The sequence below is a fragment of the Nocardioides sp. LHD-245 genome, from assembly GCF_030929495.1.
In the GTDB taxonomy this organism is placed as follows: Bacteria; Actinomycetota; Actinomycetes; order Propionibacteriales; family Nocardioidaceae; genus Nocardioides.
In genome coordinates, this window is the sequence record NZ_JAVFWN010000009.1 from 1 (window position 1) to 56,689 (window position 56,689).

At 72.0% G+C, this 56,689-nt stretch carries 53 protein-coding genes and 1 pseudogene (1 of these 54 cut by a window edge); 9 read left to right on the forward strand and 45 right to left on the reverse strand.

Annotation, left to right across the window (positions count from 1 at the left end; all coding sequences use genetic code 11):
* Positions 1-534 (forward strand): annotated as a pseudogene (locus RB608_RS13605) (2-oxoacid:ferredoxin oxidoreductase subunit beta); the annotation flags it as partial.
* Positions 535-642: 108 nt separating this feature from the next.
* Here the strand turns inward: RB608_RS13605 and RB608_RS13610 are convergent.
* Positions 643-1,080, reverse strand: a complete 438-nt coding sequence (locus RB608_RS13610; protein ID WP_308088503.1) for a hypothetical protein — start codon at positions 1,078-1,080, stop codon at positions 643-645.
* Between the two features lie 114 nt (positions 1,081-1,194).
* On the opposite strand from RB608_RS13610, the gene rarD reads away from it, so the two are divergent.
* A complete protein-coding gene (gene rarD / locus RB608_RS13615) occupies positions 1,195-2,103 on the forward strand; it encodes an EamA family transporter RarD (protein WP_308088504.1) in 909 nt (302 codons plus the stop codon).
* A gap of 21 nt (positions 2,104-2,124) precedes the next feature.
* Here the strand turns inward: rarD and RB608_RS13620 are convergent, their stop codons facing one another.
* From RB608_RS13620 to RB608_RS13735, 24 genes are all read right to left on the reverse strand, one after another.
* Entirely contained in the window at positions 2,125-3,207 is a 1,083-nt protein-coding gene (locus RB608_RS13620; RefSeq protein WP_308088505.1) for a Fic/DOC family N-terminal domain-containing protein, read from the reverse strand.
* A 149-nt stretch (positions 3,208-3,356) separates the two neighbouring features.
* On the reverse strand, positions 3,357-4,379 hold the full coding sequence (locus tag RB608_RS13625) for a polyprenyl synthetase family protein (protein ID WP_308088507.1): 1,023 nt from the start codon (positions 4,377-4,379) through the stop codon (positions 3,357-3,359).
* Positions 4,376-5,977, reverse strand: coding sequence for an NADH-quinone oxidoreductase subunit NuoN (gene nuoN / locus RB608_RS13630; protein WP_308088508.1), 1,602 nt, complete (start codon positions 5,975-5,977; stop codon positions 4,376-4,378). The genes RB608_RS13625 and nuoN overlap by 4 nt, the downstream gene beginning before the upstream one ends.
* Entirely contained in the window at positions 5,977-7,482 is a 1,506-nt protein-coding gene (locus RB608_RS13635) for an NADH-quinone oxidoreductase subunit M (RefSeq protein WP_308088509.1), read from the reverse strand. Before RB608_RS13635 ends, nuoN begins: the two co-directional genes overlap by 1 nt.
* On the reverse strand, positions 7,482-9,425 hold the full coding sequence (gene nuoL / locus RB608_RS13640) for an NADH-quinone oxidoreductase subunit L (protein ID WP_308088510.1): 1,944 nt from the start codon (positions 9,423-9,425) through the stop codon (positions 7,482-7,484). Before nuoL ends, RB608_RS13635 begins: the two co-directional genes overlap by 1 nt.
* A 10-nt stretch (positions 9,426-9,435) precedes the next feature.
* Positions 9,436-9,729, reverse strand: coding sequence for an NADH-quinone oxidoreductase subunit NuoK (gene nuoK, locus RB608_RS13645; protein ID WP_257426342.1), 294 nt, complete (start codon positions 9,727-9,729; stop codon positions 9,436-9,438).
* Positions 9,726-10,538, reverse strand: a complete 813-nt coding sequence (locus RB608_RS13650; RefSeq protein WP_308088511.1) for an NADH-quinone oxidoreductase subunit J — start codon at positions 10,536-10,538, stop codon at positions 9,726-9,728. The genes nuoK and RB608_RS13650 overlap by 4 nt, the downstream gene beginning before the upstream one ends.
* Positions 10,535-11,155: an NADH-quinone oxidoreductase subunit NuoI gene (nuoI, locus tag RB608_RS13655; RefSeq protein ID WP_308088512.1), complete on the reverse strand. Its 621-nt coding sequence runs from the start codon at positions 11,153-11,155 to the stop codon at positions 10,535-10,537. Before nuoI ends, RB608_RS13650 begins: the two co-directional genes overlap by 4 nt.
* Complete coding sequence (gene nuoH / locus RB608_RS13660; protein WP_308088513.1) at positions 11,148-12,470, reverse strand: NADH-quinone oxidoreductase subunit NuoH; 1,323 nt, start codon at positions 12,468-12,470, stop codon at positions 11,148-11,150. Before nuoH ends, nuoI begins: the two co-directional genes overlap by 8 nt.
* The gene (locus RB608_RS13665; RefSeq protein ID WP_308088514.1) at positions 12,467-14,920 is read right to left on the reverse strand and encodes an NADH-quinone oxidoreductase subunit G; all 2,454 of its coding nucleotides are present in this window, start codon (positions 14,918-14,920) and stop codon (positions 12,467-12,469) included. The genes nuoH and RB608_RS13665 overlap by 4 nt, the downstream gene beginning before the upstream one ends.
* Positions 14,917-16,227 carry an NADH-quinone oxidoreductase subunit NuoF gene (gene nuoF / locus RB608_RS13670; RefSeq protein ID WP_308088515.1) on the reverse strand — a complete coding sequence of 437 codons (1,311 nt, stop codon included), beginning with the start codon at positions 16,225-16,227 and terminating at the stop codon, positions 14,917-14,919. The genes RB608_RS13665 and nuoF overlap by 4 nt, the downstream gene beginning before the upstream one ends.
* The gene (gene nuoE, locus RB608_RS13675; protein ID WP_308088516.1) at positions 16,224-16,940 is read right to left on the reverse strand and encodes an NADH-quinone oxidoreductase subunit NuoE; all 717 of its coding nucleotides are present in this window, start codon (positions 16,938-16,940) and stop codon (positions 16,224-16,226) included. The genes nuoF and nuoE overlap by 4 nt, the downstream gene beginning before the upstream one ends.
* A complete protein-coding gene (locus tag RB608_RS13680) occupies positions 16,937-18,310 on the reverse strand; it encodes an NADH-quinone oxidoreductase subunit D (protein WP_308088517.1) in 1,374 nt (457 codons plus the stop codon). Before RB608_RS13680 ends, nuoE begins: the two co-directional genes overlap by 4 nt.
* Positions 18,310-19,041 carry an NADH-quinone oxidoreductase subunit C gene (locus RB608_RS13685; RefSeq protein ID WP_308088518.1) on the reverse strand — a complete coding sequence of 244 codons (732 nt, stop codon included), beginning with the start codon at positions 19,039-19,041 and terminating at the stop codon, positions 18,310-18,312. Before RB608_RS13685 ends, RB608_RS13680 begins: the two co-directional genes overlap by 1 nt.
* Positions 19,038-19,592 (reverse strand): NADH-quinone oxidoreductase subunit B family protein, encoded by a 555-nt coding sequence (locus RB608_RS13690; protein WP_282401400.1) that lies wholly within the window; start codon positions 19,590-19,592, stop codon positions 19,038-19,040. Before RB608_RS13690 ends, RB608_RS13685 begins: the two co-directional genes overlap by 4 nt.
* 52 nt (positions 19,593-19,644) lie before the next feature.
* On the reverse strand, positions 19,645-20,001 hold the full coding sequence (locus tag RB608_RS13695) for an NADH-quinone oxidoreductase subunit A (RefSeq protein WP_308088519.1): 357 nt from the start codon (positions 19,999-20,001) through the stop codon (positions 19,645-19,647).
* 387 nt (positions 20,002-20,388) lie between these two features.
* On the reverse strand, positions 20,389-21,078 hold the full coding sequence (locus RB608_RS13700) for a demethylmenaquinone methyltransferase (RefSeq protein WP_308088520.1): 690 nt from the start codon (positions 21,076-21,078) through the stop codon (positions 20,389-20,391).
* An 8-nt stretch (positions 21,079-21,086) separates the two neighbouring features.
* A complete protein-coding gene (locus RB608_RS13705; RefSeq protein ID WP_308088521.1) occupies positions 21,087-21,767 on the reverse strand; it encodes a hypothetical protein in 681 nt (226 codons plus the stop codon).
* 92 nt (positions 21,768-21,859) lie between these two features.
* Positions 21,860-22,498 (reverse strand): MBL fold metallo-hydrolase, encoded by a 639-nt coding sequence (locus RB608_RS13710; RefSeq protein ID WP_308088522.1) that lies wholly within the window; start codon positions 22,496-22,498, stop codon positions 21,860-21,862.
* Between the two features lie 25 nt (positions 22,499-22,523).
* On the reverse strand, positions 22,524-24,389 hold the full coding sequence (locus RB608_RS13715; RefSeq protein WP_308088523.1) for a cation:proton antiporter: 1,866 nt from the start codon (positions 24,387-24,389) through the stop codon (positions 22,524-22,526).
* Positions 24,389-26,278: a Na+/H+ antiporter NhaA gene (gene nhaA / locus RB608_RS13720; RefSeq protein ID WP_308088524.1), complete on the reverse strand. Its 1,890-nt coding sequence runs from the start codon at positions 26,276-26,278 to the stop codon at positions 24,389-24,391. Before nhaA ends, RB608_RS13715 begins: the two co-directional genes overlap by 1 nt.
* 9 nt (positions 26,279-26,287) lie before the next feature.
* Complete coding sequence (menD, locus tag RB608_RS13725) at positions 26,288-27,886, reverse strand: 2-succinyl-5-enolpyruvyl-6-hydroxy-3-cyclohexene-1-carboxylic-acid synthase (RefSeq protein ID WP_308088525.1); 1,599 nt, start codon at positions 27,884-27,886, stop codon at positions 26,288-26,290.
* Positions 27,883-28,842 carry an o-succinylbenzoate synthase gene (locus RB608_RS13730; RefSeq protein ID WP_308088794.1) on the reverse strand — a complete coding sequence of 320 codons (960 nt, stop codon included), beginning with the start codon at positions 28,840-28,842 and terminating at the stop codon, positions 27,883-27,885. Before RB608_RS13730 ends, menD begins: the two co-directional genes overlap by 4 nt.
* 5 nt (positions 28,843-28,847) lie before the next feature.
* A complete protein-coding gene (locus RB608_RS13735) occupies positions 28,848-29,864 on the reverse strand; it encodes an AMP-binding protein (protein ID WP_308088526.1) in 1,017 nt (338 codons plus the stop codon).
* Between the two features lie 120 nt (positions 29,865-29,984).
* On the opposite strand from RB608_RS13735, the gene RB608_RS13740 reads away from it, so the two are divergent.
* Positions 29,985-30,866 (forward strand): 1,4-dihydroxy-2-naphthoate polyprenyltransferase, encoded by an 882-nt coding sequence (locus RB608_RS13740; RefSeq protein ID WP_308088527.1) that lies wholly within the window; start codon positions 29,985-29,987, stop codon positions 30,864-30,866.
* A 38-nt stretch (positions 30,867-30,904) separates the two neighbouring features.
* Here the strand turns inward: RB608_RS13740 and RB608_RS13745 are convergent, their stop codons facing one another.
* Positions 30,905-31,168 (reverse strand): DUF4229 domain-containing protein, encoded by a 264-nt coding sequence (locus RB608_RS13745; protein WP_308088528.1) that lies wholly within the window; start codon positions 31,166-31,168, stop codon positions 30,905-30,907.
* A gap of 82 nt (positions 31,169-31,250) precedes the next feature.
* Between RB608_RS13745 and RB608_RS13750 the strand changes: the two genes are divergently transcribed.
* On the forward strand, positions 31,251-31,490 hold the full coding sequence (locus tag RB608_RS13750; protein WP_308088529.1) for a hypothetical protein: 240 nt from the start codon (positions 31,251-31,253) through the stop codon (positions 31,488-31,490).
* Between the two features lie 37 nt (positions 31,491-31,527).
* Here the strand turns inward: RB608_RS13750 and ccsB are convergent, their stop codons facing one another.
* The 6 genes from ccsB to hemL are packed head-to-tail and all read right to left on the reverse strand — an operon-like array spanning position 31,528 to position 37,539.
* Positions 31,528-32,580 carry a c-type cytochrome biogenesis protein CcsB gene (ccsB, locus tag RB608_RS13755; protein WP_308088530.1) on the reverse strand — a complete coding sequence of 351 codons (1,053 nt, stop codon included), beginning with the start codon at positions 32,578-32,580 and terminating at the stop codon, positions 31,528-31,530.
* Positions 32,577-34,196 carry a cytochrome c biogenesis protein ResB gene (locus RB608_RS13760; RefSeq protein ID WP_308088531.1) on the reverse strand — a complete coding sequence of 540 codons (1,620 nt, stop codon included), beginning with the start codon at positions 34,194-34,196 and terminating at the stop codon, positions 32,577-32,579. Before RB608_RS13760 ends, ccsB begins: the two co-directional genes overlap by 4 nt.
* On the reverse strand, positions 34,193-34,954 hold the full coding sequence (locus tag RB608_RS13765; RefSeq protein ID WP_308088532.1) for a cytochrome c biogenesis protein CcdA: 762 nt from the start codon (positions 34,952-34,954) through the stop codon (positions 34,193-34,195). The genes RB608_RS13760 and RB608_RS13765 overlap by 4 nt, the downstream gene beginning before the upstream one ends.
* Entirely contained in the window at positions 34,947-35,528 is a 582-nt protein-coding gene (locus tag RB608_RS13770) for a TlpA disulfide reductase family protein (RefSeq protein ID WP_308088533.1), read from the reverse strand. The genes RB608_RS13765 and RB608_RS13770 overlap by 8 nt, the downstream gene beginning before the upstream one ends.
* Complete coding sequence (locus tag RB608_RS13775) at positions 35,525-36,220, reverse strand: histidine phosphatase family protein (protein ID WP_308088534.1); 696 nt, start codon at positions 36,218-36,220, stop codon at positions 35,525-35,527. Before RB608_RS13775 ends, RB608_RS13770 begins: the two co-directional genes overlap by 4 nt.
* A complete protein-coding gene (gene hemL / locus RB608_RS13780) occupies positions 36,217-37,539 on the reverse strand; it encodes a glutamate-1-semialdehyde 2,1-aminomutase (RefSeq protein WP_308088535.1) in 1,323 nt (440 codons plus the stop codon). Before hemL ends, RB608_RS13775 begins: the two co-directional genes overlap by 4 nt.
* A gap of 209 nt (positions 37,540-37,748) precedes the next feature.
* On the opposite strand from hemL, the gene RB608_RS13785 reads away from it, so the two are divergent.
* Positions 37,749-38,972, forward strand: coding sequence for a lytic murein transglycosylase (locus RB608_RS13785; RefSeq protein WP_308088536.1), 1,224 nt, complete (start codon positions 37,749-37,751; stop codon positions 38,970-38,972).
* Between the two features lie 276 nt (positions 38,973-39,248).
* Here RB608_RS13785 and hemB read toward each other — a convergent pair whose 3' ends face one another.
* From hemB to RB608_RS13830, 9 genes are all read right to left on the reverse strand, one after another.
* Positions 39,249-40,244 (reverse strand): porphobilinogen synthase, encoded by a 996-nt coding sequence (gene hemB, locus RB608_RS13790; RefSeq protein WP_392390998.1) that lies wholly within the window; start codon positions 40,242-40,244, stop codon positions 39,249-39,251.
* Between the two features lie 23 nt (positions 40,245-40,267).
* The gene (locus RB608_RS13795) at positions 40,268-41,617 is read right to left on the reverse strand and encodes a hypothetical protein (RefSeq protein ID WP_308088537.1); all 1,350 of its coding nucleotides are present in this window, start codon (positions 41,615-41,617) and stop codon (positions 40,268-40,270) included.
* Between the two features lie 28 nt (positions 41,618-41,645).
* Positions 41,646-42,167, reverse strand: a complete 522-nt coding sequence (locus tag RB608_RS13800) for a SigE family RNA polymerase sigma factor (protein WP_308088538.1) — start codon at positions 42,165-42,167, stop codon at positions 41,646-41,648.
* 181 nt (positions 42,168-42,348) lie between these two features.
* Entirely contained in the window at positions 42,349-44,022 is a 1,674-nt protein-coding gene (locus RB608_RS13805; RefSeq protein WP_308088539.1) for a uroporphyrinogen-III synthase, read from the reverse strand.
* Positions 44,019-45,044 (reverse strand): hydroxymethylbilane synthase, encoded by a 1,026-nt coding sequence (hemC, locus tag RB608_RS13810; RefSeq protein WP_308088540.1) that lies wholly within the window; start codon positions 45,042-45,044, stop codon positions 44,019-44,021. Before hemC ends, RB608_RS13805 begins: the two co-directional genes overlap by 4 nt.
* Positions 45,041-46,348 (reverse strand): glutamyl-tRNA reductase, encoded by a 1,308-nt coding sequence (locus tag RB608_RS13815; RefSeq protein ID WP_308088541.1) that lies wholly within the window; start codon positions 46,346-46,348, stop codon positions 45,041-45,043. The genes hemC and RB608_RS13815 overlap by 4 nt, the downstream gene beginning before the upstream one ends.
* Before the next feature lie 76 nt (positions 46,349-46,424).
* Positions 46,425-47,114 carry a redox-sensing transcriptional repressor Rex gene (locus RB608_RS13820; protein WP_308088542.1) on the reverse strand — a complete coding sequence of 230 codons (690 nt, stop codon included), beginning with the start codon at positions 47,112-47,114 and terminating at the stop codon, positions 46,425-46,427.
* 144 nt (positions 47,115-47,258) lie between these two features.
* A complete protein-coding gene (locus tag RB608_RS13825) occupies positions 47,259-47,510 on the reverse strand; it encodes a glutaredoxin family protein (protein WP_308088543.1) in 252 nt (83 codons plus the stop codon).
* Positions 47,507-49,126 carry an AMP-binding protein gene (locus tag RB608_RS13830; protein WP_308088544.1) on the reverse strand — a complete coding sequence of 540 codons (1,620 nt, stop codon included), beginning with the start codon at positions 49,124-49,126 and terminating at the stop codon, positions 47,507-47,509. Before RB608_RS13830 ends, RB608_RS13825 begins: the two co-directional genes overlap by 4 nt.
* 41 nt (positions 49,127-49,167) lie before the next feature.
* Between RB608_RS13830 and RB608_RS13835 the strand changes: the two genes are divergently transcribed.
* The 3 genes from RB608_RS13835 (at position 49,168) to RB608_RS13845 (ending at position 52,309) form a co-directional block, all read left to right on the forward strand.
* Positions 49,168-50,049, forward strand: a complete 882-nt coding sequence (locus tag RB608_RS13835; protein WP_308088545.1) for an HAD-IB family hydrolase — start codon at positions 49,168-49,170, stop codon at positions 50,047-50,049.
* Between the two features lie 153 nt (positions 50,050-50,202).
* Positions 50,203-51,021 (forward strand): sigma-70 family RNA polymerase sigma factor, encoded by an 819-nt coding sequence (locus RB608_RS13840; protein ID WP_308088546.1) that lies wholly within the window; start codon positions 50,203-50,205, stop codon positions 51,019-51,021.
* A gap of 127 nt (positions 51,022-51,148) precedes the next feature.
* Positions 51,149-52,309 carry a DUF5667 domain-containing protein gene (locus RB608_RS13845; RefSeq protein WP_308088547.1) on the forward strand — a complete coding sequence of 387 codons (1,161 nt, stop codon included), beginning with the start codon at positions 51,149-51,151 and terminating at the stop codon, positions 52,307-52,309.
* Positions 52,310-52,489: 180 nt separating this feature from the next.
* Here the strand turns inward: RB608_RS13845 and RB608_RS13850 are convergent, their stop codons facing one another.
* From RB608_RS13850 to RB608_RS13865, 4 genes are all read right to left on the reverse strand, one after another.
* Complete coding sequence (locus RB608_RS13850) at positions 52,490-53,695, reverse strand: 1-acyl-sn-glycerol-3-phosphate acyltransferase (RefSeq protein ID WP_308088548.1); 1,206 nt, start codon at positions 53,693-53,695, stop codon at positions 52,490-52,492.
* Positions 53,688-54,749 carry an NAD-dependent epimerase/dehydratase family protein gene (locus RB608_RS13855; RefSeq protein WP_308088550.1) on the reverse strand — a complete coding sequence of 354 codons (1,062 nt, stop codon included), beginning with the start codon at positions 54,747-54,749 and terminating at the stop codon, positions 53,688-53,690. The genes RB608_RS13850 and RB608_RS13855 overlap by 8 nt, the downstream gene beginning before the upstream one ends.
* Before the next feature lie 79 nt (positions 54,750-54,828).
* The gene (locus RB608_RS13860) at positions 54,829-54,930 is read right to left on the reverse strand and encodes a 30S ribosomal protein bS22 (protein WP_008356322.1); all 102 of its coding nucleotides are present in this window, start codon (positions 54,928-54,930) and stop codon (positions 54,829-54,831) included.
* A gap of 318 nt (positions 54,931-55,248) precedes the next feature.
* On the reverse strand, positions 55,249-55,464 hold the full coding sequence (locus RB608_RS13865) for a helix-turn-helix domain-containing protein (protein ID WP_141005928.1): 216 nt from the start codon (positions 55,462-55,464) through the stop codon (positions 55,249-55,251).
* Between the two features lie 389 nt (positions 55,465-55,853).
* Here RB608_RS13865 and RB608_RS13870 point away from each other — a divergent pair, with 389 nt between their 5' ends.
* Positions 55,854-56,689: the 5' portion of an MFS transporter gene (locus RB608_RS13870; protein ID WP_308088552.1), read on the forward strand. 598 nt of this gene lie beyond the right edge of the window; the window shows 836 of its 1,434 coding nt (coding positions 1-836); it begins with the start codon at positions 55,854-55,856; the stop codon falls past the right edge of the window.

Genomic DNA, 56,689 nt, shown 5'->3' on the forward strand with positions numbered 1-56,689 from the left:
GACCGCAAACACCTCACCGCCGTCCTCGCCGCCGCAGCCGCCCACCGCGGCACGTCCCTGGTCGAGATCTACCAGAACTGCCCCATCTTCAACGACGGCGCCTTCGACGCCATCAAGGGCATGGGCGAGCACAAGGGCGAGAAGGAACACGCGGTCATCCCGCTCACCCACGGCCAGCCGATCACCTTCGGCGCGCTCGACGAGGCGACCGGGCTGGGCGACAAGGCCCTGGTCCGCGCCGCGTCCGGCGGCGTCGACGTCGCCGACACCGCGACCGTGCCCGCCGACGCGATCCTCGTCCACGACGCCCACAACGCCGACCCGTCCACAGCGTTCGCGATCTCCCGACTCACCGACGCCGGCTACCTCAACCGCAGCCCGATCGGCATCTTCCGCCAGATCGACCGCCCGACGTACGACGACCAGGCCCGCGCCCAGGTCGCCACCGCCACGGAGGCGGTCGCCGGCCGGGGGACGCCCGAGGAGCGCCTCGCCGCGCTCATCAACGCCGGCGACACCTGGACCGTCGACTGACCGTCGACTGACCGACGGGCAGGCCGGGGGCGTCCCGGCCGCCACGGACAAAAAGCGAAGCGCCGCCGAGCAGATGCTCGGCGGCGCTTCGCTTGGTGATCACCGCATTCAGCGGCGGGTGACCGTGAACTTGAAGCTGGCCTTGGCGTAGACCGCGTCGCCCTTGGCGACGACCTTGTACTTGGTCTTCTTGCCCTTCTCGGCGCGGACGAAGACCTTCTTGGTGAGACCGTCGCCCTTGGTCTTGACCTTGGCGATGCGGGCCCAGCGGCCGTTGCGCTTGACGTAGACCTTCATCTTGACGCCCGCGGCGAGCGGGTCGGTCGCGAACTTGGCCCAGAGGCGCTTGCCGTAGCAGCCGGCCTCGGGGTGCGGGCCGCAGTCGCCGATGAGGACCGTACGCGGCGTGACGCCCTTGGCCGCGACGACCTGGCCCGGCTGGACCTGGATGGAATCGGCCTGAGCAGCCGTCGGTGCGAGCGTCAGTCCCAGCAGGGCAGCCGTGAAGGCGGCCACCAGGACGGACATGGTGCGAACGAATCGCATAGGGACTCCCCCTCGTGATCAGGATCGTTGGTGGACACGGCCTTCGTGCCCGCCCGGGCGCGGCCTGAAACCACCTCGCTCCCGCGAGCCGGAACACGCCGCTAGGGTCCCAGTGTGTCGGACCAGCGTCGCGGGCTCGTTCTCGGGTTCCTCGCGTACCTGCTCTGGGGTGCCTTTCCCCTCTACTGGCCCCTGCTCAAACCCAGCGGCCCGATCGAGATCCTGGCCCACCGCATCGTCTGGTCGCTGCTCGTCATCGGCCTGCTCATCCTGATCCTGCGGCGGACGGCGGCCCTGCGCGCGGTCCTGCGCTCCCGACGGACCACACTCCTGCTCCTGGTCGCCGCCGCGGTCATCACGGCCAACTGGGGCACCTACATCTACGCCGTCAACAGCGACCGCGTGGTGGAGGGCTCGCTGGGCTACTTCATCAATCCCCTCGTCACCGTGCTCCTGGGCGTGCTGGTCCTCGGGGAGCGGCTCCGACCGGTGCAGTGGGCGGCACTCGGCGTCGGCTTCCTCGCCGTGGCCGTGCTGACCGTCGACTACGGGCGGCCCCCGGTGATCGCGCTGGTGCTGGCGGTCTCCTTCGGCACCTACGGGCTCGCGAAGAAGTCCGCCGGCGTGGGTGCGATCGAGAGCCTGGCCTTGGAGACCGCCGTGATCGCACCCGTCGCCCTGAGCTACCTGGTGTGGCTGGGGAGCACCGGCCGCGCCCACTTCGCCGGCGAGGGCCTCGGCCACGTCGCGCTCCTCGTCACCAGCGGCGTCGTCACCGCCGTGCCCCTGCTGTGCTTCAGCGCGGCCGCGACCCGGGTGCCGATGACCAGCCTCGGCCTCCTGCAGTACCTCACCCCCGTCCTGCAGTTCGCGCTCGGGATCACGGTGCTGGGCGAGCACATGCCGGCCGGTCGCTGGATCGGGTTCGGGCTGGTGTGGCTGGCGCTGGTGGCGTTCACCGTCGACGCCCTGCGGCACCGGCACCGTCAGCTCGCCCTCGCCGCGGAGTCCTGCGCCCTCTGAGCGGACAGCGGGGCGCCGGCCTCACTCCGGCCGCGTGAGCACGTCGAGGAACTCGTGGTTGACGAACAGCAGCTCCCGTCCCACCTTCGCCTCGTGGAGAAGGCCCGCGCTGACGAGGGCGTGCAGCCACGTCGAAGCGGTCTGCCTCGACACATCGCACCGCTCCACGACGGAGCCGATGCGGCCGTAGGGCTGCTCGAAGAGGACCGACAGGAACTGGGCATCACGACCACCGGGCGTGGCGGCACGCGCCCGCTCGGCGATCTCGTCCTGGCAGGCACGGATGGAGCCGATCTTCCGCGTGGTCGAGGTCGCCGACTCCCGCACGACCTCCAGCATGTAGCAGACCCATTCGATCCAGGCACCCTCAGCGCTGACCGCGCGCAGGAGACGGTAGTAGTCGTTCTTCCGCGCGATGATCGACCGTGAGAGGTAGAGGATCGGCTCGTCCAACAGACCCGACTGGATGAGCATGAGGATGTTGATGACGCGCCCGGTGCGCCCGTTGCCGTCGTGGAACGGGTGGATCGCCTCGAACTGATAGTGCGCGACCGCCATGCGCACCAACGGATCGAGGTCCTCCTCGCCATGGACGAAGCGTTCCCAGGCAGCCAGCTTCTCGCGGATGACGTCCGCTCCCTCAGGAGGCGCGTAGACCACCTCGCGAGTGCTGGGGTTGACGATCCGCGTGCCAGGAACCGCCCGAATGTCCATGTCCCGCCCTTGGAGGCGAGAACAGATGGTCGCTGCCGTCGTGGCGGAGAGAGGTCGGCTCCGGATGGCATCGACCCCGGCGAAGAGAGCGGTGCGGTAGCGCAGCGCCTCCTTGGTGGCATGGTCACCACCACCGGAGTCGACGTGCTTGAACAGCTCGTCCGCCGTCGTCACGATGTTCTCGATCTCCGAGCTCGCTTGAGCCTCGAGCAGCGGCACGGCGTGGATCAGCACGTTCGGGTTCGGCAGCAGTCGTCCCGCCTGAGCCAGCGTCGCCAAGGCGGCGCGCGCTTCAATAGCGGCCTTGAGCACCGCTTTCGGCTCGAGGTCGAGCCCGACCGGAGGCAGTTCCGGAAGGTCGTTGAAGGGGATCTCGGGATTCCAGACCATACGTCAACTCTTTCGACAGATCCGACCTACCTGTTAAATGAACGCCGAAAACTTAACACGTTCCGCGAACGTGTCGGGTTCCTTGACATGTCGTACGGCGGGCTGGTTCCGGTGTGCTCAGCCTGGCAGCCAGTGTGCTGGAGCCTGGCTCAGGCGGAGCGGACCGCGACGACGTCGGCGAACGCCTCCAGCGCGGAGCGCACCGAGCCCTCGGGCAGCGCCGTGAGCAGCCGCTTGGCCTCCTGGGCGCGGGCGATGACGTAGGCCCGGGCCTGCTCCATGGCAGAGTGCTTGCGGAGCAGGTCGAGCGCCTCGGCGTGGAGGCCGGCGTCGGCGGCGAGGTCGGTGCGGGCGGGGTCGAGCAGCTCGAGCAGCCGGGCGTCGGCCGGGTCGGTGGAGGCGCGGGCCATCAGCACCGGGAGGGTCGGCACGCCCTCCTTGAGGTCGGTGCCGGGCGTCTTGCCGGACTCCTCGCTCTCGGACGCGATGTCGAGGATGTCGTCGGAGAGCTGGAACGCCGTGCCGACCAGCTCGCCGTACTCGGTCAGCGCGGCGACGACCTCCGGCGCGGCGCCTGAGAAGAGCGCGCCGTAGCGCGCCGAGGTGGCGATCAGCGAGCCGGTCTTGCCGGCGACCACCTCGAGATGGTGGGCGAGCGCGTCCTCGCCGGGACCGGGCTCGACCGTCTCGAGGATCTGGCCCTCGACCAGCCGGGTGAAGGTCTCCGCCTGGATCCGCACGGCCTCCGGACCCAGCCGGGCGGTCAGCTCCGACGACTTGGCGAACAGCCAGTCGCCGGTCAGGATCGCGACCAGGTTGTCGTAGCGCGCGTTGGCCGAGTCCTCTCCGCGGCGCAGCGCGGCCTCGTCCATGACGTCGTCGTGGTAGAGCGAGCCGACATGGGTGATCTCCACGACGCAGGCCGCCGTGAGCACCTCCTCGGCGTCGGGCCGCGGTCCGGCCTCGGCCGCGAGGAGCACGAGCAGGGGCCGGAAGCGCTTGCCGCCGGCGGCCAGCAGGTGGCGCGCCGCATCGGTGACGTAGAGCGCCCGGCTGGATGCGTGCCCGTAGAGCGCCTCCTCGACCGTGGCCATCCGGGCCCGCAGCCGATCGGCGAGGGCGGTGTCGTCGATCGGCAGGGCCAGGTCGGCGGGACGCGCAGCGGAGGTCACCTGATGAAGTCTCCCGCACCGGTGACGAGATCGAGAACCGGGCCCGGCACGACGCCCAGCACCAGGGTCGCCGCCAGACACACCACGATGGTGCCGGAGGTGAGCAACGAGGACCGGGTGACGACGCCGGCACCGTCCTGGCTGGGCTCGGTGAAGAACATCAGCCGGATGTGCCGGACGTAGAACGTGATCGCCAGGATGCTGCACGCGATCGCCACCAGGACCACCGGCCACGCACCCGCCGAGAGCGCCGAGGTGAAGACCGCCCACTTGCCGATGAAGCCCGCGGTGAGCGGGATCCCGGCCATCGACAGCAGGAAGAACGCGAACGCGCCCGCGACCAGCGGCGAGGTCCGCCCCAGACCGGCCCAGCGGTCGTACGCCGTCGCCTCGCCCCCGGCGTCACGGACCAGGGTGACGATGGCGAAGGCGCCGATCATCGCGAAGCCGTAGGTGGTGAGGTAGAACAGCACGCCCTCGAGCGAGGTGTACTGGCCGTCGGCGAGCTCTCCGGCGCTCTGGACGCCGAGCACGCCCACCAGGATGAACCCGGTGTGGGCCACCGAGGAGTAGGCCAGCATCCGCTTCACGTCGTTCTGCACGATGGCGAGGATCGCCCCGAGGAGCATCGACGCGATCGCGATCACCCACAGCATCGGCTGCCAGCTCCAGCGCTCGCCGCCGAACGCGACGTAGAGCAGCCGCAGCAGCGCGCCGAAGGCGGCGACCTTGGTGCCGGCGGCCATGAACGCGGTCACCGCCGTGGGCGCGCCCTGGTAGACGTCCGGGGTCCACGCCTGGAAGGGGGCCGCGCCGACCTTGAACAGCAGGCCGACCGCGAGCAGGCCGATGCCCGCCAGCAGCAGGCCGTGGTTGGCCGAGCCGGCACGGACCGCCTCGTTGATGCCGGCGAAGCTGACCGAGCCGGCGTAGCCGTAGACCAGCGCGGCGCCGTACAGGAAGAAGCCGGAGGCGAAGGCGCCGAGGAGGAAGTACTTCATCGCCGCCTCCTGGCTCAGCAGGCGGCGCCGACGCGCCAGCCCGCAGAGCAGGTAGAGGGGCAGCGACAGAACCTCGAGCGCGACGAACATGGTCAGCAGGTCGCCCGACGCCGGGAAGAGCAGCATGCCGAAGACGGCGAACAGGAGCAGGGGGTAGACCTCGGTGTGCTCCAGGCCGCGGGTCGACGCCTCGCGCTCGCCCTCGGTGCCGGGGAGCGCCGCCGCCTGGCCGGTGAACGCCGACACCCCGCCCTCGAGACGCTGCTCACCGAACAGCGCGATACCGCCGAGGGCGAAGACCAGCAACAGGCCCCACAGGTAGACCGTCGGTCCGTCGACCACGATGCTGCCCATCGCGCCGACCAGGCCTCGGCCCTCGCCGCCCGCCGCGCCGGCGTGCTCGTCGAGGTTGACCCCGACGACGACCGTGGCGACCAGTGCCGCCACGACGGTGACCAGGGCGAGGCCGACCTGCGGCAGCCGACGGGTCCCGCGCGGCAGGATGGCCTCCAGCGCGACGCCGAGGCAGGCGCCGCCGAAGACGATGAGGAGCGGCAGCAGCTCGGCGTACTCGAGCTCGGGCTTCACGAACTCCATCAGTGCGCCTCCTCCGTCTGCACGACCGTCGGTTCGTCGTCGTGGATCCCCATCTGCTGCATCAGGTCACCCACCATCGGGTTGCTCACGTCGAGCAGTGGCGCCGGGTAGAACCCGAAGAACACCAGCGCGACCATGAGGGGGGCGACGGCGGCGAGCTCGCGCACGCCGAGGTCCCGGGTGCCCTCGATCGCCGGGGGCGTCGGACCGGTCATCGTGCGCTGGTACATCCACAGCACGTAGATCGCGGACAGGACGACCGCCGTGACGGCGATCGCGCCGACCCACCAGCCATAGTCGAAGGCCGCGACGAAGACCAGGAACTCGCTGATGAAGGGGGAGAGTCCGGGCAGGCCCAGCGTGGCCAGTCCCGCGACGAGCAGCAGCCCGGCCAGGACGGGGGCGACCTTCTCGACACCGCGCATCTCGCGGATCGAGGCGGTGCCGCTGCGGTCGTAGAGATAGCCGGCCACCAGGAAGAGCGCGGCGGTGCCCAGCCCGTGGTTGACCATGTAGAGGATCGCTCCGGTGCCGCCCTGGCTGCTCATGGTGAAGACACCGAGCGTGATCAGTCCGAAGTGGCTCAGCGAGGTGAGACCGATGAGCCGGAAGATGTCGTCCTGCCCGATCGCGACCAGGGCGCCGTACACGACCGAGATCAGCGCGAGCGTGATGACGAGCGGCGTGGCCCACTGCGAGGCCTCCGGGAAGATGCCCAGACAGAACCGCATCATCCCGAAGGTGCCGATCTTGTCGAGGATGCACACCAGCAGCACACCGGTGCCGGGCGTCGCCTTCTCGGTCGTGTCGGCCAGCCACGTGTGCAGCGGGAACAGCGGCGCCTTGACCGCGAAGGCGATGAAGAAGCCGAAGAACAGCCAGCGCCCGGCCTCCGTGCCGATGTCGAGCTTCTCGAGGTCGGAGAGGAGGTACGACGGCTCGCCCTGCTGCGCGGACACGACGTACAGCCCGATCACCGATGCCAGCAGCACCAGACCCCCGGCGAGCTGGAACATCAGGAACTTCAGCGCCGCGGCACCCCGGCCGTCGCGGCCGAAGCCGCCGACCAGGAAGTACGCCGGGATCAGCGTCGCCTCGAAGACGACGTAGAACAAGAACACGTCGGTCGCACAGAAGACCGCGAGCGAGAGGCCCTCCAGCGCGAGGGTCCAGGCGACGAAGGCGCGGGCACCGGCCGAGCCCGGGGCGTCGGCCTTGAACCACTCGGCGCCGAGCACCAGCGGGACGAGCAGCACGGTCAGCAGCACCAGCAGCAGGCCGAGCCCGTCGACGCCCAGGGCGTAGTGGACCCCGAACGCCTCGATCCACTCGTGCTCCTCGGTGAGCTGCCGCCCGCCGTCGAGCTCGTACGACGCCGCGACGACCACGCCGACCACCAGGGTCGCCAGCGCCACGCCGAGGCCCACTGTCTTGCTGAGGTTGCGCGGCAGGAAGGCGACGGCGAGGGCACCGGCGATCGGCAGCCAGATCAGGAGGCTGAGCATCAGTTCACCACCACCAGGGTCAGGACGAGGAGCAGTGCGCCGCCGAGGATGCCGAGGGCGTAGGACCGGACGTAGCCGTTCTGGAGCCGCCGCAACAGCTCACCGGTGCCGGCCAGCACCGTCGTACCGCCGGTGAAGAGGCCGTCGACGATCGAGCGGTCGCCGGCCGTGAGGCCGCTGACCGTGGCCTTGCCGGGCGCGACCACCAGGCCCTCGTTGATGGCGTCGCCGTAGAGGTCGGCGCGGGCGGCCTTCGTGGCGAACGAGACGTCGGCGGGGGCGGTCCGCGGGACCTCCTGCCTGCCGACCAGGAACCAGGCCAGCGCCACGCCCACGGCGACCACGGCGACGGTGAGCAGGGTGAGCACGATGACCGGCACCGGGGGCTCGTGGTGCTCGGCGTGACCGACGACCGGGCTGAGCCAGTCGACGATCCAGTTGCCGGCGAGCATCAGGCCGCCGAGGACCGACAGCGCGGCGAGGACGATCAGCGGGATCGTCATCACCTTCGGGCTCTCGTGGGGGTGGACGTCCTTCTCCCACCGCTTGTCGGTGAAGAAGGTCATCAGCATCATCCGGGTCATGTAGAAACCGGTCACGCCCGCGCCCAGCAGGGCGCAGACGCCGACGACCGGGTTCTCGACCAGCGCGGTCTCGATGATCTTGTCCTTGGACCAGAAGCCCGAGAAGCCGGGGAAGCCGATGATCGCCAGGTAGCCCATCGCGAAGGTCAGGAAGGTGACCGGGAGCATCTTGTTGAGCGCGCCGTAGTGGCGCATGTCGACGTCGTCGTCCATCGCGTGCATGACCGAGCCGGCGCCCAGGAACATGTTGGCCTTGAAGAAGCCGTGGGTCAGCAGGTGGAAGATCGCGAAGGCGTAGCCCGCGACGCCGAGGCCGGCGCCGAGCATCATGTAGCCGATCTGGCTCATGGTGGAGCCGGCCAGGCCCTTCTTGATGTCGTCCTTGGCGCATCCGATGATCGCGCCCCACAGCAGCGTGACGGTGGCGACGATGACGACGGCGGTCTGGGCGGTCGGGGCCAGCTCGAAGACGAAGTTGGAGCGGGTGATCAGGTAGACGCCCGCGGTCACCATGGTCGCGGCGTGGATCAGCGCCGACACCGGCGTCGGACCCTCCATCGCGTCCAGGAGCCAGGCCTGGAGCGGGACCTGGGCCGACTTGCCGCAGGCGCCGACGAGCAGCAGCACGCCGATCCAGTTCAGCGTCGTCTCGGTGGCGCCGCCCGACATCGCGCTGATGCCGCTGAAGCTGGTCGTGCCGAAGGTGACGATCATCAAGAAGATGGCCAGGCCCAGACCCATGTCACCGACCCGGTTGATGACGAACGCCTTCTTGGCCGCGGCCGCCGCGGACGGCTTGTGCTGCCAGAAGCCGATGAGGAGGTACGACGCGAGGCCGACGCCCTCCCAGCCCAGGAACAGGCCGACGTAGTTCTCCGAGAGGATCAGCATGAGCATCGCCGCGACGAACAGGTTCAGGTACGCGAAGAACCTGCGTCGGCGCGGGTCGTGGGCCATGTAGCCGATCGAGTAGACGTGGATCAGCGACCCGACCCCCGTGATCAGCAGCAGGAACAGCGCCGACAGCGGGTCGTAGAGGAGGTCCAGCCCGATGTGCAGGCCGCCCGCCTCGATCCAGTCGTAGAGGTGCTGGCTGATCTGGCGCTCGCCCTCGTCACGACCGAGCAGGGTGACGAACAGGACCAGGCTGATGACGAACGAGGTCGCGGAGGTCGCCGTGCCGAGCAGGTGGCCCCACTTGTCGGTGTAGCGGCCGCCGAGCAGCAGGACGGCGGCGCCGAGCAGCGGCAGCGCGATGATCAGCCACAGCAGGGTGAAGGGGCCGTCGGCGTCGGACGGCGAGACGACAGGGATGGTGGTCTCGCTGGCCTTGAGGGTCAGCGCGGTGAGTGCGTTCATCGTCTCGTCCTCAGAACTTCAGCAGGCTCACGTCGTCGACCGAGGCCGAGCGACGGGTCCGGAAGATGGTCATGATGATCGCGAGCCCGACCACGACCTCGGCCGCCGCGACCACCATCACGAAGAAGGCGGCGATCTGGCCGTCGAGGTTGCCGTGCTGGCGGGCGAAGGCGATGAACGCCAGGTTGCAGGCGTTGAGCATCAGCTCGACGCACATGAACACCACGATCGCGTTGCGCCGGGTGAGCACCCCGATCGATCCGATCGTGAAGAGGATCGCGGACAGGACGATGTACTCGGTCATGCCGGGTCCTCTTTGCCGTCGGTCGCTTCGCTCCCCGGCTGCTTCGCGTCAGGCTTCGCCGTGGGATCCACGCCGAGCTGCTCCTTGATCGCCTCGATGTCGGTGAGGCCGGCCGAGCGCATGGTGCCGCGGGCGGCGAGCACCCGGGAGACCGAGGCGGCCGCCGGGCTTCCGTCGGGCAGCAGCGCCGGGGTGTCGACCGCGTTGTGGCGGGCGTAGACGCCCGGTGGGGGCAGCGGGCCGAGGTGGGCCCCGGTCTCGCCGTACGCCCGGATCCGCTCGGCCGCGAGGATCGGCTGGGTGCGCTTCGGGGTGAGCCGCTCGCGGTGGGTCAGCACCATCGCTCCGACGGCGGCCGTGATCAGCAGGGCGCTGGCGGCCTCGAAGATGAAGACGTAGCGCGAGAACAGCAGGTCCGCGAGGGCCTGGACATTGCCGCCCTCGTTGGCCTCGTCGAGGCCCACCGCCGAGCCGAGCGTGAGCTGCGACAGGCCGACCACCATCACCACGACGAACGCCAGGCCGACCAGCCAGGCCAGCGCCCGCTGTCCCTTGATCGTCTCGACCAGCGAGTCGGAGGCGTCGACGCCGACGAGCATCAGCACGAACAGGAAGAGCATCAGGATCGCGCCGGTGTAGACGATGATCTGGACCGCGAAGAGGAACGGCGCCTCCAGGACGGCGTACAGCACGGCGAGGCTGATCATCACCACGGCCAGCAGCAGCGCGGCGTGGACGGCCTTGCGGACGAACAGCAGGCCGAGGGCGGCGACGACCATGATCGGTGCGAGGATCCAGAAGGCGGTCACGACCCGGCCCCGTTCTCCGCGGGGACGGTCGGCACGGGCACCGGCTGCTGGAAGTCGCCGCGGTAGTAGTCGTCGTCGCTGCCGAGGAGCTGCGCGTGGGGCGGCTGCTCCATGCCGGGCAGCAGCGGGGCCAGCAGGTCGGACTTCTCGTAGATCAGGCTGGCGCGACTGTCGTCGGCGAGCTCGTACTCGTTGGTCATCGTCAGCGCCCGGGTCGGGCAGGCCTCGATGCACAGCCCGCACAGGATGCAGCGCAGGTAGTTGATCTGGTAGACGCTGCCGTAGCGCTCCCCCGCGGAGTAGCGGCCGGACTGCCCGTCCGCATCGAGAGTGTCGTCGTTCTCGGCTCCCTCGACGTAGATCGCGTCCGCCGGGCAGGCCCAGGCACACAGCTCGCAGCCGACGCACTTCTCCAGGCCGTCGGGCCAGCGGTTGAGCTGGTGCCGGCCGTGGAAGCGCGGCGCGGTCGGCAGCTTCTCCTTGGGGTACTGCTCGGTGACGACCTTGCGGAACATGGTCCGGAAGGTGACGCCGAACCCGGCGACCGGGTCCCAGAGCTGCTCCTTGAGGGAGGGGCCCTTGTCCTCTGGCCTCTTCGAACCGTGCTGGTCAGCCATTGCTCACCCCTGAGTCGCGGACGGTTTCACTGACGGTGTCCGGGCCCGAGCCGAACACGAGCGGCGCGGCGGCCCCGCGGACCGCGCCTCCCACCGGCATCGGCGGGACCGGGAAGCCACCGGTGCGCGGCGCCGCGGCCTCGAGCTCCTCGTCACCCTCGACCGCCCCCTTGTCGGGGACGAGGAAGGTCAGCAGCAGGATCACGAGGACGACGCCGACGACGATCAGCCAGAACTGCGGATTGCCGCTGAAGCCCTCGTCGAAGACACCCTCGTTGCGGGCGACCCGCATCGTGGCGACCGCGACGATCCACACCAGCGAGATCGGGATCAGCCGCTTCCAGCCGAACGCCATGAACTGGTCGTAGCGCAGCCGCGGCAGCGAGCCGCGCAGCCAGATGAAGATGAAGATGAAGAAGAAGACCTTGCCGAAGAACCACAGCACCGGCCAGTAGCCCTCGTTGGCGCCCGCCCAGACCTCGTCGATCCAGAACGGGGCGTGCCAGCCGCCGAGGAAGAGCGTCGTCGCGAGCGCGGAGACGGTCGCCATGTTGATGTACTCGGCGAGGAAGAAGAGCGCGAACTTCAGGCTGGAGTACTCGGTGTGGAAGCCGCCGACCAGCTCGCCCTCGGCCTCCGGGAGGTCGAAGGGCGCCCGGTTGGTCTCACCGACCATGGCGATCGCGTAGATCACGAACGACGGCAGCAGGATCAGCCCGAACCACAGGTCGTCCTGTGCGGCGACGATCTCGCTGGTCGACATCGAGCCGGCGTACATGAACACCGCGACCAGGGCGAGGCCCATGGCGACCTCGTAGGAGATCATCTGGGCGCTCGAGCGCAGACCACCGAGCAGGGAGTACGTCGATCCGCTGGACCAACCGCCGAGCACGATGCCGTAGATGCCGATCGACGCGATCGCCATCACGAAGAGCACCGCGACCGGCATGTCGGTCAGCTGCAGCGGGGTCTGGTGCCCGAAGAAGCTCACCTCGGGCCCGAAGGGGATCACGCTGAAGGTCACGAATGCCGGCACCACCACGATCACGGGGGCCAGGACGAAGACCACCTTGTCGGCGGCCTTCGGGATCAGGTCCTCCTTGAAGGCCAGCTTGACGCCGTCGGCCAGCGACTGCAGCAGGCCGAAGGGGCCGTGCACGTTGGGGCCGATCCGGTGCTGCATCCGCGCGACGACCCGCCGCTCCCACCAGATGTTGAACAGCGTCAACACCACCAGGACGACGAAGATCAGCAGTGCCTTGAGACCGATGACCCACCACGGATCGTCGCCGAAGGCCGACAGCGAGTCGCTCATCCGTGCACCCCTTCCGCTCCCGCGATGGTGACCGTGGTGCCCGGGGACGCCAGGTCCGCGAGGACACCGTCACCGACCGAGTTGGCCGGCACCCAGACCACACCGTCGACGAGGTCGTCGCAGATCTCGGCCGGCAGCGTCATCGAGCCGCGGTCGCCGGTCAGCGTGACCGTCGGTCCGTACCGGTCGTAGGCGTCCGGCGTGACCAGCGCGACCGGCGTCCGGGCCGTCGACTTGAGGTACTTGTCGCCGTCCTGGAGCGACCCGTTGTCGAGCAGCTGCTTCCAGGTGGCGAGCCGGACCGTTGAGTTGCCACCTTCTCGCTGTTGAGTTGCCGCAGACTCGACTCGAGTTGCAGGCAACTCAACGCGCGCGCCGTCCCAGGGGCCGAGCTGGGCCATCTCGGCGCGGACCTCGTCGACGGTGCGGAAGCCGAGCGGACGCCCCTGACCGAGCTGGGCCAGCTCGTCGGCGATGCCCGCCAGCGCCCGCAGCTCGGGCAGCGAGGCCGGGTTGCGCAGGGCCGCCTCCCAGGAGCGGACCCGCCCCTCCCAGTTGACGAAGCTGCCGGACTTGTCGGTGGTCGGCGCGACCGGGAAGACCACGTCGGCCCGGTCGGTGACCTCGGTGCGGCGCAGGTCGAGGGCGACCACGAAGCCGGCCGCGTCGATCGCGGCGCGGGCGGCCGCCGGGTCGGCGGTGTCGTCGGGGTCGACGCCACCGACGAGCAGTCCGCCGAGCGTGCCGGCGACGAGCGCGGCGACGATCCCGTCGGCGTCGCGGCCGGGGGACTCCGGGAGTGCCTCGACACCCCAGGCGGTGGCGACGTCGATCCGGGCACCGGCGTCGGCGACCGGTCGCCCGCCGGGCAGCAGGGTCGGCAGGCAGCCGGCCTCGATCGCGCCCCGGTCGCCGGCCCGACGCGGCACCCAGGCCAGCCGGGCACCGGTGCTGGCGGCGACCTCGGCGGCCGCGCTCAACGCACCGGGTACGACGGCCATCCGCTCGCCGACCAACAGGACCGACGACGCGTCGAGCTCCCCGGCCAGGGCCCGCAGCGCGGCCGCCTCGTCGCCCGGTGCCGTCGGCACCAGCCGGGCCGCGAGCTTGGCGAGACCGCGGGTCGTGAACGGCGCGAGGCTGACCACCTCGGTGCCTCCGGCCCGGACCGACTTGCGCAGCCTCAGGAACACCGCGGCGGCCTCGTCCTCGGCCTCCAGGCCGACGAGGACGACCGTGGCCGCGGACTCGAGATCGCCGTAGGTGACCCCGCCGGCTCCGGGCCCGGTGAGCACGACGTTCGAGGCCAGGAAGTCCGTCTCCTCGGCCGACAGCGGCCGGGCCCGGAAGTCGATGTCGTTGGTGCCGAGGGAGGTGCGGGCGAACTTGCCGTAGGCGTAGGCGTCCTCGACGGTCAGCCGGCCACCGGTGAGCACACCGACGCCGCCGGCCTCACGGGCAGCGGCGAGGCCACGGGCCGCGACGGTGAACGCCTCGGGCCACGACGCCGGACGGAGGCTGCCGTCGTCGTCGCGGACCTGCGGGTAGGACAGCCGGTCGTCGGCCTGCGCGTAGGCGAACGCGAACCGGTCCTTGTCGCTGATCCACTCCTCGTTGACCGCCGGGTCGTCGCCCGCCTGGCGACGCAGCACCGCGCCGCGCCGGTGGTCGACCCGGATCGCGGAGCCGCACGCGTCGTGCTCGGCGATGCCCGGGGTCGAGACCAGGTCGAACGGGCGGGACCGGAAGCGGTACTGCTCGGAGGTCAGGGCACCGACCGGGCAGATCTGGATGACGTTGCCCGAGAAGTACGACAGGAAGGGCGCGTCCTCGGCGATGCCGATCTGCTGCTGGACGCCGCGCTCGACCAGCGCGATGAACGGGTCACCCGCGATCTCGTCGGCGAACCGGGTGCAGCGCTGGCACACGATGCAGCGCTCCCGGTCGAGCAGCACCATCGGCGAGAGGTTGATCGGCTTGGGGAAGGTGCGCTTCACACCGCGGTTGCGGTCGTCGGAGAAGCGCGACTCGCCGCGGCCGTTGGACATCGCCTGGTTCTGCAACGGGCACTCGCCGCCCTTGTCGCAGACCGGGCAGTCGAGCGGGTGGTTGATGAGCAGCAGCTCCATCACGCCCTGCTGGGCCTTGTCTGCCACCGGGCTGCTGACCTGGGTGCTGACGACCATGCCCTCGGCGACCGGGAGCGTGCAGGAGGCCTGCGGCTTGGGGAAGCCCCGGCCGTTGCCGGCGTCCGGCACGTCGACCAGGCACTGGCGGCAGGCGCCGACGGGCGCGAGCAGCGGGTGGTCGCAGAACCGGGGCACCTGCACGCCGACCTGCTCGGCGGCCCGGATCACCAGCGTGTCCTTGGGGACGCTGACCTGGACGCCGTCGATGGTGACGATCACGAGGTCGGTCTTCTCGACCGTCTTGTCGGGCGTGGTGGTCATGCCGACACCTCCGTTCCGGCCCAGGCGGTCGATCGGGCCGGGTCGAACGGGCAGCCGCCGTTGCTCAGGTGGGTGAGGTACTCATCGCGGAAGTACTGGATCGAGCTGGTCACCGGGCTGGTCGCGCCGTCGCCCAGCGCGCAGAACGCACGTCCCAGGATGTTGTCGCACTGGTCGATCAGCTGGTCGAGGTCCGCCTCGCTGCCCTGCCCGTTCTCGAGCCGGGTGAGCGCCTGCGTCAACCACCAGGTGCCCTCGCGGCACGGCGTGCACTTGCCGCAGGACTCGTGCTGGTAGAACTCCGTCCAGCGCAGCACCGCGCGCACCACACACACCGAGTCGTCGAAGATCTGCAGCGCGCGGGTGCCCAGCATGGAGCCGGCGCCGGCCACCCCCTCGAAGTCGAGGGGCACGTCGAGATGCGCGTCGGTGAACAGCGGTGTGCTGGAGCCGCCCGGGGTCCAGAACTTCAGCTGGTGGCCCTCGCGTACGCCGCCCGCGAGGTCGAGCAGCTCGCGCAGCGTGATGCCGAGCGGCGCCTCGTACTGGCCGGGCTTCTGTACGTGGCCCGAGAGCGAGAAGATCCCGTGTCCCTTGGACTTCTCTGTGCCCATCGCACCGAACCAGGCCGCACCGTTCTTGACGATGGCGGGCACCGAGGCGATGGACTCGACGTTGTTGATGACCGTCGGGCTCGCGTAGAGGCCGGCCACGGCGGGGAACGGCGGACGCAGCCGGGGCTGGCCACGGCGGCCCTCGAGACCCTCGAGCAGCGCGGTCTCCTCACCGCAGATGTAGGCGCCGGCGCCGGCGTGGACGACGACGTCGAGGTCGTAGCCGGAGCCGTGGATGTCCTTGCCGAGGTGACCGGCGGCATAAGCCTCCTCGACGGCGGCCTGCACGCGGCGGATGACGTGGACGACCTCGCCGCGGATGTAGATGAACGCCTTGTTGGCGCGGATGGCGTAGGAGCTGATGATGACGCCCTCGACGAGGACGTGGGGGTTGCCCATCATCAGCGGGATGTCCTTGCAGGTGCCCGGCTCGGACTCGTCGGCGTTGACCACCAGGTACTTCGGCTTCGGGTTGTCCTGGGGGATGAAGGACCACTTCATGCCGGTGGGGAAGCCGGCCCCGCCGCGGCCACGCAGGCCGCTGTCCTTGACGGCGGTGATGATGTCGTCGGGGTCCATCGCGAAGGCGACGTCGAGGGCGGCGTACCCGCCCTGGTCGACGTAGGTCGCCAGCTTCCAGGACTGCTCGGCGTCCCAGATGTCCGTCAGGACCGGGGTCAGCATGTCGGTCATGCGCCGCTCTCCTCCTTCTGCGCCGCCTCGATCGCCGGAGTCGCCGTCGGGTCCGGGGCGCGCCAGCCGCGCTCGCGGGCGATCTCGAGACCGACCAGCGACGCCGGGCCGGCGGACGGACCCTCGTCGGCCCGGCCGTCGGGGAAGCCGGCGAGCACCCGCTCGGCCTCGCGCCAGGTGCACAGCTTGGGACCGCGCGTCGAGCTCACCTCGTGGCCGGCCCGGAGCGCTTCGACCAGCTGGACCGCCGACTCGGGGGTCTGGTTGTCCATGAACTCCCAGTTGACCATCATCACCGGCGCGTAGTCGCAGGCGGCGTTGCACTCGATGTGCTCCAGGCTGACCGTGTGGGAGTCGCCCTGGCGCTGGACCGCGACCTCGTCGTTGCCGACCTCGAGGTGGTCCTTGAGCCGCTCGAGGATCGCGTCGCCACCCATCACCGCGCACAGCGTGTTGGTGCAGACGCCGACGTGGTAGTCGCCCACACCGTGACGCTTGTACATCGTGTAGAAGGTCGCGACACCGTTGACCTCGGCGGCGCTGATCTCGAGGATCGCGGCACACGCCTCGATGCCCTCCGGCGTGATCCGGCCCTGGGCCGACTGCACCAGGTGGAGCATCGGCAGCAGGCCCGAGCGCGCCTCGGGATAGCGGGCCGCGATCTCGCGCAGCTCGGTGAGCGTCTTGTCGTCCAACGGTGCGGTGGTGCTCATCGGTCGACGCCTCCCATCACGGGGTCGATGCTCGCGATGGCGACGATGACGTCGGCGATCTGGCCGCCCTCGCTCATCACGCCCATCGCCTGGAGGTTGTTGAACGACGGGTCCCGGAAGTGCGCCCGGAAGGGGCGGGTGCCGCCGTCGGAGACGACGTGCGCGCCGAGCTCGCCGCGGGGCGACTCCACCGGCACGTACGCCTGGCCGGCCGGGACCCGGAAGCCCTCGGTGACCAGCTTGAAGTGGTGGATCAGAGCCTCCATCGACTCGCCCATGATGTGGCGGATGTGGTCGAGGCTGTTGCCCATGCCGTCGCTGCCGATGGAAAGCTGGCTGGGCCAGGCGACCTTCTTGTCGGCGACCATCACCGGCGCGCCCTCGAGCCGCGCCAGCCGGTCGGCCGCCTGCTCGATGATCCGCAGCGACTCGTGCATCTCGTTGAGCCGGACCCGGAAGCGGCCGTAGGAGTCGGAGGTGTCCCAGGTCTGTACGTCGAAGTCGTAGGTCTCGTAGCCGCTGTAGGGCTGCGCCTTGCGCAGGTCGAAGCCGTAGCCGGTGCTGCGCAGGACCGGGCCGGTGAGGCCGAGCGCCATGCAGCCCTCGAGGTCGAGGTGACCGACGTTCTCGAGGCGGGCCTTGAAGATCGGGTTCGCGTTGCAGAGGGCGGCGTACTCGGGGAGCCGCTTCTTCATCAGGGCGACGAAGGAGCGGATCTCGTCGAGCGCACCCGGCGGCAGGTCCTGCGCGACGCCCCCGGGACGGATGAACGCATGGTTCATCCGCAGGCCGGTGATCAGCTCGAACAGGTCGAGCACCAGCTCGCGCTCGCGGAACCCGATCGTCATCACGGTCAGCGCGCCGATCTCCATGCCACCGGTGGCGATGCAGACCAGGTGGGAGGAGATCCGGTTGAGCTCCATGAGGAGGACCCGCATGATCTGGGCCTTCTCGGGAACGGTGCTGTTTCCTTGGCCGTCCTCGATGCCGAGCAGCCGCTCGACGCCCAGGACGTAGGTCATCTCGTTGAAGAACGGGCTGAGGTAGTCCATCCGGGTGCAGAACGTGACGCCCTGCGTCCAGGAGCGGTACTCCATGTTCTTCTCGATGCCGGTGTGCAGGTAGCCGATGCCGCAGCGGGCCTCGGTGACCGTCTCGCCCTCGATCTCGAGGATCAGCCGGAGCACGCCGTGGGTCGAGGGGTGCTGCGGACCCATGTTGACGACGATCCGCTCCGCGGCGTCGCTGTCGCCCATGTCTGCGGCGATCTCGTCCCAGTCCTGGCCGGTGACGGTGAAGACCCTGCCCTCGGCGGTGTCGGCGCCGTCGGCGTAGTAGTCCTGGTTGGTGGTCGAGCTTGTCGAAACCATCAGTTGTAGCTCCTCCGCTGGTCCGGCGGCGGGACGCTCGCGCCCTTGTACTCGACGGGGATGCCGCCGAGGGGGTAGTCCTTGCGCTGGGGGTGGCCCGGCCAGTCGTCGGGCATCAGGATCCGGGTGAGGGCCGGGTGGCCGTCGAACTGGATGCCGTACATGTCCCAGGTCTCCCGCTCGTGCCAGTCGGCCGCGGGGTAGACCGGCACCAGGCTCGGGAGGTGGGGGTCGCCGTCGGGAGCCGCGGTCTCCACCCGGATCCGGCGGTTCCACGTGAAGGACATCAGGTGGTAGACGGCGTGCAGCTCGCGGCCGGCGTCGCCGGGGTAGTGGACCCCGCTCACGCCGGAGAGCAGCTCGAAGCGCAGGTCCGGGTCGTCGCGGAGCTTGCGGGCCACGGCCACCAGGTTGTCGCGGTGCACGTGGAAGGTGATCTCGCCGCGGTGGATGACGACCTGCTCGAGCAGGGGGTCGAGCGCGTCGGCCGCCGCGTCGAACCAGCCGCCGTAGGGCCGCTGCGCGGCACCCGGCAGGACCACGGGCGCCACCAGACCTCCGTAGCCGCTGGTGTCACCGGAGCCCTGGACGCCGAACATGCCCTGGCGCTCACCGACGGCGCGGACCTCCAGGCCCGGCTCGCCGAGGGCCTCCGGGGCGTTCTCGGGCGACTGCTCGGTCGCGGGCTGCTCGACGGCCTTGTCGGGGCCGGCCGGCCTCTCGTCGCTCACCGCAGCATCCCCCTCATGTCGCTGGTCGGCAGCGCGGCCAGGCCCTCGGCCTCGAGCTCGCGGATCTGGGCCTGGCGGTTGGCGCCGAGCGGCGTGTGCTGGACCTTGTCGTGGAGCTTGAGGATCGCGTCGATGAGCATCTCGGGCCGTGGGGGGCAGCCGGGGAGGTACATGTCGACGGGCACGACATGGTCGACGCCCTGGACGATCGCGTAGTTGTTGAACATGCCGCCGCTGCTGGCGCACACGCCCATCGCCAGCACCCACTTGGGCTCGGCCATCTGGTCGTAGATCTGGCGCAGGACCGGGGCCATCTTCTGGCTGACCCGGCCGGCCACGATCATCAGGTCGGCCTGCCGGGGGCTGGCCCGGAAGACCTCCATGCCGAACCGGGCGAGGTCGTACTTCGGGCCGCCCGACGTCATCATCTCGATCGCGCAGCACGCGAGACCGAAGGTCGCCGGCCAGAAGCTGGCCTTGCGCATGTAGCCGGCCAGGCCCTCAACCGTGCTCAGCAGGACTCCGCTGGGGAGCTTCTCCTCGACACCCATGTCAGTTTCCTCCCGTTGCGGGCCACGATCCGCTGAGGTGCATCGTCGGTCCTCAGTCCCAGTCCAGTCCGCCGCGGCGCCATACGTAGGCGTAGGCGACGAACACGGTGGCGATGAACAGGACCATCTCGATCAGCCCGAACCAGGCCATCGCGTCGAAGCGCACGGCCCAGGGGTAGAGGAAGATGATCTCGATGTCGAAGACGATGAAGAGCATCGCGGTGATGTAGTACTTCACCGGGAAGCGACCCGTCAGCGCCTGGGGCGTCGGCTCGATGCCGCACTCGTAGGAGTCGAACTTGGCACGGTTGTAGCGCCGTGGCCCCACCATCGTGCTCATGGCGACCGACCCGACCGCGAACAACGCGGCCAGCGCAGCCAGGACCAGCACCGGCGTGTAGAGCTCCATGAGCCTCCCTCTCGTGATCTTGTGAACAGAATCACTAGTGGCGTGACGCACATATTGCCACCCATCGGGGGCGCCGTCACAGGGGGGTGGGCAATGCCGGTCCAGCCACGGCTGGAACGGCGAAAACCGCCGCTGACCTGCGGATTTAACGCATGCTTGGTTTGCGTAATTCAGGTGGCTGCCCACCTCGGCCAGGTCAGGTCCAGAACGACGTGATGTTCGGTGATGCTCCCGCCAGGGGTTGAGTCGTCACATCTGACCCGTTGACCCGTCACTTCCGTCCATCGCCGATGCCCACCGGATCCAGAAGTGACGACCCGACCGGTCAGATCCGCCGACTCAACGGGTCAGATGTGACGACTCAACGAACGGGGCTTCCGGTGCTCGTCAGGCAGTGGCGCGGTGCAGGGCGACGATGCCGCCGGAGAGATTGCGCCACTGCGGGCGGGTCCAGCCCGCGTCGGCGATCAGGTCGGCGAGACCGCGCTGGTCGGGCCAGGCCCGGATCGACTCCGCGAGGTAGACGTACGCGTCCGGCGAGGAGGAGACGGTGCGGGCGACAGCCGGGAGCGCCTTCATCAGGTACTCGATGTAGACGGTGCGCCACGGGGCCCACGTGGGGTGGCTGAACTCGGCGACGACCAGGCGGCCGCCCGGCCGGGTCACGCGGCGCATCTCGGCGAGCCCGGCGAGCGGGTCGACGATATTGCGCAAGCCGAAGGAGATCGTGACGGCGTCGAAGGTGCCGTCGCGGAAGGGCAGCCGGGTGCCGTCGCCGGCGGTGAACGGCAGGTGGGGCAGCTGCTTCTTCCCGACCTGCAGCATGCCGATCGAGAAGTCGCACGGCACGACCTCGGCGCCGGCGTCGAGGAACGGCTGGCTGGAGGTCCCGGTGCCGGCCGCGAGATCGAGCACCCGGTCGCCGTACGACGGGTCGACCGCGGCGAGCACCTCACGACGCCAGCGGCGGTCCTGGCCGAAGGACAGGATGTCGTTGGTCAGGTCGTAGCGCCGGGCGACGGCGTCGAACATCCGTCGTACGTCGGCGGGCTGCTTGTCGAGCTCGGCGCGGGTCATGGGCGTGCTCAGCCCTCCTCGGTGAGCTCGAGCACGCGGTCGACGTACGACGCGACCTCCTCGGGCGCGAGCCCGGTCGCGTAGACGTCGTAGCTGAGGCCGTCGCGCTCCGCGCGGCACTCGGCCTGATAGCTGGCCGCCGGGACCTCGCCGCCGGTGGGCACGCCCGTCGTGGGGTCGGCGCTCTCCTGCCACGCGACGGCGCAGCGGTGGCCGTCGATCGAGCGCAGCTCGTAGTGCGAGCCACCCTGCTGGTCGATCTTGAACGGGCCGCTCGGGATGACCAGGCCGGCGCCGCCGGCGCTGATGGTGACGGCGATCTGGGCCGGCGCCGCCTGCGCGTCGGCCTGACCCATCACCTGGGCGTCGACGTAGGCGCGGACCCGCGCGGCGCCGTAGATGGCGGACAGGTCGCTCGACGCCTCGGTGTCGCCGGTCGCGGCCCGGTCGCTGACCTGCTTGATGGCCTCGAGGTCGGCCGGGTCGGTGAGCCCCGCGTCGTCGGCGGTCACCGCGGACAGCGCGACCATCCGGTCGTCGAGCCGGTCGGGCAGCGTCGGAAGGTCGGCGGCGGACGCCGCCGCCGGGTCGTCGACGACCTTGGGGAGGCCGACGCCGAAGCCCACGGCTCCGGCGAGGAGGAGGACGCCGGTGGTGGCGCCCACGACGGTGGATCGAGCGATCGGCATCGGGCCATCATGCCCGGTCCGCCTGAGCGCCGGCTGACCGGCCCGCTTCCGGAGATCGGCGGCGACCGGTAGGGGCTCCGGTCAGCGACCGGTCACAGATCGGCGCCGTCCGCGAGCCGCACGTACTCCTGGCCGGCCGCCTCGAGGAAGCGGCCGAACTGGGCATCGGCGACACCGAGTCCCTCGGCCGAGAACACCCGGTCGTGGATGGCGACATTGCGGGCCGCACCGACCTCGCGCGCGAAGTCGACGCCCTCGGAGACCCGCATCCACGGCGCACACACCGGCGCCAGGAGTACGTCGACGGGCGAGCCGGGCGCGGTCAGCGCGTCACCCGGGTGGAAGACCCGGGTCTCCCCCACCGTGAGGAGGTAGCCGCTGTTGTGGAAGCGCGGCAGCTCCGGATGGATCACGGCGTGCAGCTCGCCCACGGCCCGGACCTCGATGCCGCCGATCGACCAGGTCTCCTCCGGGGCCACCACGGTGACCCGCTCCACCAGGTCGGGCGCCCCGGCGCGGATCTGCGCCGCGACCGCGTCGATCGTGTAGATCGGTGCCCCCGTCCCGCGCAGCAGCTCCGGCACGTAGTGGTCCACGTGCTCGTGGGTGATGAGCACCGCGTCGACACCCTCGACGCACTCGCGCTGACTCCACACGCCGGGGTCGAGCGCGATCGTCGTACCGTCGTGCTCGATCCGGACCGCGGCGTGGCCGAACTTGGTGAGGCGCATGGTGCCCACGGTAGTCCGGACCGGCTCAGCCGGTCTGGTGGTGCACGTAGCACCACCGCCAGTCCTCGTCGGGCTCCACCGAGCGCATGACGGGGTGCTGGCTCTCCCGGAAGTGGGCGGTGGCGTGGCGGCTCGGTGAGGAGTCGCAGCAGCCGACCTCCCCGCAGGACAGGCACATCCGCAGGGCGACCCATCGGGTGCCCTCGACGAGGCAGGCCGCGCAGGAGGGCTCGTCGGGCGGGTCGAGCAGCGGCGTGGTGGCGAGGTGCTCGCAGCCGTCCCCGCGCTGGACCCGGCTCGTGGTGCGCAGATCGGCCCGCGCGGCGTCGGCCGCATCGAGCATCGACTCCTCGACGTCGAGCATCGCGAGCACCTCACTGACGATCTCGGACGGGACGGATCCGGTGGAGCGGATCTCCAGCACCCGCCGGCGCTCCGCCTCGATCATGTCACCGCGCCAGCGGGAGTAGAGGTCGCTCGGGCTCTCCTCGCCGGCGGTCGTGCCGAGCCGCTCCCAGGCGGCGAAGTTGCGCTGCTCGATGCGCTGGACGATCAGGGAGCGGACGTGGTGCGGGTCGTCGCAGTCGTCGGCGAGCTCGTCGAGCCGGTGCAGGCCGGCCTTGGCCGCCTGCTGGAGCAGGGTGGCGCGGGCGAGCGCGTCGTCGTGCGGGTCGGGTGAGGGGACCCGGAGCCGGCGGGCCATCCACGGCAGGGTCAGGCCCTGGCCGAGCAGGGTGCCGGCGACCACGGTGAACGCGACGATGAGCAGGACCTCCCGGTGCTCGATGTCGGCGGGAACGGTGAAGGCCGCCGCCAGGGTGACCACCCCGCGCATGCCGGCCCAGCCGATGAGGAAGGAGTACCGCCAGGAGGCGATCTCGCCGGTCACCGGGTCGGGCCCGGGGCGCAGCAGCAGCGCCTTCGCCGCGAAGACCCAGAGCAGACGGAGCAGCACGACCGCCACCAGCGCGGCCGCGCAGGCCCCAGCCACCGTGGCGACGCCGAACTCGCTCTCGCCGACCTCGCTGAACAGCCAGTCCGCCTGCAGCCCGATGAGGAGGAAGACGGTGTTCTCGAGGACGTAGGCGATCGTGCGCCAGTTGATCCGCTCGGCGATCCGCGACTGCGCCGACTGCAGCACCGGCGCGACATGCCCGAGGGCGAGGCCCGCGACGACGACCGCGACCACACCGGAGGCATGGATCTCCTCGGCCAGGATGTACGCCGCGAAGGGGATCACCAGCGAGATGGCCGTGTCGAGCAGCGGATCGGTGACCTTCTTGCGGAGGAAGCCCACCACGACGAAGGTCAGCAGCCCGACCGCGACGCCGCCGCCGGCGGCCAGCGCGAAATCGCTCCCGACCTCCCAGGCCGCCACGGTCCCGCTGATGGCGGCCACCGCGGTCCGCAGGGCGACCAGCGCGCTGGCGTCGTTGAGCAGCGACTCGCCCTCGAGGATGGTGACCACGCGGCGCGGCAGGCCGATCCGCCGGCCGATCGCCGTGGCGGCGACCGCGTCGGGCGGGGCGACGACCGCCCCGATCGCCAGGGCGAGCGGCCAGCTGAGCTCGGGGATGACGAGCCGGACGACGGCCGCGACGCCCACGGTGGTGAACGCGACCAGCCCCACGGAGAGCAGGAGGATCGGACGGCGGTTGGCGTTGAAGTCGACGAGCGAGGTGGTCACCGCCGCGGAGTAGAGCAACGGTGGCAGCAGGCCGAGCAGCACCACCTCCGGCTCCAGGTGCACGACCGGGACCCCCGGCACGTAGGCGGCGGCGACGCCCACGACGACGAGGACCAGGGGTGCGGGCAGGTCGTAGCGCTCGGAGACCGCGGTGAACGCCAGCACGGTCACCGCGATGGCCACGAGGACGATGGCGATCTCCATCAGCGGACCTCCCGCCGGGTCCGGTCGCGCGCCACCGCTTCGAGGGCGGCGATCAGGCTCCGTGCGTCGTAGGGGCCCTGGTGGCGTCGCTCGCCCACGAAGAACGTCGGGGTGCCGCGCACCCCGCTGGCCCCGGCGCTGGCGAGGTCGCGCTCGAGGTGGGCGACGAGGGCGGGATCGTCGAGGTCGGCGACGAACCGCTCGACGTCGAGACCGAGCTGCTCGGCGTACCCGACCAGGTCGTCGCGCTCCAGGCGGTCCTGCCGGGTGAAGAGCAGCTCGTGCATGTCCCAGTAGCGGTCCTGGCGGCCGGCGGCCTCGGCCGCGACGCCCGCCAGGACCGCGTGCGGGTGGACGTCGAGGGGGAGATGACGCGGGACGTAGCGCAGCCGGTCGCCGAAGTGCTCGCGGACCTCCCGTGCGGCGCCGGTGGCGCGCGCGCAGAAGGGGCACTCGAAGTCGAGGTACTCGACGAGGGTCAGCGGCGCGTCGACCGGCCCCCGAACGTGGTCGATCTCGGGATCGACGGGCTCGCTCAGGAGCATCGGCAGGCCGGCGTCGCGCTGGTCGAAGAACCGGGCGGCGATCGTGAAGACGAGCCAGCCGAGGAGCGCCGCGAGGACCGCGGCCAGCAGGACGCCCACCTTGGCCTGGTCCTGCAGGCGCTGGTCGGTGAACGCGAGCCCCACGATGAGGAGGGAGACGGTGAACCCGATCCCGGACAGCGCCGCCCCGCCGAGGGTGTGGCCGGCGGCGACGCCCTCGGGCAGCGCCCCCAGCCGCAGCCGGACGGCGCCGAGCGCGCCCGCCCCGATCCCGAGGAACTTGCCGAGCACGAGGCCGGCGACGATGCCCCAGGTCACGGGCGAGCGCAGGGCGTCGCCGAGTACGCCGTCGCGCAGGTCGATGCCTGCGTTGGCGAGGGCGAACACCGGCACGATGACGAAGCTGGTCCAGCCGTGCAGCACCTCCTGCAGCCGCTCGTTGACCGACACCGCGCGGTTGAGGCTGTGCCGCGCCGCCCGCTGCACCTCCGGCAGCGGGGACTGCTGGAAGCGGCGCATCCGCTCGGCGGCCTGGCGCACCAGCCCTCGGTCGGGGTCGGCCGCGGGCACCAGCAGGCCCGAGAGCATGCCGGCGATGGAGGCGTGGAGACCGGACTCGAGGGTGGCCACCCAGAGCACCACGACGGCGACGACGTACGGCGACGCGCGCCACTCCCCGACGCGGTCGAGGACGACAAGCACCACCAGGCACCCGCCGGCGACGGCGAGCGCGGTGAGGTCGACCGAGTCCGAGTAGACGACCCCGATCACGGTGACGGCCACGATGTCGTCGATGACGGTCAGGGTGAGCAGGAAGATCCGCAGCTGCGTCGAGACGCTGGGCCCGACCAGCGCGAGCGTGCCGAGCAGGAAGGCGGTGTCGGTGCCGATCACCACCCCCCAGCCGGCGGCGCTGTCACCGGACGGGTTGAGCGCGAGGTAGAGCAGCGCGGGGACGACCATGCCGCCGACGCCCGCGAGGACCGGGACGACGAGCCGGCTGCGCTCGGTCAGCTCGCCCACGGAGAACTCCCGGCGGACCTCCAGCCCGATGACGAAGAAGAAGACCACCATCAGGCCGTCGTTGACCCAGTGGTGCAGGTCCATGCTGAGGCCGCCGCCGGCGATGGTCAGCTCGAGCGTCTGGTGCCAGAGCCGCTCGTAGCTGTCGGACCACGGCGAGTTGGCCCAGCCGAGCGCGACCAGCGCGACGACCACCAGCAGCCCCGCGCTCGCGGCCTCGGTGCGGATGAAGTGCCGCAGCGGCGGGGCGACCCGTCGGTCTCGCGGCGTGTCCGGCTCCCGCTGCTCGGAGGTCGACGGCGAACAGGTGTCGCTGGCCACCGGGCAAGCCTAGTCGAGGGCGAGCGCCCGGATCCGCTGGTCCAGCTCGCGGCGGCCCACGCGGTCGACGGTGGCCTCGATCACCTCGATGCCCCCGTTGGGGCTGGCGAGGGTATGCTCGAGCTCGGGTCGCGAGCCGACCCGCAGGTGCGGGATCCGCGCCGCCGCGCACAGGCTCGCGAGGTCGTGGCCGTGGGGGGTGCCGAAGAGCCGCTCGAAGGACGCGGCGTGCGCGGGGGCGCCCTGCTCCAGCGCGGAGAAGATCGCACCGCCGTCGTCGTTCGGGACGACGATCGTCAGGTCCGGCCTCGGCTCGTCGGGGCCGAGCACGAGCGCGGTCTGGTCGTGGAGGAAGGTCAGGTCGCCCATCAGGGCGAGGTTCCTGGTCGACTCCCTCCGGCCCAGCGCAGCGCCGAGCGCGGTGCTGATCGTGCCGTCGATGCCCGCCAGGCCGCGGTTGGCGATCACCTTGCGGCGGGTGCCGACGGCCGGCGGCCGGACCATGAGGTCGAGATCCCGGATCGGGCTGGAGGCGCCCACGACGAGCAATCCCCCGGCGGGGAGCGCGGCGTGGGTGACCCCCGCGACGTCGTACGGCGTGAGGGCGGGCTGCTCCGCGAGCAGCCGGTCGACCCGCCGGCCGAGATCGCGGTCGGCCGTGCGCCAGGCGTCGAGCCACGCCGCGTCGTCGGGCGCGTCCCCGCCCCAGACCGGCGCCTCGATCGTGCGCGACCCGTCGGGACGGACCGGCCACACGCCGCGGCCCGGCACGACCAGCACCTCGACGCCGGCGCGCTCCAGGAGCCGGGTCACCGGCCGGGACAGGGTCGGCCGGCCGAACACCACCACCCGCTCGATCCGCTCGCCCAGCCCGGTGGCGAGCAGGAGCCGGTAGGTGCGCAGGGCGTTGTCGCCGGTCCGCGCCCCGCTCGACGGCTCGGCCAGCAGCGGCCAGCCGGCCGCCTCCGCCAGCCGGCGTGCCGGCGGGCCGGCGTCGTCGCCCGCCACCACGACGGTCAGCGGGCCGGGCGGCAGCGGGTTCTCGCGTCGTACCGGACGATCTGGTCGTGGATCGGGCGGAGTCGCGACCGGAATGTCCGGTACGACGGCCAGTTCCGGCACCAGCGGCGTGTCGAGCTGCAGGTTGAGGTGGACGACGGAGTCCCACGGGAGGGGCACGGCGACCAGCTCGGCCACCGAGGACAGGTCGTGGGTGGGGACCAGGGCGCCGAAGATGCCCACCTGGTCGGTGGTCTGGTTGGCGCCGGTGCCGCGGAGCCGGGCGGGCCGGTCGGCCGAGACCACCACCAGGCCCACCCCCGCATGCGCCGCCTCCAGGACCGACGGGTGCAGGTTGGCCACCGCGGTGCCGGACGTCGTGAGGACGGCGGCGCGCGCGCCCGCCTTGGTCAGGCCGAGCGCGAGGAAGCCGGCGGTGCGCTCGTCGATCCGGGTGTGCAGCCGGACCACCCCGGCCTGGGCGGCGGCCCACAGCGCCATCGCGGCGGGTGCGTTGCGCGAGCCCGGGGCGACCACGACCTCGGTCACGCCCGCCTGCCGGAGCCGGTCGACGAGGGCGTCCGCGAGCGCGAACGAGCTGTCCGTCATGGACCCAGATCCTTCCCCAGCGCGCGGACGGCGGCCAGCCGGGCCTCCCAGTGGGCGGCCCGGGCCGGGGCGGCCGCGAGCGCGTCGAGCCGCGCGGCATCCACGAGCGGGCGGACGACGGGCAGCGCGCCGTCGACCGGCAGCAGCGGCTCGACCGCCACGTCGGCGGTCAACAGCTGCACGGTCGCCAGCCCGCAGGCATAGGGCAGCTCCGGCAGCGCCGCGGCCAGCGCGACCCCGGCGGCGATCCCGACCGAGGTCTCCAGCGCGCTCGACACCACGACCGGCAGGCCGATCCGCTCGGCGATCTCCAGACAGGCGCGCACGCCGCCGAGCGGCTGCACCTTGAGCACCGCGATGTCGGCAGCCTCCAGCTCTCGCACCCGGTAGGGGTCCTCGGCGCGGCGGATCGACTCGTCGGCGGCGATCGGTACGTCGACGCGGCGCCGCACCAGGGCGAGCTCCTCGACGGTGGCGACCGGCTGCTCGGCGTACTCCAGGCCGACGGCGGCGCGATCCAGCCGGCCGATCGCGGCGACGGCCTCGTCGACGGACCAGCCGCCGTTGGCGTCGACCCGGATCCGGCCGCCGGGCCCACCGGCGTCGAGGGCGTCGCGGACCGCCTCCAGCCGGGCCTCGTCGTCGGCCGTGGTCTGACCGGGCTCGGCGACCTTGACCTTGGCGGTGCGGCAGCCGCCGGCGAGCACGATCGCGTAGGCCCGCTCGGGTCCGACGGCGGGCACGGTCACGTTGACCGGGACCCGGTCGCGCACCGGCGCCGGCCACGACCCTGCCGCGGCCTCCTCGGCGCAGCGCAGCCACGGCTCGGCCACCCGCGGGGAGTACTCCAGGAACGGGCTCCACTCCCCCCACCCCGCCGGGCCCTCCACCAGCGCGGCCTCACGCACGGTGATGCCGCGGAACCGCGTGCGCAGGGGGATGGACACGACCCGCAACGCGTTCACCGCCGCGGCTCCACGAGACCCAGCAGCGCCTGCCGGTCGGGCTTGCCGTTGGCCAGCAGCGGGATCGCGTCGAGCCGGACCAGCCGACCGGGCGCCCACGCGCGCGGGTGGGCGCCGGCCACCCAGTCCCGCAGGTGGTCGAGGTCGGGCGTGCCCACGACGAAGGCCACGACCTGGTTCCCCCACTCGGCATCGGGTACGCCGAGCACCTCGGCGGCGACCACGTCGGGGTGCTGTCGCAGCCGCTCGGCCACCGCCGGTCCGGGCACGTTGAGCCCGCCGGTGACGATGACGTCGTCGACGCGCCCGATCACGACCAGCCGGCCGTCCTCGTCGATCCGTCCGGCGTCGGAGGTCAGGAACCAGCCGCCGACCAGCACCTGCGCGGTCAGGTCCGGCTGTCCGTCGTACCCGCTGAACAGGGTGGGACCGGCGATCCGGATCCGGCCGCCGTCCCCCAGCGCGACCCCGACGCCGTCGAGCGGGAGGCCGTCGTAGACGCAGCCGCCGGCGGTCTCCGCCGAGCCGTAGGTCGCCACGACGTGGACCCCCGCCTCCGCCGCGCGCTCGCGCAGCGCGGCGCCGATCGGGCCGCCGCCGAGCAGCACCGTGTGCGCCCGCCGGAGCGCGGCGACATCGGGCGGCGAGGCGAGCATCCGGGTCAGCTGGGTCGGGACCAGCGAGACGAACCAGCCCTCGCCGGGCGGCCAGCCGTCGCGCTCCAGCAGGGCCGGCGGATGGCCGGCGACCAGCGACCGGGCGACGACCTGGAGCCCGGCGACGTAGGTCGGCGGGAGGGCCAGCACCCAGCGGCCGCTCGCGCCGACCCGGGCCGCGGAGGCCCGCACCGAGGCGAGGAGCGCGTCGCGGGTCAGCAGCACCCGCTTCGGCGTACCGGTGGAGCCGGACGTCTCGACGACCACCGGGGCGTCCTCGCCGTCGGCCGCGGACAGCCAGCGCCGGGTCCGCTCGACGACCTCGTCGGGCCCACCACGCACGGTCCAGGGTTCCACCCGACAGACGCTATCGGGCGCGCGCCCGAGCGGCCCGGCCCGGCGGGTCCCGCACGACCGTCACCTCGTCGCCGACCCGGCCGGACGCGACGGCCACCCGGCCTGCTTGAATCGACGGCTATGGCCACAGCAGCGCACTGGATCGCGGGCGCCCGCGTCCGCACCCTCCCGGCGGCGGTCGCGCCGGTCGTCGTCGGCACCGCCGTCGCGGTGTACGACGACCACGGGGTCTGGTGGAAGGCGCTGCTCGCCGCCGTCGTCAGCCTGGCCCTCCAGGTCGGCGTCAACTACGCCAACGACTACTCCGACGGCATCCGCGGCACCGACGACGAGCGGGTCGGCCCGCTGCGCCTGGTCGGCTCCGGGCTCGCCGCCCCCAGCGCCGTGAAGCGCGCGGCCTTCCTGTCCTTCGGCGTCGCCGGCGTCGCCGGTCTCGTCCTCGCCGCCACGACCTCGTGGTGGCTGGTCCTCGTCGGCGCGCTCAGCGTCCTCGCGGCCTGGTACTACACCGGCGGCAAGAAGCCCTACGGCTACCTCGGGCTCGGCGAGGTCATGGTCTTCGTGTTCTTCGGCCTGGTCGCCGTCGTCGGCACCACGTGGGTGCAGACCGAGGCGTGGGGTACGCCGGGCTGGGCGTCGGTCGCCGCCGGTGCCGGAGTCGGGGCGCTGGCCTGCGCGATCCTGGTCGCCAACAACCTGCGCGACATCCCCACCGACCGCGTCGCCGGCAAGATGACCCTCGCCGTGCGACTCGGCGAGCGTCGTACCCGGGGCTTCTACGCGCTCCTGGTCGCCGTCTCCGCGGCGGCCGTCGTGGTGCTCGCGGCGCTCACCACCTGGTGGGCGCTGGTCGGGCTCGGCTTCCTCCTGCCCGGCGCCGCCGCCGCGCGCATCGTGCTCGGCGGGGCCCAGGGCCCGGCCCTCATCCCGGTGCTGCAGAAGACCGGTGTCGCCGAGCTGGCCTGGGCCGTGCTGGCCGGGGTCGGGCTCGTCCTGGGTTGACCTCGTCGGCCGCCGGGTGGTTCGCCGGCCGCCGGAGCTCAGCCGTCCTCGTCCTCCTTGGACCGCATCTCCTCGTACTTCCGGGACATCCGGTCCGCGCGCCCCTCGACCTTGGCCGCGAAGGCGGAGCGCTGCCGCTCGAGCAGCACGTACGAGGCGACGCCGCTGACCAGGAAGGCGATCACGATGATCCACAGCACGTTGACCGAGTCGGCGACGAGCAGCCACACCCCCGCCACGAGGCAGAACGCGCCGACGAACAGGCCGGCTCGCAGGGCGGTGTAGACCCAGAACTCCTTCACCCCACCAGCCTAGGCGCGGGCGGGTCGTCCGCCGTCATCGGGACCCACCACGAAGCAACCGGCGACCGCCTACTCTGGAGGGGTGAAGTTGTTGCTCGTCGTCCTCGTGTTCGCGGCGCTGACCTACCTCGCGGTCCGCTGGCTCCAGGACCACGGGTACGGCGACCAGCCCGCCCGCCGGCGTACGCCGAAGCCGAAGCCGCCGACTCGTCCGGTCGCACCGGACGACGACGAGAGTTTCCTGCGCGATCTGGAATGGCGTCGCCGGCAGCAGGAGCGGCACAAGGACCAGCCGCAGCCACCGGACGCGCCCGACGCCTGACCCGGCCTGACCGCCGGCTCACCGACCGGATTCGTCCTCAGAACCGCAGTTCTGCGACGAATCCGGTCGTTGCGTCGACCACCCGCTCGGCCGCGTACGAGTGCTGGCTCGTGGTCGAGAAGTAGTTGATGCCGATGAAGTTGAACCACAGCGTGGCCATGCCGACCAGGGCGAGCATGGCGGCCTTGCGGCCCTTCCAACCGGCGGTGGCCCGGGCGTGGAGGTACCCGGCGTAGACGACCCAGGTGATGAACGCCCACACCTCCTTGGGGTCCCAGTTCCAGTAGCGCGACCACGCCTCGTGCGCCCAGATCGGTCCGGTGATGAGCACCGCGAAGGTCCACACCGGGAAGGCGAACGCGTGCACGCGGTAGGCCAGCCGGTCGAGGGCGTCCAGCCGGGGGACGCGGGCCAGCCAGCCGCCGAGCTCGGTGCCGGCGGCGGTGGCGCGACGCTCCGCGCGCATCCGGACGAGGTAGACGATCGAGACGATGCCGCCGAGGGTGAACGCGCCGGTGGCGATCACGGCGGACACGACGTGGATCACCAGCCACGGCGAGTTGAGCGACTCGGTCAGCGGCGCGACCGCGTCGTAGAGCCAGATCACCGCGACCATGAGCGTCGCGACCACGAAGCCGACGACGAGCGGGCCCATCCAGCCGAGCGCGAACTTCTTGTAGAGCACCAGGTAGAGCAGCGCGACGACGAAGGTGCCGGAGAGCGTGAACTCGTACATGTTGCCCCACGGGACCCGGTTGGGGTCGGCGGCCATGCCGCGCCCGACCAGGGCCACGAAGTGCGCCGCGCAGGCGATCGCCGTGAGCAGCAGGCCGAGGCGGCCCAGGAAGGCCACCCGCTGCGTACGCCGCGCGGCTGGTGCATCGGCGGCACCGGCCTCGTCCGCGCCCGCACCCTCGACACCCGGGCCGGACGGACCGCCCGGCCCGCCCGCACCGACGAGCGCGCGCTCCGCGGCCGGCTGGCGCAGGGCGGCCCACTCGGCGAGGTAGACGACCAGGGCGACGAAGTAGATGACGCCCGCCGCCCCCACGGCCTGGTTGCTCAGCGTCTCCCACGCGGTGTTGCTCACGACTGCCTCACGATCTCGGATGCCTCCTGGAGCTGCGACAGAACGGCGGTGAGGATCTCGTCCATCTCGCCGTTGCCGGAGCGATCGAGTACGGCGACCTCGACCCGAGTGCCGCCGGTTCCGTCCATTGTGCCCGCGCCCGCGTCCGCGGGATCACCAGGGTCGCCGAGGTCGGCCGGGACGGCCCGCACCCACACCCGGCGCGGCCGGATGAACAGCGAGCAGCACAGGCCGATCAGGGCCAGGATCACGCCGAGCAGCGCGACCTCCTTGCCGGGCGTCTGGCTGATCTGCACCCGGATCCAGGGGTCGACCCCCTCGAAGGTGACCGAGCCGAGCCCGTCGGGCAGCTCGACGGTGTCCCCGATCTGGAGGTCGACCCGCAGCGGCTTGCCGTCGGCCTTGGTGATCGGCGTGGCCTTGGCCTTGTCGAGCACGTAGTAGGACTGGGAGCGGCCGTCGTCGAGCCCCAGGTCGCCGGTGTAGGCCTGCATCGACAGTGTCGGGTTGAGGTCGTCGCCGAACACCGTGACCGGATTGCCGTCGACCATCTCGAAGGTCGGGAAGAACAGGCCGTCCAGCCCGATCTGCCCCGGCTTCGCGCCCGGCGCCTTCACCACGCCGTACGACAGGAAGCTCGCGTCGCGCGGCAGGAAGACCCGGGGTCCGGTCGCGACGACGTCGTCGTTCCCGTCCCGCACCGTGATCACCGGGGCGTACCCGTGGCCGATCAGGAAGACGTCGGTGCCGTCGAGCTCCAGCGGGTGGTTGACCCGGAGGCTGTACTCCCTCGGCTCACCGTCCCCCACCCGATAGGTCAGCGCGGCCTCGAACTTGCGGGCCTGGCCGAAGCGCGGGCCGTCCTTGAGCCAGTCGACGGAGAAGTCGTCGACGGTGAACCGGAAGTCCTTCATCTGGCTCTGACGGAACAGGCCGCCGGGCTTGAAGTCGTCGTACTGCGTGAGGGTGTTGCTGAAGGTCTTGCCCTCGACGATGATCACGCCGCCCTGGTAGCCCCACAGGCCGCCCATCGCGACGCCGGCGAGCACGATCAGCAGGGAGAGGTGGAAGACCAGGTTGCCGGCCTCCCGGATGTAGCCGCGCTCGGCGGCGACGTAGTCGTCCCCGTCACCCGACCGCCGCAGCCGGTGCCGGCGGCCGAGCACGGAGCGCGCCCGGTCGAGGACCTCGGCCGGCGCGAGGTCCGTGGTGTACGACGCCTGCACCGGCATCCGGCTCAGATTGCGGGGTGCCTGCGGGGGCTGAGCGCGCAGGGCGCGGTAGTAGACGAGCAGGCGCGGGATGATGCAGCCCACGAGGGAGAGCACGAGGAGCAGGTAGATCGCCGAGAACCACGGCGAGCTGTAGACCGAGAACAGGTCGAGCTTCTCGTAGACCGGGGTGAGCTTGGGGTGCTCGTCCTTCCACCGGGTGACGGCGAGGGAGTCGACGTCGGCCTGCGGGATCACCGAGCCGGGGATCGCGGCGAGCGCGAGCAGCAGGAGGAGCAGCAACGCCGTCCGCATCGAGGTGACCTGCCGCCACATCCAGCGCAGCAGCTCGCGCGCGGTCAGCTCGCCCGGCCGACGCGCGGGGTCCGGTCGTCCTGCGCTCATATCGAGACCTGGAAGTTCTGCACGAGCTGCAGCTGCATCCACTGCACGAGGTGGCCCCACCACCCGGTGAGCATGAGGACGCCGATCAGGATCAGGAAGGCGCCGCCGATCCGCATCACCCACTTCTGGTGACGCCGGACGAACCCGGTCACCGCGAGCGTACGGCGGTAGGCGAGTCCGGCGACGATGAACGGGATGCCGAGGCCGAGGGCGTAGGCCAACGACAGCAGGGCGCCGCGCATCGCCGTCGCGTCGACGAAGGTCAGGTTGACGATGACGCCGTAGGTCGGGCCGACACAGGGCTGCCAGCCGATCGCGAACAACGCGCCGAGCAGCGGCGCGGCACCGAGGCCGACGGCCGGGATCCGGTGGACGCGCAGGTCGCGCTGCAGCCACGGCAGCGCGCCGGCGAAGACCAGGCCGAGCACGATCAGGACCACTCCGAGGCCCATCTGGATCTCGTCGTCCCAGCGCCGCAGGGACCGGCCGACCGAGCCGAAGGCGGCGCCCATCAGCACGAAGACCACCGCGAAGCCCAGCACGAACAGCACCGAGCCCAGCAGCATCCGGCCGCGCCGCCTGCCGGCCTCGCCGGAGACGATGTCGGCGCCGGACAGGCCGGTCGCATAGGACAGATAGCCCGGGAGGAGCGGCAGCACGCACGGGGAGAAGAAGGAGACGAGCCCGACGAAGACGGCGATGGGCACCGCGAGGCCGAGCGAGCCGGCGACCGCCTGCTCCTGGAACCAATCAACCATCGGACTCCGCCAAAGTGTCCTCCACGACCGCGGTCAGGGTCGTCTTGGACGGGATCGGGCCGTTGATGAGCGCGGCGACCCGGCCGGACCTGTCGAGCACCACCGTCGCCGGCATGGCGGGAGGCACGTACCGGCCCAGGCCCCGCAGGGTCTCGCTGCCGGGGTCGTAGAGCGAGGGGTAGTCGACCCCGCGGTCGCGCTCGAACGCCGCGGCGTCCTCCGGCGCCAGATCCCGGATGTTGATGCCGACGAAGGCGACCTGATCGGGCTGCTCCTCGGCGAACTCCTTGTCGGCATCGACGAGCATCGGCATCTCGGTGCGGCACGGCCCGCAGCCGGACCACCACACGTTGAGGACGACGACCTTGCCGCGCAGGTCCGTCAGGTCGAGTGCCTCGTCCTGGATGGTGGTGCCGCTGATCTCGACCGGGTCCTCCCGGTCGGCGGCCTTGACCGAGACCACCTTGCCGTCACCGGAGATGTAGTCGAGATCGCCGGTCCCCCCGACGCTGCTGCAGGCGGTCGTCACGAGGAGGGCGGCGAGCAGCAGAGCGGCACGGACGAGGGGTCTCATGCCGAGGGTGTCCCCTCGGGCCGGTTCTCCTCGGGGGCGTCACCGGCGGAGAACGGCGCCGCGATGTCACCGGTCGGGATCAGGTCGATCGCCGGCTCGGCGTACGAGATCTCGACCAGCTCCTCGCCGGCGAACCCGAAGGAGGTGATCGAGCACAGCGTGCACTGCCGCTTGCGCGGGTCGTGGAGGAAGGAGCGCTTCTCGGCGGCCAGGCGCGTGGTCCAGATCGGCAGCTGGTGGGAGACGAGCACCGCCTCGTGGCCGGTGGCGTCGCGCCGGGCGTCGTGGACGGCGGCCATCATCCGCTCGACGATCGCCCGGTAGGGCTCGCCCCACGACGGCCGGAAGGGGTTGTAGAGGTGGCGCCACAGCAGGGGGTTGCGCAGCGCGTTGTTGCCCTTGCCGAAGGTCATCCCCTCGAACCTGTTCTCCGACTCGATGACGCGTGCCTCGCGGCCGACCTCGAGCCCGAGCGCGGCAGCCAGTGGCGCGGCGGTCTCCTGCGCGCGCTCCAGCGGCGAGGACCGGATCAGGGCGATGTCGTTGCCTTTCAGCGCCTCGGCGACCCGGTCGGCCATCGCGCGGCCGCGAGCGGAGAGGTGGAAGCCGTCGCGGCGGCCGTAGAGGACGCCCTGGGGGTTGTGGACCTCGCCGTGGCGGACCAGGTGGACGATCGTGTCGGGGGTGCTCATCGGTCGCCTCCGTGGCTCGCGGCGGCGGCGCGGGCGGCCGAGGGCAGGGCGTCGAGGACCTGCTGGACGGCCCGGTCGTCGTGGGACGAGGAGACGAACCAGGCCTCGAACGCCGACGGGGGCAGGTGCACGCCCTGGTCGAGCATCGCGTGGAAGAGCGCGGCGTACGCCGGCACGTCGGTGCCCTGCGCCTGCGCGAAGCTCGTCACCGGGTCCTCGGTGAGGAACACCGAGAACATCGACCCGGTCGACTGGATGACGTGCGGCAGCCCCGCGGCGGTGAACGATGCGGCGATCCCGGCTCGCACCGCGTCAGCGACGACGTCGAGGCGGGCATAGACCTCGTCGGTGGCGGCGGTCAGCGTGGCGAGGCCGGCGGCGGTCGCGACGGGGTTCCCGGCGAGCGTGCCCGCCTGGTAGACGGGGCCCTCGGGCGCGAGGTGGGCCATCACGTCGGCGCGGCCGCCGAACGCGGCGGCGGGGAAGCCGCCACCCATCACCTTGCCGAAGGTCATCAGGTCGGGGGCCCAGCCCTCGACGGCGCCGTCGGTGCCCCACTGGCCGGCCGCCGAGACCCGGAAGCCGGTCATCACCTCGTCGCTGACGAACAGCGCGCCGTGCGCCCGGCAGGTCTCCGCGAGGAACCGGTTGAACCCCGGCGCCGGCGGGACGACGCCCATGTTGCCCGGCGCGGCCTCGGTGATCAGGCAGGCGATCCGGTCGCCGTGCTCCGCGAACGCCGCGGCGACCGCCTCGCGGTCGTTGTAGGGCAGCACCAGGGTCAGCGCCGTCGAGCTGGCCGGCACGCCCGGTGTGCCGGGGATGGAGAAGGTGGTCAGGCCCGACCCCGCCGCGGCGAGGAGCGAGTCGACGTGGCCGTGGTAGCAGCCGGCGAACTTGACCACGACGTCGCGGCCGGTGAACCCGCGCGCGAGCCGGATCGCCGACATGGTCGCCTCGGTGCCGGACGAGACCAGGCGCAGCCGCTCGACCGGGGTGCGCGCCACGATCGCCTCGACGAGGGCGACCTCACCCTCCGTCGGCGTCCCGTACGACGTCCCGCGGCTCACCGCCGCCTGGACCGCCTCGATGACCGCGGGGTGCCCGTGGCCGAGCAGCATCGGCCCCCAGGAGCAGATCAGGTCGACGTACTCGTTGCCGTCGACGTCGGTCAGCCACGGCCCCGCCGCCGACCGGATGAAGCGGGGCGTGCCGCCGACCGCGTTGAACGCGCGGACCGGGGAGTTGACGCCGCCGGGGGTCACCTCACGCGCCCGGGCGAAGAAGGCCTCGGAGGTGGATGTCGGGAGTGCGGACACCGCGCCATTGTCGCCGATGGGTCCCAACGACCCGTCATCGCCGTCGGTCTTTGTGCGTGAGGCCCATAGCACGTCCCCCGAGTTGTGCGCGGGATCATGTGACACCCGTAACGTCGGTGTGTCACGATTCGTTGACTCAGTGCACAGGTGGGCACTGAGGGAGAGCCCACGCGATGGGGCCACTCGTGGCCAGGGGAGAGAGTCAAGACATGTCGAGGAAGCGTCTGGGGCGGCTGCAGCGCGTCGCCACCATCATTCCGCTCGCTCTGCTGTCGGCAGCCTGGACCGCCTCGGTCGCCGGCATCGGTGGCATCGGCTCGCCCGTCCAGGCCGCCGAGACGCCCGGTCAGGTCACCGACGGCACCAGCGTGCCGGAGGAGTCGATCGACGACCCCGCGAGCCTCTCGGACCCGGCCTCGGTCGAGGGCCTCGAGGACGGCAACGAGGCGGGCATCGTCTCCGCCGCGTCGACCAACGCGATCCCCGCCGCGGCCCTCGCCGCCTACCAGCGCGCCGAGACCGTCATCAACTCGGCCGACGAGTCCTGCAACATCACCTGGCAGCTGATCGCCGCGATCGGCCGCGTGGAGTCCAACCACGGTCGCTTGGGCGGCAACGTCCTCGACAACGACGGCGTCGCCACCCCCGGCATCTACGGCCCGGCGCTCGACGGCCAGAACGGCGTCAAGGCGATCTCCGACACCGACGCGGGCGTCTACGACAACGACACCCAGTGGGACCGCGCGGTCGGGCCCATGCAGTTCATCCCCTCGACCTGGCAGGTCGTGGGTGTCGACGCCGACGACGACGCCGCCCGCAACCCTCAGGACATCGACGACGCGGCCCTCGCCGCCGCGGTCTACCTCTGCTCCGGCGACGGCGACCTCTCCACGGTGGTCGGCCAGCGCGCCGCGGTCTACCGCTACAACCACAGCCAGGCCTATGTCGATCTGGTCCTGAAGATCATGAACGCCTACCTCGAGGGCGACTTCACCTCGGTCCCGAACAACGCGACCGCCGCCGGCTACGTCGTGCCGGAGCCGCCGAGCTTCGACGTCCGCAGCCCGGGCACGATCAAGAAGGACAAGGGCTCGAAGGGCTCGACCACCACCGGCACTCCCAGCGCCGACCCGACCGTCCCGGCGCCGCCCGCCGGTGCCGGCAACGGGGGCAACGGAGGCAACGGGGGCGAGAAGCCCACCCAGCCCAAGCCCGGCACGCCGTCGGCCCCGGCGCTCCCGGCTCCGCTCGACGACGTCGTCACCGGTGTCGACGAGGGCGTCGGCGCGGTCACCTCGAACGTGATCAGCGGTGTCCTCGGCCTGCTCACCAAGCAGGAGGCTGCCGCCGCCTGCCAGAAGGAGTTCCCGAAGCTCACCCAGACGGTGCAGCTGTTGAACTGCCTGCTGAGCTACGGCCTCAAGACGCCGTAGTCACCCCGCATCAGCCGCGAGAGCCCCGGACCGACCCCCCAGGTTTCCGGGGCTCTCGTCTTTCCGCGGTCCGAGCGCAGCGAGGGCCGGGCGGCGAGCTCGATCTCCGACCCGCTCGGCCCCAACGACTCGTCGTGCCGCCGGGTCGGCGGTGGTGGCGCCGGACTCGACCGCGTGGCCGGCAGCGGGGCGGACGCGCGCAGCGCATCGAGCGAAGCCCGCGGTCCGAGCGCAGCGAGGGCCGGGCGGCGAGCTCGATCTCCGACCCGCTCGGCCCTAGACCAACAGCCGCGCGGCCTCGGTGGCCCAGTAGGTGAGGATGATGTCGGCCCCGGCCCGCCGGATCGAGGTGAGCGTCTCGAAAATGGCCGGCTCGCGGTCGATCCAGCCCTGGGCGGCAGCGGCCTCGAGCATGGCGTACTCCCCCGAGATGTTGTACGCCGCCGTCGGCACGCCGAGCTCGGACGCGGCGTCGGCCACGCGGCGCAGGACGTCGAGATAGGCCAGAGCCGGCTTGACCATGACGATGTCGGCGCCCTCCTCGATGTCCAGCAGCGCCTCCCGGACGCCCTCGCCGGCGTTGCGGCGGCCGTCTTGCTGGTAGGTCCGGCGATCGCCCTGCAGCGCGCTGTCGACGGCCTCGCGGAAGGGGCCGAAGAAGGCGGACGCGTACTTCGCCGAGTAGGCGAGGATGCCGGTGTCGGTGAACCCGGCGCGGTCCAGGGCGTCGCGGACGACGGCGACCTGGCCGTCCATCATGCCGCTGGGACCGACCATGCCGGCACCGGCCCGGGCCTGCACGACCGCCATGTCGGCGTACCGCGCCAGGGTCGCGTCGTTGTCGACGCGGCCGGTGGCGTCGAGGACGCCGCAGTGGCCGTGGTCGGTGAACTCGTCGAGGCACAGGTCGCCCATCACGACCAGCGCGTCGCCGACCTCGCCGACGACGTCGGCGATGGCGACGTTGAGGATGCCGTCGGGATCGGTGGCGCCGGTGCCGGTCGCGTCCTTGGTCTCCGGTACGCCGAACAGCATGATGCCGCGCAGCCCGGCCTCCGCCGCCTCCACCGCCGCCTTGCGCAGCGAGTCGCGGGAGTGCTGGACGACGCCCGGCATCGAGCTGATCGGCACGGGCTCGGTGGCACCCTCGCGGACGAAGGCCGGCAGGACCAGCTGACTCGGCCGCAGGGTGGTCTCCGCGACGAGGTCACGTGTCGCCGCCGTGGTCCGCAGGCGCCGGGGACGGACGATCGGGCGCAGGATCTCGTTCACGTCTCCATTGTCGCGCAGCCTGGTCAGCGCCAGCGCGCGAGCCACTGGGTGGCGCCGGGGATCGGCTCCTGGGGGCCGGCCGCCTCGCCGACAGGCGTGTCCCACAGCAGGTACCCGTCCGGCACCGGGCCGCCGAGGCCGTAGGACGAGTTCGCTTCGGAGACCCGCGCGAACCTCCCGCTGCCGGGCTCGTAGACGTAGGTCCCGGCGCGGTTCCGGTCGTAGGAGCTCACCTTGACCACGCCGCCGGTCACCCAGCCGTCGATGCCGTCGCCCTGGATCGTGGTGACCAGGTCCCCGTCGGTCGTGACGATCTGGATGCGGTCGTCGCGACCGTTGTCGTAGGTGCCGCAGTACTGGCTGAGCACGATCCGGTCGTCCAGCGCGCCGAAGCCGAGCAGGTTGCACCGCTTCCCCGACCTCGGGTCGAAGTCGTGCTCGGCGCCGGTGACCAGGTCGCGGACGTGGATCCGGTCGTTCTTCCCGTTGGTCCGGGCGCTCCAGACCATCGTGTCGTCGGTGAACGCGACGGCACCGACCCGCAGGCCCTCGTCGCGTACGTCGGCCGGGTCCGTCAGCGACACCGACCAGAGGTCGTAGGTGTCCCCCTCGGCGCCCGCGTCGTCGGCCTCCCCGTCGGGGCCCATCGGCCAGCCGCCGGGCGGCGGCGATCCTGCCGTCGCCGGCACACCGACGTACAGCCGACCGTCGGGGCCCAGCACCGGGCTGCGGAGTCCGGTGACGTCGGGCAGCCCGGCCCAGGTGACGGTGGCCCAGGAGCGCGCCGAGCGGTCGTAGACGTGCGCGCGGAGGCGTCCGCTCAGGTCGGCGCCGTCGTCGGGCTGCGTCGAGGTCAGCACCAGCCGGTCGGTGCCCAGCTCCGCCGGCCAGACCTGGTCGGCGGAGCCCATCGACGGCAACCAGTCCTTCTCGCCCGTGGCCGGATCGAGCAGCGCGTACCTGATCTTGTTCTCGGGGCCGTGCGGGCCGTCCCGGAACAGGATCAGTCCGTCGTCGGTGACGCCGTCGTAGTACTGCCCGTTCGCGGCGTCGAGGTCCTCGTTCGTGTACGACGACAGCACGTCGTAGTCGACGCCCTCCTTCGCCTGCCGGGCCTCGGAGATCCGGACCACCGGCCCATCGGGGCGGGGTACGACGCTCGCGGCCGGCGTGTCCCGGCCGTCGGCCCCCTGGCTGACCAGGCCGCCCGCGGCAACCACGCCGACCACGGCCACGGCCAGGCCGCCCGCGAACCGGGCCCGGCGCCGGCGTACCCGTCGGCGGCCGCCGCTGAGGACCGCGGCCAGGTCGATGTCGTCGGCCGGCGGAGTGGCCGCGGCCTCGTGCAGCAGGGCACGCATCTCGTTCACCATGTCATCTCCACGGTCATCTCCACGGTCATCACCACTTTCCGGATCCCAGGGTCAGCTCGCCGAGCGACGAGTCCTCGAACACGGAGCGGAGCCGGTCCAGCGCACGCGCGGTCTGGCTCTTGACGGTGCCCTCGCTGCAGCCCAGCGCCCGCGCGGTGTCGGCGACGCTGAGGTCGTCGAAGTACCGCAGCACGACGCACGCCCGCTGCCGCGGCGGCAGCTCGGCCATCACCTGCAACAGGGTCGCGCGGGCGCTCACCAGCTCGGCGATGTCGAGGTCCGCCGGTCGCCCGGGATCGGCCTCGACGACCAGCTCGGTGCTCGACCGCCGCCGGGCGTGGTCGAGGACGACGCTCACCAGGGCCCGGCGGGCGTAGGCGTACTCGCGCCCGGCCCGGGTCAGCCGCGGCCAGGCGACGTACACCCGGATCAGCGCGTCCTGGACGTGGTCCGCCGCCCGCTCCCAGTCGCCGCACATCAGGTACGCCGTACGGCGCAGCCGGTCGCGCGCCCCCTGGGCGAAGGCGACGAACTCGTCCTCGTCACGCATCGGTCATCCGCTCCATGACCGCCTCAACGCAGTGACCACCCGTCCAGGTTGCACGCGCCCGCCTGAAATCACCGACCCGGCTCAGATTGAACCCGCAGACGCCCCGACCCGGCGCAGATTGAACTTCGAGAGGTTCAATCTGCGCCGGGTCGGCGGGATCTGCGACTCAATCTGCGCCGGGTCAGGCCTTCTTGCGACGCGACGACGGCTTGCGGTCACTCGGCTTGGTGACCGGCTCGCCGGCCTCCAGCATCGCGACCCGGCGGCTGGCGCCGAAGCCGGCGAGCGCCTCGACGAGCAGCTCGACGTCCGGCTTGGGGGCCAGTACGTCGACCCGCAGGCCGTGCTCCTCGGCGGTCTTGGCCGTGGCGGGCCCGATCACCGCGATGATCGTCGACGGATGCGGCTTGCCGGCGATGCCGACCAGGTTGCGCACCGTCGAGGAGGACGTGAACACGACCGCGTCGAACTTGCCGGTCTTGATCGCGTCGCGGGTCGGCGCCGGCGGCGGGGCGGCCCGCACCGTGCGGTAGGCCGTCACGTCGTCGCACTCCCAGCCGAGGTCGATCAGGCCAGCGACGAGGTTCTCGGTCGCGATGTCGGCGCGCGGCAGGAACACCCGGTTGATCGGGTCCAGCTGCTCGTCGTACTCGGGCCAGTCCGCCAGGAGGCCGGCGGCCGACTGCTCACCCGACGGCACCAGGTCGGCGCGCAGACCCCATGCGGCGATCGCGGCCGCGGTCTTCTCGCCGACGGCGGCGATCTTGAGACCGGAGAAGGCACGGGCGTCGAGGCCGTACTCCTCGAACTTCTCGCGAACCGCCTTGACCGCGTTGACCGACGTGAACGCGATCCACTCGTAGCGACCCTCGACGAGGCCGCGGACGGCCTTGTCCATCTGCTGCGGGTTGCGCGGCGGCTCGACGGAGATCGTGGGGACCTCCTCCGGGACGCCGCCGAACTCGCGGAGCCGCTCGGAGAGCGACGCCGACTGCTCCTTGGTGCGGGGCACCAGGACCCGCCAGCCGAACAGCGGCTTCGTCTCGAACCAGGACAGCTTCTCGCGCAGGTCGACGACGGCGCCGATGACCGTGATCGCCGGCGGGGCGATCCGGGCGGCCCGGACGTCAGCGGCGATCCGCGCCAGCGTGGAGGTGACCGTCTGCTGCTCGGTGGTGGTGCCGACGCGGGTCATCGCGACCGGAGTCTCCGGCGAGCGGCCGATGGCGATCAGCTGCTTGGCGATGTCGCCGATCTGGCCGACCGCGGAGAGCAGGACCAGGGTCGGGGTGTCGGCGTACCTGTTCCAGTCGACCTTCTCGCCACAGGTGACCACGGCCATCTCGCGGTGGTCCTTGGTGGTCAACGGGATGCCGGCGTAGGCGGGCACGGCGCCCACCGACGAGACGCCCGGGACGACCTCGAACGCGAGGTTGGCCTTGGCGACCGCCTGGGCCTCCTCCGGTCCGGAGGCGTAGAGGAACGGGTCTCCGCCCAGGAGCCGGACCACCCGCAGGCCGCGCTTGGCCTGCTTCACGACGACCTTCGCGCGGGCGGCGTGGGTCAGCGGCTGGCCGTCCTCACCGAATCCGCCGTCGATGATCTCCGGCTCGGCGACGACCTCGTCACCGACCGGCTCGGTCCGGGCCCGCACCACGGCGACCAGGTCGGCGTGGCGGGGATCCTCGGTGATGACCACGTCCGCGTCCTGGATCAACCTGACGGCACGCACGGTCAACAGGTCGGGGTCGCCAGGGCCGGTGCCGACGAAGGCCGTGAAGCCGGGGCCTCCGGGGTGGACCTGGGCGGCGGCGGGAGTCGAAGCAGCCTTCTTGGCTGTCGTGGCTCGCGTCATGGGTTGGGCACCTCTGCAGATCGTGCGGACGGGTGGGCGTTCGAGTCGGTGGAGCGGTTGAGCTGGGCCATCAGCTCGTCGGCGCCGTCGGCCAGCATCTCGGCGCCGAGATCACCGCCGAGCCGAGCGGCGGTGGCGGGCCAGGATGCGGGTTCGGCGTCGAGGGCGACGGAGGCGGAGCGGCGTACGGCGAGCACGCCGTCCTCGGACAGGATGACGGCGCGCAGCCACAACTCGGGGCCCTCGTCGCCCTCGGCGACCTCGGCGAGGGCGCCGATCGGAGCGGTGCAGCCACCTTCGAGCGTCGCCATCAGGGTCCGCTCGGCGGTGACGGCGGCGCGGGTGGCGCTGTCGTCGAGCCGGGCGAGCAGGGCGAGGGTGGCGCTGTCGTCGCTGCGGCACTCCACGGCCAGCGCGCCCTGGCCCGGGGCGGGGAGGACCCGCAGCGGGTCGAGGACCTCGGTGACGTCGTCGAGCCGACCGAGCCGGGCCAGGCCGGCGCGGGCGAGCACCACGGCGTCGTACCCGCCCTCACGGATCCGGCCGATCCGGGTGTCGACGTTGCCGCGGACCCCGACCAGCTCGATGCCGAGGCCGAGCGCCGCCAGCTGGGCGACCCGGCGCGGCGACCCGGTGGCGACCCTGCTGCCCGGGGGCAGCTCGCCGAGCGTGAGGCCGTCGCGGGCGACGAGAACGTCACGCGGGTCCTCGCGCAGGGGTACGGCGGCCAGGGTGATGCCCTCGGTCGAGTAGGTCGGGACGTCCTTGAGCGAGTGGACGGCCACGTCGACCTCGCCGGCGAGCAGCGCGTCACGCAGAGCGCTGACGAAGACGCCGGTCGACGAGCCGCCGGCCAGCGGGGTGCCGGTGGCCTGGCTGCGGTCGCCGTCGGTGGTGATCTCGACGAGCTCGGTGGCGACACCGAGGTCCTCGATGGCCGAGGCGACATGCCCGCACTGGGTCGTCGCGAGGGCGCTGCGGCGGGTGCCGATGCGCAGCGGCGTGGTGGAGGTGGAGGTCATGACCGTCCCTCCTCGCCGACCACGGGGCGGGTGACGGCGTCGACCGCGTCGGGGTCGAGAGCGAAGAGCTCGGCGAGGGCGGCGGCGTAGGAGACGGCGCCCTGCTCGTTGGCGAGCTCCTTGACCCGGACGGTCGGCTCGTGGAGCAGCTTGTCGGCCACCCGGCGTACGGCATGCCGGATCTCGTCGCGGGTCGCCTCGTCGAGATCGGGCAGCCGGCCCTCGAGGCGGGTCATCTCGGCGTCGACGACGTTGGTGGCCATCGAGCGCAGCGCGACGACGGTCGGCGTGACGCTGGCCTGGCGTCGGGCGGCGAGGAAGGCGGTGACCTCCTCGCCCAGGATCCGGCGCACCTCCTGGACCTCGCGGCCGGTCACGCCGCCGTGGAGCAGCGCGGCGAGCTCGGCCAGGCCGACCAGGCGTACGCCGGGCAGGTCGGCGACGTCGGGGGCGATGTCGTGGGGCAGCGCCAGGTCGATCAACGCGAGCGGTCGCTCGGTGTCCGGGCGCACCGCGGTCATCAGCGCGCGGTCGATGATCGTGCCGGACGAGCCGGTGCAGCTGATCACGATGTCGGCGCGGGCCAACTCGTCGCCGAGGTCGGCCAGCCGGACCGCCTCGCCGGAGTACTGCACGGCCAGCCGCACCGCCCGGTCCACCGACCGGTTGACGACGGAGAGTCGCCCGGCGCCCAGACGGCTCGCGGTCGCGGTCGCCAGCCCGGCCATCGCGCCGGCTCCCACCACGACCACGTGCTTGCCCTCGACGGTCCCGACGGCCTTGGCCGTCTCGTCGAGCGCGGCACTGACCAGCGTCGGCGCGACCTGGTCGATCTCGGTCTCGGCACGGGTGCGCTTGCCGACCCGTAGAGCCTGCTGGAAGAGCAGGTTGAGGGCGGGCCCGACCGTGCCGAGCTCCTGGCCACGGCGCAGCGCCTCCCGCGTCTGGCCGAGGATCTGGCCCTCGCCGACGGCCATCGAGTCGAGACCCGCGGCCACCTGGAAGATGTGGGAGATCGCACCGTCGTCGTAGTGCACGTAGAGGTGCGGCAGCATCGCCTCGGTCGACTCGCCGGCCCGGTCGACCAGGAGCCGTGAGATCTGCTCGATGCTGCCGTGGAAGCGCTCGACCTCGGTGTAGATCTCGAGGCGGTTGCAGGTGGCGATGACCGTCGCCTCGCTCACGTGCTCGCACGAGGCGGCGTCGGCGATCAGCTTCTGCACGCCGTCGTGGTCGAGCGCGACCCGCTCGAGCAGGGCGACCGGCGCGGAGTTGTGGGAGATCCCCACCACGAGAACGCTCATCGACGTCCTCGCTTCGTCTCGGAAGTCGATGAGGTGCAGGCCGCGCGGCGGGACCTGGCTCGCTCGCTTCGCTCGCTCACGCGGCACCCCCGTCGGTCGCGGCCGCCTCGGCGCCGTTGGCCTTGCGCTGCTCGTGGTAGGCGAGGATCTGCAGCTCGATGGACAGGTCGACCTTGCGCACGTCGACGCCCTCGGGCACGGCCACGACGGCCGGGGCGAAGTTGAGGATGCTGGTGATGCCGATCGCGACCATCCGGTCGGCGACGTCCTGCGCGGCGACGGCCGGGGTGGCGATCACGCCGATCGCCACGTCGTGCTCGCGGACGATCTCCTCGAGGTGGTCGAAGGGCCGGACGACGACGCCCGCGACGCTCTGCCCGACGACCGACTCGGCCGCGTCGAGCAGCGCGACGACCCGGAAGCCGCGACTGCGGAAGCCGGAGTAGTTGGCGAGGGCGTGACCCAGGTTGCCGATGCCGACGATGACGACCGGCCAGTCCTGCGTGACGCCGATCTCGCGGGCGATCTGGTAGCGGAGGTAGTCGACGTCGTACCCGACGCCGCGCGTGCCGTAGCTGCCGAGGTAGGACAGGTCCTTGCGCAGCTTGGCGCTGTTGACGCCCGCGGCGGTCGCGAGATCCTCGCTCGAGCAGGTGCGGATCCCGCTGTCGGCCAGCGCCGTCAGCGCCCTCAGGTAGACGGGCAGGCGGGCGACCGTCGCCTCCGGGATGACCCGGGCGGCATCCGTCGAACTACGTGTGGTCACAGCTCCACTTTCCAGCCGCTCTACCGGACGTCAGTGGCGCGGCTCGATCACTGTAGGAGTTTGTGAACGTGAGAACAAAATGGGCGGAAGCGCAACTCGACGGGGCGACTGGTACGTCACACCGGACGAGCCGTCCGGGGCACGTCAGCCGCGTAGTGCCGCGCGCAGCCGGTCCGCGCTGACCCGCCAGAAGTCGTGCTGGCGCCCGTCGACGAAGGTCACCGGGATCTCGTTGGCGAACCTGTCGGCGAGCTCGGGGTCGTCGTCGATCGACAGCTCCTCGTAGCTCTCGCCCAGCTCGGCACAGACGGCCTCGATGACCGCGCGCGCGTCGTCGCACAGGTGGCAGCCGGGGCGCCCGTAGAGGGTCACCCGGGGGGCGCGCGCGCCGCTCATTCGAGGATCCCCAGGGCCTTGCGCCGCTCGGCGCCGCGCAGCACGCCCTTGCGGATCTTGCCCGTCACGGTCCGCGGCAGGGTCTCGACGACCTCCACCCGGATCGGCCGCTTGTACGCCGCCAGCCGCTCCTCGGCCGCCGCCTCGACCGCGGTCACCACGGCCTCCGCCTCGGCGCCGGAGACCGCGCCCGCGTCGGGCACGACGTACGCGACGACGGCTTCGCCGGTCTGCTCGTCGGGCACCCCGAGCACGGCGGCCTGGCGCACGCCCGGGACCTCCTCGAGGATCGTCTCCACCTCGGTGGGGTAGACGTTGAAGCCGGAGACGATGACCAGCTCCTTGACCCGGTCGACCAGGAACAGGTCGCCGTCGGCGTCGAGGAAGCCGACGTCGCCGGTGGACCACCAGCCGTCGTCGGCAGGGCCGTCCTGGCCGTCGGGCCAGTAGCCGCTGAACAGGTTGCGGCCGCGGATCTGGATCTCGCCGGGGTCGTCGGCGGCCGCGGCCTCCAGCGGCCGGCCCTCCTCGTCGACCAGGCGGATGTCGATGCCGTCGAGCGCCGCGCCGACCGAGCCGGGCTTGATCTCGGCCGAGCGCAGGGTGCTGGTGACGACCGGCGACGCCTCGGTCAGGCCGTAGCCCTGGTGGATGGGCACCCGGGTGAGCGCGCCGAACTCCTCGACGGTCTCGGCCGCCAGCGGCGCGGAGCCGGACAGGATCATCCGGACCGGGCCGAGCCGCTCGGCGAGGGCGTCCACGTCCCGCCAGGCCGCGAAGACCGGCGGCGCGACCGGGACGACGCTGCACGCCTCGTCCTCCACCAGGTCGAGGGTGCCCTCCGGGTCGAACCGCTCCGTCAGCACCAGCTTCGCGCGGTGCCGGATCACCCCGCCCAGCACGGCTCCGAGCCCGTAGACGTGGAACAGCGGCAGCACGCCGAGGACGACGTCGTCGGAGTGGATCATCGGGGGCCGTACGGCGGCGACCTGGTCGACGTTCGCCAGGAGGGCGCGGTGGGTGAGCATCGCCGCGCGGGGGCGCCCCGACGTGCCACTCGTGTAGAGCAGGACGGCGAGCTTCTCGGGATCCTGCAGCGGCGGCACCGGGACGGCGGGCTCGGCGCGGAGATCGTCGTACGCGGCCTCGCCGTCGTGGGGGTCGGTGCCGACCAGGACGACGCGCGGGTCCGGGCGGTGCTCGTCGCGGGCGGCCGCGGCGACCTCGGGCCGCGCGGCGGCGTCGCGGACGGCGGCGGCGGTCTGTCCGTCGGCGACCGCCAGCCGGGCACCGCAGTCGACCAGCATCGCCGCGAGCTCGGTGGGCGTGGAGCCGGGATTCACCGGCACCGCGACCGCCTGGGCGCGCAGCACGCCGAGATAGGAGGTCACGAACTCGAGCCGGTTGCCGAGCGCCAGCAGCACCCGATGGCCGGCGAGGACGCCGACGCGGCCGAGCCCGGTCGCGATCCGGCCCACCTCGTCCTCGAGCTCGGCCCAGGTGAGACCGCGGCCGCCGGCCTCGACGACGGCGAGCCGCTCGGGGTGGTCGGCGGCGGCGGACGCGACGAGGGCAGCCACGTCGGGGACAGCGCTCGTCTCGTCCGACCACGACATGGAGGGATCCTACGCGCGCCGACTTCTTCTAGGGTGGGCCCATGGTGCCGCCCGCCGACCGTCCCCGACGGCTGAACCTCCAGCAACGGTCGCGCCTGGCGGGCGAGGCGGCGGCCGCGGCCGCCGAGGTCGAGACCGCGCTGGCCCATCCTGCCGATCCGCGGGCGGCCGCGTTCTTCGACGTCGACAACACCGTCATGCAGGGCGCGAGCATCTTCCACCTTGCCCGGGGCCTGTACCGGCGCAGGTTCTTCACGACGCGCGACATCCTCGGGGCGGCGTACAAGCAGGCGTACTTCCGCATCGTCGGCGTCGAGGATCCCGAGCACGTCGCCGAGGCCCGCAACTCCGCGCTCGCCTTCATCGCCGGGCACACCGTGCAGGAGATCGAGGACGTCGGCGAGGAGATCTTCGACGAGGCCATGGCGCACCGGATCTGGCCCGGCACCCGCGCGCTCGCCCAGATGCACCTCGACCAGGGTCAGCGGGTGTGGCTGGTGACCGCGGCCCCGATCGAGATCGCGAGCCTGATCGCCCGTCGGCTCGGGCTGACCGGAGCCCTCGGCACCGTCGCCGAGCACGTCGACGGCGTCTACACCGGCAAGCTGGTCGGCGACATGCTGCACGGGCCGGCCAAGGCGGTCGCGGTGACCGCCCTCGCCGAGCGGGAAGGTCTCGACCTCTCCCGCTGCTCGGCCTACAGCGACTCCGCCAACGACCTGCCCATGCTCAGCCTCGTCGGCGACCCCTGCGCCATCAACCCGGACGCGAAGCTGCGCGCCCACGCCCGGGCCCACGGGTGGCGCATCCGCGACTACCGGACCGGCCGCAAGGCCGCCCGCGCCGGGATCGTCGCGGGCTCGGCGGCGGCGGGCGCCGCGATCGCCGGAGCCGTCGTACGCCGGCAGCGGGGTCGCTCCTAACATCGCGCCGAACCATGGCGGCACACCTTACCGAGCGGTAACCTGCCGACACGGGCGATCGGGAGTCGCCCGACCGGTTCTCGCGTTCCGGTACCACGGCAGGCGGATCCGCCGTAGGATCCCCTCCGGGGGCAGCATGGGAGGGAAACCCGCATGACCTGGCAGCGCACCGACCTGTCGCGAGGGCTCGACACCCTGCGCGTGGCCGTGCTCGCTGCGCTGACCCCGGGCCCGACCCCGGCGTTGGCCGGCCTCCCCACCGCCGGACCGTTCGGCGTCCCGGCGCAGCGCGACCACCGGCTGCTGAGCGAAGCGAGCGCGGGGCCCTCCGCCGACCCGGCCGGCTCCGACGACTTCGGGCGCGACGGCTCCGGCGGATTCGGCGACGCCACGCTCGCGACCTCCTCGGAGGACTCCCCGGAGGCCCGCGAGCGGCTGATCGGGCTGGTCGAGCTGGCCCGCGGCGGCGACGCGGAGGCGTTCGGGCTCCTCTACGACCACTACCAGCCGTCGGTCTACCGCTTCCTCTACTACCGCACCCGCTCCGTCGTCGTCGCGGAGGACCTCTGCTCGGAGACCTTCTTCCGCGCGCTGCGCAACATGTCGTCCTTCCGGTGGCAGGGCAAGGACTTCGGCGCGTGGCTGATGACCATCGCCCGCAACCTCGCGACCGACCACTTCAAGGCCGGCCGCACCCGCCTCGAGCTGACCACCGAGGACATGGGCCAGCACGACGACGCCACCGAGGGTCCCGAGAACGCCGTGCTCGCCAGCCTCACCAACGAGATCCTGCTCGAGGCGCTCACCAAGCTGCCCAACGAGCAGCGCGACTGCCTCATCATGCGCTTCCTGCAGGGCCTGAGCATCGCCGAGACCGCTGCGGCCCTCGGCCGCAGCGACGGTGCCATCAAGCAGCTCCAGCTGCGCGGCGTGCGCAACCTGGCGAAGCTGATGCCGGAGGGGATCCGATGATCGAGCATCTGGTCAGTTCGGACTACGCCGCTCCGTCCGTCCGGACCGTAACCACCGGGACCGACCCGTCGTTGGACCTCCGAGAGCACTCGAGGGCCTGGACGACCCTCTCCACACGAGGACGGACATGGTGATGCGCGGGAACGGCTGGCGCGGCGCGGACGAGTTCGACGCGCTGGTCTCCGGTCGCGGCGGGCACGCCGCGGCCGAGCACGAGACGCACGCCGAGCTGCTCGACCTGGTCGCGGCCCTGCGCGCCGTCCCGCCGGCCACCGCCCGCCCCGAGTTCGTCTCGTCCCTGCGCTCCCAGCTGATCGCCGCTGCCGAGCGCGAGCCGGCCCGCGCCGAGGAGGCCCTGGCCGTCCGGCTCACGCCGCGTCAGCGGCGCGGCTCCCGTGAGCGCCGCCTGGCCGCCGTGATCGGCGGCTTCGCCGTCGTGTCGGCCACCGGGTCGATGGCGATGGCCTCGCAGGACGCGCTGCCCGGCGACGTCCTCTACCCCGTCAAGCGGGCGATCGAGAACGCGCAGACCAACCTCCAGCCCGACGGTGCCGCGAAGGCCGACGCCCTCATCTCGCACGCCGAGGCCCGGCTCGGCGAGTTCCGCTCGCTCGTGGCGCGCGACGCGAGCGCGGACGCGATCAACAAGACCCTCCAGGACTTCACCGACCAGTCGCGCCAGGCGTCCGAGTTCGCCCTCGACGACTACGCCGCCACCGGCAAGGCCGATCGGATCGCCGAGCTGCGCGCCTTCGCCGGCGACAGCATGGACGTGCTCGGCGACCTCGGGCCGGTCGTGCCGTCCGACAGTCGCTCGATCCTGATCACCGCGACGCAGACGATCCGTCAGATCGACGCCGCCGCCTGGGAGGCCTGCCCGAGCTGCGCCGAGGGCGACATCGCCCAGGTCCCCGACTTCGCCACGCTGCCGCTCAGCGCGGTGCTCAGCGGCGACATCAGCGCGTCGGCGACCCAGGTGCTGCCGCCGCCGGCCAAGAAGAAGGACGAGCCCGCGGCGACCACGCCGCCGCCGGCCACCCCGGCCGCGCCCCCGGGCCAGGTCCCGCCGCCACCCCCGGAGACGACGCAGCCCAACCCGCCCGACGCCCCCAAGCCCACCAAGACCGTCGGCAAGACGGTCGAGGAGGTCACCCGCGGCCTCACCGGCACACTCGGGCTCGACGGTCAGCCGCAGCCGAGCGACGGGACGACCGACCCCGGCCTGGTCGGTGGACTGGTCGAGGGCCTCGCCGGCCTGGTCGGCGGCCTCCTCGGCACCACGCCCTGACGCTCCGCTGGCGCGCGGGGCCGGGCCGGGCAGTTGTAACACGCTGTCCACCCGACTACCCGTCGCGTTTCAGCAGGCATCGGCCGCTTTCGGCCCGTTCGTGCGGAGAAGTGCCTCCTAGTCACGCGGACGGCGTGTCACAGCCCGTCCCAGCCCGCGGAGTGCGAGCGCAGGAGAATCTCAGCGGAAGACGGACTCGCGCTGCATGAGCAGGCTGTAGAGCGTCTGCTGGATGGTCTCGCGAACCTGGTCGGTCACGTTGAACACCAGCATCGGGTCCTCGGCCGCGCCCGCGTCGTACTCGTCGGTGCGGATCGGCTCCCCGAACTCGAGCAGCCACTTCGACGGCAGCGGCACCAGCCCGAGCGGGCCGAGGAGAGGGAAGAGCGGCGTGATCGGGATGTACGGCACCCCGAGCAGACGGGCCAGCGACGGGATGTTGCCGACCAGCGGGTAGATCTCCTCGGCGCCGACCACCGAGAGCGGCACGATCGGGACACCGGTGCGCAGGGCGGCGGACACGAAGCCGCCCCGGCCGAACCGCTGGAGCTTGTAGCGCTCGGAGAACGGCTTCCCGATGCCCTTGAAGCCCTCGGGCCATACGCCCACCAGCTCTCCGCCGCGCAGCATCCGCTCCGCGTCCTCGCTGCAGGCCAGCGTGGCGCCGCCCTTGCGGGCCACGGAGCCCACCAGGGGCAGCCGGAACACCAGGTCGGCGCCGAGCGGGCGCAGGAAGCGGCCGGTGTGGTCGTGGATGGACACCATCGTCATCAGGCCGTCGACGGGGACGGTGCCCGAGTGGTTGGAGACGACGAGAGCGCCGCCCTCCGCCGGGATGTTGTCGATCCCGCGGACCTCGATCCGGAACCACTTCTGCGCCACCGGCCGCAGCGCCGCCATGAAGAAGCGCTCGGTCACCTCGGCGTCGAAGCCGTACTCGTCGACGGCGTACTCGCCGGTGAGCCGGCGCCGCAGGAAGGCGAGGAAGCGAGCCAGCTGCGGCTCCCACTGGTCGCCGAACAGCTCCTTGCTGGCGTGCTGGAAGGCGGCCAGCCAGTCGCCGGCGGGGATGCCCGCGAGCGGGCTCAGGCCACGGCCCTCGGTGCGCGCGGCGGCGGCCTGCTCCGCGTCCGGCTCGGCCGCCGGCCGTTCCTTCAGGGTCCTCGCCGGGCGCTCGGCGGCCGTCTCCTCGGCGACCTCGCCGGGCGCGACCCCACCGGAAGCGTCGGGGGCGTCTCCGGCCGCGGGACCGGGCTTGCGCGCCGGAGTCTTGCGCGGCGTACCGGACTTCGGGGCGAGGTCGCGGGCCGCCGCGGAGGGCCGCTTGCCGGCGCCGCGGCCGGGCTGCCCGCGGGTGCCGATGGGGATGATCTCGGCGTCAGCCATCCGTGCCTCCGGCGAGGGTGAGCTGGGCGGGCCGGTCGTCGTCGACCGCGGGGAGTCGCTCGGCGAGCGAGCCGAGCACGCGTTCGGTACGGCGTGCCGCCGGCGGGAGGGAGGCGGCGAACTCGGCGAACGCCGAGGAGGTGGAGTACTGCGGCTCGAACCCGAGCTCGCTGCGCATCCGGGTGGTGTCGACCCCGCGGCCGTAGGTCAGGAACGCGACCAGCTCGGGCGACAGGTCGGCGCGGCGCACCGACTTGAGGGCCGAGCCCAGGCTGCCGAACGCGAAGCCGGGAACCGGCGCATTGGGCCGTCCCGCGCGGCGCAGCGCCTGGGAGAGCATCAGCAGGCCGTCACCGGCGACGTTGAACGTGCCACCCCGGTCCTCGCGGACCGCGTGCCGCAGGACGCGGTACAGGTCGGTCTCGTGGAGGAACTGCAGTCGCGGGTCGAAGCCGAGCACCGTGGGGATCATCGGCAGCCGGAAGTACGACGCCAGCGGACTCACCACGCGCGGGCCGATCACGTTGGCGCAGCGCAGCAGGGTGACCGTCACATCGGGACGGCGGCGGGCGAAGCCGCGGACGTACTGCTCGACCTCGACGACATCCTTGGCGTAGCCGGTGCGCGCCGGGCGGCGCGGCTCCATGTCCTCGGTGAACATGGCCGGGTCACGGCTGCTGGCACCGTAGGCCGTCGTCGAGGACTTCACCACCAGGGTGCGCAGCCCCTCGGCCTTCTGACAGGCCGCGAGGAGCTGCATCGTCCCGATGACGTTGAGCTCCTTCATGGTGCCGCGGGCACCGGCGGAGCCAGGGGTCGCGATCACGCTCATGTGGACGACGGTGTCGACGTCCTCCTTCGCGATGACCTTCGCGATGATCGGGTTGCGGATGTCGGCGCGCACGAACGCGACGTCGCCGAGATCCCCCCGCGGAGGGATGACGTCGACGCCGATGACCCGGTCGATCCCGGGATCGGCGGCCAGGGTGCGCGCAAGGGTGCGGCCGAGGTCTCGCGAGACCCCTGTGACCAGCACCGTGCGTCCGGCGCCCATCTCCACCGACTCCTCGGATCAGGTCGGCGCACCCGGGCGCCGACGAGGCGAGACTGCGTGAGCTACTGGCTCGCTCGGGTCACTTGCCGAGCTTGCGACGCTGGACGCGCGTCTTCTTCAGCAGCTTGCGGTGCTTCTTCTTCGCCATGCGCTTGCGGCGCTTCTTGATGACAGAACCCACGTGGAACCTCTCCAGAGCGCCGGGCGCGACAGCGCTCGGCGTGACGTACGACGCCCCGGGAGACCCCGGAGCATCGGTCAGCCTATCCGGACCCGCGTGAGCGCGGAGAATCAGCGCGGGAGATGGGACGAAGATCGCATGCTCGCGCGGCGACGGGGCCCGCCCGCATCCCCCCGCTCGTCTCGCCGCCACGTCGACCCGACCACCGTCGGACTCGACCGCGTGGCCGGCAGCGTGGCGCCCCCGCGCGCAGCGCATCGGGGCCGAGCACGGGCGCGCAGGGTCCGTGCGACGGCCTCGATAGGGCGACGCGCTCGGCTACCCGGCCGAGTAGAAGGACTTGCGCAGGTACTCGTTGACGTCGTCCTCGGTGACCCGGAACGAGCGACCGACCCGGACGGCCGGCAGCTCGCCGCTGTGCACCAGACGGTAGACCGTCATCTTGGAGACCCGCATGACCGAGGCGACCTCGGCGATGGTGAGGAACTTCGGGTCCGGGAGGGACTCGGCGCGCTCGCGCGACGTAGGAGCCATGACCAACCACGCTTTCTGTGTGCGTCCGTCACCGCCTTCCCCAGCTGTGAACACCGGACGCCACTTGCGTGACAATAGGGCCAGATGTGACTCGTGGGGAAGAGATTCGTCAGGGAAACTTTCCCAGACCGGCGTGTCGGCTTGACCGAGCCGCGACCCGGGACGTCGTCCCGCTCGCGTCCGCAGGCCTCCCTCCCGCCTCACCGGACCCCTCCCCGGACCCCTCTCCGGACCCCTCTCCGCCTCGCCGGGCCCGGTCGGGCGCCCACGGGCGCCCCGTCCAGCCAGCTCAGCCCTGGACCTCCGGCACCCAGCCCACCTCCAGCTCTTGTCGTACATCCCTGTTCGACTTATGATCTTGAACATCATCGTTCGACTTAGGAGTTCGGATGTCCCACGCCACCGCGACCGCGCCCACGCCGGGGACCGGTGAGCCCGACCCCCGCCGCTGGGGCACGCTCGCCTTCCTGGGCGCCGCCCAGCTGATGCTCATCGTCGACGTCACCGTCGTCGCCATCGCGCTTCCCCACGTCGGCGCCGACCTCGACCTCTCGCGGGCGGCCACGACCTGGGTGATCAGCGCCTACACCCTCGCGTTCGGCGGGCTGATGCTGCTCGGCGGCCGGGTGACCGACCTGCTGGGCTCGCGACCGGTGGTCCTCACCGGCCTCGCCCTGTTCACCGGCGCCTCCCTGGCCGCCGGCCTGGCCGACTCCGGCGGGGTGCTCGTCGGCAGCCGCGTCGCCCAGGGGCTCGGCGCAGCCCTGCTCTCTCCCGCCGCGCTGTCGGCGGTACTGCGGCTCTTCGAGGGCGAGGAGCGCAACCGCGCCCTCGGGGTGTGGTCCGCGCTCGGCGGCGGGGGCGCCGCTCTCGGGGTCCTCCTCGGCGGGGTGCTCACCGCGGGCCCGGGCTGGCCGTGGGTCTTCTTCGTCAACGTCCCCATCGGGATCGTGGTCGCGTTCGGCCTGGCCCGGCGCCTTCCCCCCGCCGCCCCCGCGCGTACGGCGACCGCGGCCCGGGCCCGGCTGGACCTGCTGGGCGCGCTGCTGGTCACCGCGGCCACCGGCACCGCGATCTACGCCCTGATCGGTGCCGGCGACCGCGGCTGGCTCAGCGGCCGCACCCTCGGCCTGCTGGCCGGCGCCGCGCTGCTCTACGTGCTGTTCGGCCTGCGCCAGCACGCCGCCGCCTCCCCGCTGATGGACCTGCGCCTGCTCACCCGGCG

Coding starts and splice junctions, on each gene's coding strand:
- RB608_RS13610 (WP_308088503.1), bottom strand. CDS start 1,080: ATGCGATTCGTTCGCACCATGTCCGTCCTGGTGGCCGCCTTCACGGCT.
- RB608_RS13620 (WP_308088505.1), bottom strand. CDS start 3,207: ATGGTCTGGAATCCCGAGATCCCCTTCAACGACCTTCCGGAACTGCCT.
- nuoN (WP_308088508.1), bottom strand. CDS start 5,977: ATGGAGTTCGTGAAGCCCGAGCTCGAGTACGCCGAGCTGCTGCCGCTC.
- RB608_RS13635 (WP_308088509.1), bottom strand. CDS start 7,482: ATGCTCAGCCTCCTGATCTGGCTGCCGATCGCCGGTGCCCTCGCCGTC.
- nuoL (WP_308088510.1), bottom strand. CDS start 9,425: ATGAACGCACTCACCGCGCTGACCCTCAAGGCCAGCGAGACCACCATC.
- nuoK (WP_257426342.1), bottom strand. CDS start 9,729: ATGACCGAGTACATCGTCCTGTCCGCGATCCTCTTCACGATCGGATCG.
- nuoI (WP_308088512.1), bottom strand. CDS start 11,155: ATGGCTGACCAGCACGGTTCGAAGAGGCCAGAGGACAAGGGCCCCTCC.
- nuoH (WP_308088513.1), bottom strand. CDS start 12,470: ATGAGCGACTCGCTGTCGGCCTTCGGCGACGATCCGTGGTGGGTCATC.
- RB608_RS13665 (WP_308088514.1), bottom strand. CDS start 14,920: ATGACCACCACGCCCGACAAGACGGTCGAGAAGACCGACCTCGTGATC.
- nuoF (WP_308088515.1), bottom strand. CDS start 16,227: ATGACCGACATGCTGACCCCGGTCCTGACGGACATCTGGGACGCCGAG.
- nuoE (WP_308088516.1), bottom strand. CDS start 16,940: ATGAGCACCACCGCACCGTTGGACGACAAGACGCTCACCGAGCTGCGC.
- RB608_RS13680 (WP_308088517.1), bottom strand. CDS start 18,310: ATGGTTTCGACAAGCTCGACCACCAACCAGGACTACTACGCCGACGGC.
- RB608_RS13690 (WP_282401400.1), bottom strand. CDS start 19,592: ATGGGTGTCGAGGAGAAGCTCCCCAGCGGAGTCCTGCTGAGCACGGTT.
- RB608_RS13695 (WP_308088519.1), bottom strand. CDS start 20,001: ATGGAGCTCTACACGCCGGTGCTGGTCCTGGCTGCGCTGGCCGCGTTG.
- RB608_RS13700 (WP_308088520.1), bottom strand. CDS start 21,078: ATGACCCGCGCCGAGCTCGACAAGCAGCCCGCCGACGTACGACGGATG.
- RB608_RS13705 (WP_308088521.1), bottom strand. CDS start 21,767: ATGCCGATCGCTCGATCCACCGTCGTGGGCGCCACCACCGGCGTCCTC.
- RB608_RS13710 (WP_308088522.1), bottom strand. CDS start 22,498: ATGCGCCTCACCAAGTTCGGCCACGCCGCGGTCCGGATCGAGCACGAC.
- RB608_RS13715 (WP_308088523.1), bottom strand. CDS start 24,389: ATGGAGATCGCCATCGTCCTCGTGGCCATCGCGGTGACCGTGCTGGCG.
- menD (WP_308088525.1), bottom strand. CDS start 27,886: ATGACGGACAGCTCGTTCGCGCTCGCGGACGCCCTCGTCGACCGGCTC.
- RB608_RS13740 (WP_308088527.1), top strand. CDS start 29,985: ATGGCCACAGCAGCGCACTGGATCGCGGGCGCCCGCGTCCGCACCCTC.
- RB608_RS13760 (WP_308088531.1), bottom strand. CDS start 34,196: ATGAGCGCAGGACGACCGGACCCCGCGCGTCGGCCGGGCGAGCTGACC.
- RB608_RS13765 (WP_308088532.1), bottom strand. CDS start 34,954: ATGGTTGATTGGTTCCAGGAGCAGGCGGTCGCCGGCTCGCTCGGCCTC.
- RB608_RS13770 (WP_308088533.1), bottom strand. CDS start 35,528: ATGAGACCCCTCGTCCGTGCCGCTCTGCTGCTCGCCGCCCTCCTCGTG.
- RB608_RS13775 (WP_308088534.1), bottom strand. CDS start 36,220: ATGAGCACCCCCGACACGATCGTCCACCTGGTCCGCCACGGCGAGGTC.
- RB608_RS13785 (WP_308088536.1), top strand. CDS start 37,749: ATGTCGAGGAAGCGTCTGGGGCGGCTGCAGCGCGTCGCCACCATCATT.
- RB608_RS13795 (WP_308088537.1), bottom strand. CDS start 41,617: ATGGTGAACGAGATGCGTGCCCTGCTGCACGAGGCCGCGGCCACTCCG.
- RB608_RS13800 (WP_308088538.1), bottom strand. CDS start 42,167: ATGCGTGACGAGGACGAGTTCGTCGCCTTCGCCCAGGGGGCGCGCGAC.
- RB608_RS13805 (WP_308088539.1), bottom strand. CDS start 44,022: ATGACGCGAGCCACGACAGCCAAGAAGGCTGCTTCGACTCCCGCCGCC.
- hemC (WP_308088540.1), bottom strand. CDS start 45,044: ATGACCTCCACCTCCACCACGCCGCTGCGCATCGGCACCCGCCGCAGC.
- RB608_RS13815 (WP_308088541.1), bottom strand. CDS start 46,348: ATGAGCGTTCTCGTGGTGGGGATCTCCCACAACTCCGCGCCGGTCGCC.
- RB608_RS13825 (WP_308088543.1), bottom strand. CDS start 47,510: ATGAGCGGCGCGCGCGCCCCCCGGGTGACCCTCTACGGGCGCCCCGGC.
- RB608_RS13830 (WP_308088544.1), bottom strand. CDS start 49,126: ATGTCGTGGTCGGACGAGACGAGCGCTGTCCCCGACGTGGCTGCCCTC.
- RB608_RS13835 (WP_308088545.1), top strand. CDS start 49,168: ATGGTGCCGCCCGCCGACCGTCCCCGACGGCTGAACCTCCAGCAACGG.
- RB608_RS13840 (WP_308088546.1), top strand. CDS start 50,203: ATGACCTGGCAGCGCACCGACCTGTCGCGAGGGCTCGACACCCTGCGC.
- RB608_RS13845 (WP_308088547.1), top strand. CDS start 51,149: ATGGTGATGCGCGGGAACGGCTGGCGCGGCGCGGACGAGTTCGACGCG.
- RB608_RS13850 (WP_308088548.1), bottom strand. CDS start 53,695: ATGGCTGACGCCGAGATCATCCCCATCGGCACCCGCGGGCAGCCCGGC.
- RB608_RS13855 (WP_308088550.1), bottom strand. CDS start 54,749: ATGGGCGCCGGACGCACGGTGCTGGTCACAGGGGTCTCGCGAGACCTC.
- RB608_RS13865 (WP_141005928.1), bottom strand. CDS start 55,464: ATGGCTCCTACGTCGCGCGAGCGCGCCGAGTCCCTCCCGGACCCGAAG.